Genomic DNA, 55660 nt, shown 5'->3' on the forward strand with positions numbered 1-55660 from the left:
CCGCCGAGGAGGCGCTGGCCCTGACCCTCGAGCAGGTCCCCGACGTCGCCCTGCTCGACATCCACATGCCCGGCAACGGCATCTCCGCGGCCGACGAGATCACCAAGCGGCTGCCGCAGACGGCCGTGGTCATGCTGACCCGGTCCAGCGAGGACGACGACCTCTTCGACTCCCTTCGCGCCGGCGCGTGCGGCTACCTGCTCAAGGGCTCCGAGCCCGCCGAGCTGGCGACCGCGCTGCGCGCCGTGCTGGCGAACGGCTCGGCCATGTCGCCGCAGCTGGTCAGCCGGGTGCTCCAGGAGTTCCGGGCACCGCGGCGGCGGCCCTTCGTCCGCAAGTCGGTCGCGGCCGGACGGCTGAGCACGCGGGAGTGGGAGGTGATGGACCTGCTCGGCCAGGGCCTGACCACCGACGAGGTGGCCAAGCGCCTGTTCCTGTCCCCCACGACCGTGCGGGTGCACGTGTCCACCGTGCTGCGCAAGCTGCGGGTCAAGGACCGCGAGGCGGCCTTCAGAGTTCTTCGCGAGGATCCTGCGGACGCCGGGCCCGGGCGGCCAGGGCGGTGAGCTCGATCCCCAGCCGCTCGGCCTCCGCGGGCGTGAGCTGCTCGTCCCCCACGAGGACGTAGGGGCCGTCCTCCTCCCCCGTCGTGGGGTCGATGGACATGACCAGGCGGGCCTGGACCCCGTCGGCCAGCGTCAGCGGCTCGCTCTGGTGCAGCCAGTCGTCCTCGCCCCTCGCGGGGTCGTGGGCGACCACGCACCACGGCGGGCAGCGGCGCTCGCCACCTCGCCCCTCGTCCGGGGGCGGACCAGGGTCCGTCCGGCCCTGGTCACCCACCCTGGGCCGCCGCAGCGTGGACCCGGCCGGCGACGGGCGGGCGCGGTGCTGTGGCGAGTGTTCTGCGGTGCACGGATGTCGTCATCGTTTCTCCTGCGGTCACGGGCTACCCCAGCCGGCAGGCCCCTGTTCCCACCGGCTACGACGACGCTATTGGCCGCTCACCCCTGAGCGGTAGCGCCGTGGATGTTCATTGTGCTAAACGGTTCTGGTGAGTCTATGCCGGGGCGGTGCCGCCGCGCACCCGTCACGGTGCCGTCCCTGCGGGCGTCCGGGAGGTGCACCCGGGACCTGACCGGTTCCTGGGACACTGAGCGGGTGCAGCCCCGCAACGACCTCGACCTCGTGGTGCCGCCCGGACCCGGGCTGCGCCACGGGCTCGTCGTGCCCACGGCCGAGCTGGAGGAGCGCTTCACCCGCGCCGGCGGCCCCGGCGGTCAGGGGGTGAACACGACCGACAGCCGGGTGGAGCTGTGGTGGGACCCGTCGACCTCGACGGCGCTCACGTCCGCCCAGCAGCAGCGTGCCGCTGCCGCCCTCACCCCACACCTCGTCGGTGGTCGGGTGCGGGTCGTCGCGGCCGAGCACCGCTCGCAGCGGCGCAACCGCAAGGCTGCGCGCGAGCGGCTGGCCGGGCTCCTGCGCGAGGCGCTGGCCCCGCCGGCGCCGGCGCGGCGCGCGACCAGGCCCACGCGCGGGTCGCAGCGCCGGCGGCTGGACGCCAAGCGGCGTCGCTCGCAGCTCAAGTCGGGCCGGGCGCGGCCGACGGGCGACGCCGGGTAGTCCGCAGCAGCCCTCAGACGGGCCGTGCCATCTCCACGTCGACGGTGCCGGCCCGGTGCGGGTGCGGCAGCGAGCCGCCGGTGAGCCGGTAGCCGTGGCGCTCGTAGACCCGCCGCGCCGCGACGTTGTCCTCGTGCACCTGCAGGACCATGCGGCTGGCGCCCAGCTCCTCGCGCGCCAGCTCCAGGGCCGCGTCGAGGAGCAGGTCGACCACCCCCCTGCCCCGGGCCTGCGGGATGACGTAGACCGCCAGCACCAGCGCGTCGCCGGCGCCGGGGCGCAGCCCCAGCTCGGGCGGGGTCCGCGGGGTGAGGACGGTCAGCGTGCCCAGCGGCGTGCCGGCGGCGTCGCGGGCCTGCAGCGTGCGGTCGTCGCTGCTGCGGCGCCAGTCGGCCTCGGTGCGGTCGCGGACGTCCTCGAGCCGGCTCCAGAACGCCTCCGGCGCGTGCGTGAGCATGCCGATGCGCAGCTCGGCGTAGCTGCGCCAGTCGTCGGGGGTGAGGCGCACGACGTGGACCCCGTCGGCACGCTCGCACTCCCCGGGACGCCGACGGCGCCCGCCCCTCCGACCGGGAGGGGTGGGCGCCGCGGCATCAGGTGAGGCGGACCCCATACCCGGTGAGCTCAGTCCAGGTAGTCGCGCAGGACCTGGGAGCGCGAGGGGTGGCGCAGCTTGCTCATCGTCTTGGACTCGATCTGGCGGATCCGCTCACGGGTCACGCCGTAGACCTTGCCGATCTCGTCGAGCGTCTTGGGCTGGCCGTCGGAGAGGCCGAAGCGCATCGAGACCACGCCGGCCTCGCGCTCGGAGAGGGTGTCGAGCACCGAGTGCAGCTGCTCCTGCAGCAGCGTGAACGACACGGCGTCGGCCGGCACGACCGCCTCGGAGTCCTCGATGAGGTCACCGAACTCGCTGTCGCCGTCCTCGCCCAGCGGGGTGTGCAGCGAGATGGGCTCGCGGCCGTACTTCTGGACCTCGACGACCTTCTCGGGCGTCATGTCCAGCTCCTTGGCCAGCTCCTCCGGGGTGGGCTCGCGGCCCAGGTCCTGGAGCATCTGGCGCTGGACGCGGGCCAGCTTGTTGATGACCTCGACCATGTGCACGGGGATGCGGATGGTGCGGGCCTGGTCGGCCATCGCCCGCGTGATCGCCTGGCGGATCCACCACGTGGCGTAGGTCGAGAACTTGTAGCCCTTGGTGTAGTCGAACTTCTCGACCGCGCGGATGAGACCGAGGTTGCCCTCCTGGATCAGGTCCAGGAAGAGCATGCCGCGACCGGTGTAGCGCTTGGCCAGGGAGACGACCAGGCGCAGGTTGGCCTCGAGCAGGTGGTTCTTGGCGTTCTTGCCGTCCTGGGCGATCCACCACAGCTCACGCTTGAGCTTGGCGTCGACCTTCTCCCCGGAGTTGAGCTTCTCCTCGGCGAACAGGCCGGCCTCGATGCGCTTGGCGAGCTCGACCTCCTGCTCGGCGTTGAGGAGGGCCACCTTGCCGATCTGCTTGAGGTAGTCCTTGACCGGGTCGGCGGTGGCGCCGGCGGTGACGACCTGCTGGGCGGGGGCGTCGTCGTCGTCGGCGGTGGACAGCACGAAGCTGTCGTCGTCCTTGCCCGTGACCTTCCCCGCACCCTCCTTGTCGCCGGCCTCCTCGCCCTCGACCGCGTCGTCCTTGAGATCGGCCTCCTCCGGGTCGACCTCCGCCACGGCCTCGGCGACCGGGTCGGTGGCCTTGGCGGCGGCCTTCTTCGTCGCGGTCCTGCTCGCCGCCCTCTTGCGCGGAGCAGGTGCCTCGCCGGCCGCGGCGTCGGCCGCTCCACGGGTCGTCGTCGCCTTCTTGGCCGCGGTCTTCTTCGCGGGGGCCTTGGCGGCGGTTGTCTTGGCGGCGGTGGTCTTCGCAGCCGTCTTGCGCGCGGCGGTGCCCGCCGCGGGCGCCTCGGTCGGGGCGGAGCCCTCCTCGCCGTCGGTCGCCTCGGGCTTGGCCGCCGTCCTGGGGGCCGCCTTCGCCGGCTTGGCGGCGGGAGCGGGCTTGGACGCGGTCTTCGCCGCCGGCTTGGCCGCGGTCTTGCGGGCCCGGGAGCGGGGCGCCGCCTGGGAGGTGCCGTCGTCGCGGATCTCGATGGCCTGGTCGTTGAAGACGCGCAGGACCTTCTTCTGTGCTGCGGGCGTCGTCACCTCGGCCGCCTGCAGCGCGTCCCGGACCTGCGTCATCGCCACGTGGCCGTCCTGGGTGCCCTGCGCGAGCAGTGTGGTCAGCGCCTCGTGCTGGAAGGCGGCGGGCAACGTGGTCTGTTCGGTCGGCCGGGTGGTCTTGGCTGTCACGGGAAGAACCAACTCTTTTCTGGCGGAAGTCGGGCGGAGGCCGGGCAGGGACGAGTCGTCAGGTGCGATCCGGGAGCGGGTGCGCCCTGTCTCAACGGCAGGTGACCCTTGACAGTATAAAACGTCAAGGGTCACCCGGATATGCCCCGGTCCGTCGCGGGAGGTCAGCGCCTCGCCGCGAGCCGTCCCCGGACCACCGCCGACGCGGGGGTCAGTCCTCCTCGCCCGCCTTGACGGCCAGCACCGGGCAGGTCGCCTCGAGCAGGATCCGCTGGGCGTTGGAGCCCAGGATGAGCTTGCCGATCGGGGTGCGACGGCGCAGCCCGATGACGATGAGCCGGCCGTCGCTCTCCTCGGCCACCTCGACGAGGTCCTCGGCCGGCTCGTTGCCGCGGACCAGGGCACGCACCTCGTGCTCGACGCCGGCCTCGTCCAGGTCGTGCTGGACGCGCCCGAGCTCCTCCTCGAAGCGCTGCGCCTCCTCGGCGTCGAAGTCGCGCCCGCCCCGGTGGGAGTTGACGACCACCAGCTTGTCCTGCCGCAGCAGGGCCTCGGCACGGGCCGCGCGCAGCGCTGCGCGACCTTCACGGGTGGGGATGTAGCCGACGATGATCGACATAGGGCGATTCTCCTCCTGTGGGGGGGTCCTGAGGTGGAGGCTACACCGCCGCTGCGCGCCGTCCTGGGCGACCCGGCGCGGTCCCCCGCGCCGCCGCCGGGCAGGTCAGGCGACCTCGGCGGCACGCCTCCACGGCGGCATCCCCTGGTCCAGCGCCTCCCGCAGCAGCCGCGCCATCGTGCAGCCCGGCTCGGTCTCCAGGGCGAGGTCGACCGCCTCGTTGGCCACGGTCCCCTCCCCCATCCCCCACGCCAGGGCACCGGCGACGGTCAGCAGCGGCACCGCCTCGGCCACCGGCACCCGCGCCGCCAGCCCGAGCAGCCGGTCGAGGGCCGCGACCCGGTCGTGGGCCGGCCACGCTGGCACGACCCGCCGCACGTCGCGCGCGAGGTCGTCGGGCAGGACCTCCTCCACGGTGAACAGCCGGGGCAGCCACCGTGCCATCACGGCGTCCCGCAGGGTGCGGTCCGCCAGGGCCACCGCGATCCGGGCCCGGTCCCGCGGGGCGGGGTCGTCGCGGCCGGCCGTGACCCAGGCGCCGAACCGGCCCAGGGCGTCGAGCGGGTCGTAGGTCTGCGGCGTCAGCTGGAGGAAGGAGAGCGCCAGGTGCGTCTGCCCGGCGGCGGTCTCGTCGCGGCGCCGCACGCGGGCGGCCACCTCCTCGCGGCTGCCGGCCGGGAAGCGGCCCTGCAGCACGAGATCGGCCACCGCCGGCACGTCGGCGGGGGCGGGCAGGGGGTGCCACGCGGCCTGCGGCCCATCGGGCGTCACGGCGCCGCCGCCGACGACCGACAGGTAGTGGCCCGCCCGCACCAGCGCCAGGTCGTGGAGCCGGTGCCCGTCCTCGTCGGTGAGGAGGGCCACCGCGGCACCGACCGCCGCTGCGACCCCGTCGTCGGCGTCGTAGACGATCACGTGCAGCAGCACCGGGCCGTCCTGCTCCCTCCTGGCCCTGGCCAGCGGCCGGGCAAGGGCGGCGACGACCGCGACGGCCTCGTCCTCGGGCGGCAGGTCGAGGCGGGCGGTGAACCGTACCGTGCACCGGGTGGTGCCGGGTGCACCCCGGTCGGTGGTGTCGGGGACCGACGCCATGACGACCACCGAGCTGGCCGGCTGGTAGCCGATGAGGTGCGGGACCGTGGCCAGCAGGTGCGGGGTGCCGCTGAGCAGGATCGGCCGGGCGGGGCCGGCGGAGGTGACTGACGGGGTGTTCGTGGGCTCGTCCATGGGCCCACACAGTGCCGAAGACGGGCCCGACCGTGCGGGCCCGTCCTCGTCAACCTGTGGATAACGGCCGGGCGGTCAGCCGAGCGCACCCTCCTCGACGGCCGGGGCACCGGCCGGGCGCGGGGTGAACTCGCGGCGGGCGAGGTCGGCGATGCGCTTCATCAGCAGGCCGTCCAGGCCCGCACCGACGATGCCGCCGGCCACGGGCACGAACCGGATGAAGCGGCCCAGCGCCTTGCCGCCCACGGTGGTCAGCAGGCGGAAGCCGATGGCCTTGTTGACCATCATCCCGGCCGCCTGCGGCATCCGGGACACGGCCAGCCGCGCCAGGCGGCTCGAGCCGGCCATGCCGGGCAGCATGGTCAGCCCGGCCTTGCGCATGAGGTCGTCGGCGTCGCCGCCGACCAGGGTCAGCATGACCGCGGCGCGGGCACCGGCGGTGGAGACGTCATACCCCCGCAGCTCCGCGACGGCCGCGACCATGCGCGTGGCCAGGGTGTAGAAGCCCAGCACGTTGGCCGGCAGCGACACCGGCATGGTGATCAGGCCGCCCACCCCGGTGACGAAGCCGCCGGCGCCGGCCAGCCGGACGTGGTCGGAGACCACCTCCGAGACCGCCTTCTCGACGTCGCCGCCGTGCTTGCGGCGGGCGTCGGCGGCGACCTGCGAGGAGGACGAGAGCGGGCCGATCCCGTCCAGACCGAGGTCCATGACCCGGTTGACGAACATGGTGGACAGCTTGTCGAGGGGCCCGCCGTCACCGGGGGCGGGCAGGTCGTGCTCCCGGGCGGACGGATGGTCGTCCTTGGGGCCGAAGAGACCCATGGGTCGGTCCTCCTAGGTCGGTGGATGTCGGGCCTCATCCTGACACGATGTCGGTTAGGTTGCGCTTCATGCTGACTCGCTCCGGGGGTGCGCCGACGCGCACGCTGGTCCTGGTGTCCGCCCTGCTCGCCGTGGCCGGCGGGGTGCTGCTCTGGCTGGGTCTGACCGGCCCGCTGCAGACGCCGCAGGACGCCCTCGAGCCGGTCGCCGACGGCGCGACCGTGCAGGTCTCCGACGAGGGGTTCTCGCTGTGGTCGCAGGACCCCGACGCGTGGGAGACGGCGGTGTGCAGCGCCGGGGGGACGCCGCTGCTGCGTCCCACCGCGGCGTGGTCGATCACGGTCGCCGGCACGGACCACCACGAGGTGGCGCGCAGCCCCCGCGCGCTGCTCGCCGGCTCCTACGAGGTCACGTGCACGCCGGAGCAGACGCTGTATGCCGGCCCGCACGCCGAGCGCACCGCGCCGTCGCCCCTGCGCGGCCCGCTGGGCGTGGCCGCGGGCGGCACGCTGCTCGGGCTCGCCCTCGTGACCGCGGTGGCCGCGCTGCTGCTGCACCGTCGTCAGCGCCGGCTGGAGGCGTTCCGCGTGCCGGCGCACCGGCTGGACCCGAGCCTGCGGTCGCGGGGGACGGTCGACGGCGAGTAGGCCGGCGCCTCACCCACACGCACGATCGGGACCGATCGTGGTCGTCATGACGACCACGATCGGTCCCGTTGTCCGTAGGTCGGGCCCGCCGGTCAGTGCTCGGTCGTGCCCGCCTCGTCGCTCGGCTCCTGCGGGGCGGGGCCGGCGACCTCGGGGTCCTGGAGGAACTTCTCCAGCTCGGCACCGATCTCGTCGGCCGTGGGCAGCTTGGACGCCTCGGCGGCGAGCAGGCTGCGACGGCGCTGGCCCTCGACGAAGTGGTCGTAGCGCTGCTCCAGGCCCTCGACGACCTCCTTGGCCCCCTCGCTCTGGGCCAGCTCGGCCTCGATGCGGCCGCGGGTCAGGCCGGCCATCGCGATGAGCTCGGCGGTCGGCAGGACCAGGCCGGTGAGGTCCATGAGGGCGTCAGCCGCGGCCACGGCGGCGTCGCCGAACTGGGTCTCGGCGAGGTAGTGCGGCACGTGCACGGCCACGCCCATCGTGGTCAGCCCGGCCTCGGCCAGACGCAGGTGCAGCAGGGCCTCGGCGCTGCCGGGGACCTTGACCGACCCGAAGAGGGGGGTGTGACCCTCGCCGAGCAGCTCGCGGTCGCTGGCGTAGCGGGTCATCCCCACCGGGCGGGTGTGCGGCACGGCCATCGGGATGCCGTGGGCGCCGGCGACGCGGCGCACGCCGAAGGCCAGGCTGAGCTGGCGGACGGCCTCGACGAAGCCCTCCCAGCGGAAGTCCGGCTCGACCCCGTGCAGCAGCAGGAAGGGCTCGCCGGCCGCGTCCTGCATCCGGTAGAGGACCAGGGAGGGGTCGTCGTAGTCGGCGTAGTGGTCGGAGTCGAACGTCATGAGGGGACGCCGCGAGCGGTAGTCGACGAGGGCGTCGACGTCGAAGCTGGCCACGACCTCGTGCTCGAGGGTGTCCAGCAGGTGCTCGGCCAGGGTGGACCGGACCATGCCCGCGTCGAGGAACCCGTCGAGTGACACCAGCATCAGCGGGGCCGGCTGCGGCTGGCGGGAGGCGTCGGCCTCCAGTCGGAACAGTGGCGAGTGCGTCGTCACGTCGGTGCTCTCCTTCCGTCTGCGGGGTCAACGCCCTGGTGGGGTCGAATGATTCCGGGTGATAGGCATGGACCATGAGCACACCGGCGTCCGTCTTCTCCGACCTGTCCCACTACGTCGCCGTGCCGCGGCTGTCCGGCCTGGCGATGTCGCCCGACGGGACCCGGCTGGTCACGACCGTGGCGACCCTCAACCGTAAGGCAACCGGTTACACCACCGCGCTGTGGGAGGTCGACCCGACCGGGGAGCGTCCGGCGCACCGGCTCACGCGCAGCGCCAAGGGCGAGGCCGGGGCGGCCTTCACCGCCAGCGGTGACCTCTACTTCACCTCGGCCCGCCCCGACCCCGACGACGACGAGGAGGAGCCGCGCTCGGCGCTGTGGCTCATCCCGGCCCACGGCGGCGAGGCCCGGGTCGTGCACAACCGGACCGGCGGGATCGCCGGGGTGTCGACCGCCCGGGACGCCGACGTCGTGCTCGTCACCGCGGGCCTGCTGCCGGGGGCGCGGACCGAGGAGCAGCACGCCGCCCTGGCCAAGACCCGCAAGGAGGGCGGGGTCGACGCGATCCTGCACGCCGGCTACCCGGTGCGCTTCTGGGACCGCGACCTGGGCCCCGAGCTGCCGCACGTCTTCGCCGTCGAGCCCGGCGGCGAGAAGGACGCGGACGCCGACGCGGACGCGCAGGGTGAGGACGAGGCCCCCGCGCCGCTGCCCGGCACCCTGGACCGGACCCCGCCGGTGCGGCTGCGGCTGCTGACGGGCGGGCTGCCGGCCCCGCTGCACGAGCCCCACCCGGTCCTCTCCCCCGACGGCAGCTTCCTGCTGCTCGGTGTCCCGGTGCCCCAGGCCCGGGCCGAGCAGCGCTCCGCCCTGGTGCGCATCGACGTCGCCAGCGGCGAGCGCCATACCCTCCTCGACCGCGACGCGACCGAGGTCGACCCGGGGCCGGTCAGCCCCGACGGCACCCGCGCGGTCGTGGTGGTCGACCGTGTCACCAGCCCCACCGAGCCCCCGCACCCGCGCCTGCACGTCGTGGACACCACCACCGGTGAGACGACGCCGCTGGCCCACGACTGGGACCGCTGGGCCTCGCCCGTGGCCTGGACCCCGGACGGTTCCTCCGTCCTGGTGCTGGCCGACAGCGACGGGCGGCGCCCCGTCTTCCGCATCGACGTCGCGACCGGCGAGGTCACCCAGGTCACCCACGACGACGCCGCCTGGAGCGACCTCGTCGTCGACCCCGACGGGCGGGTCGCCTACGGCGTGCGCAGCTCCTACCTCTTCCCGCCCGAGGTCGTCCGCCTGGACCTGACCTCCGGCGAGGTCACCGAGCTGCAGGGACCGGTCGCCCGGCCGCAGGTCCCGGGCCGGCTCGAGGAGGTCACCACGACGGCCGCCGACGGCACGCCGGTGCGCGGCTGGCTCGCGCTGCCCGAGGGCGAGGCCACGGGCGGGCACCCCCTGCTGCTGTGGATCCACGGTGGGCCGCTGGGCTCCTGGAACGCCTGGACGTGGCGGTGGAACCCCTGGCTCATGGTCGCCCAGGGGTATGCCGTGCTCCTGCCGGACCCGGCGCTGTCCACCGGCTACGGGCAGGACTTCATCCAGCGCGGCTGGGGAGCCTGGGGCGACGCGCCCTACACCGACCTGATGGCGGTCACCGACGCCGTGGTCGCGCGCCGCGACATCGACGGGTCCCGGACCGCCGCGATGGGCGGGTCGTTCGGCGGCTACATGGCCAACTGGGTCGCCGGGCACACCGACCGGTTCCGGGCGATCGTCACGCACGCCTCGCTGTGGGCCCTGGAGGGCTTCGGCCCCACGACCGACGCCGCCTTCTACTGGCAGCGCGAGATGACGCCGGAGATGAGCGCGGTCAACAGCCCGCACCGGTTCGTGGAGCAGATCGTCACGCCGATGCTCGTCATCCACGGCGACAAGGACTACCGCGTGCCGATCGGCGAGGGGCTGCGGCTGTGGTACGAGCTGCTGTCGCGCTCGGGGCTGCCGGCGGCCGAGGACGGGTCGACGGTCCACCGGTTCCTGTACTTTCCGCAGGAGAACCACTGGATCCTCGCCCCGCAGCACGCGAAGGTCTGGTACGAGGTCGTCAGCGCCTTCCTCGCCGAGCACGTCCTGGGCGAGGAGCCGAAGGTGCTGCCGCACGTGCTGGGTCTGACGCCTCCGCCGGAGGACGCTCCGGCCTGACGGTCGGGCAGGCACCCGACCGGGCCGGGCCACTCCCGGTGCCACTCCCGGTGCCGGTGGTCGGTGTCGGTGATCGGTGCCACAGTGGCGGGTATGGACAGCACCCGCCTCACCCCGACCGCCGTCGCCGCCGACCCCGAGCTCGCCGACTGGCGCGTGCTGCTGGGCCGCCTGTCGACGCGGTTCGCGACGGGCAGCTTCGTGACGGGCGCGCGGCTGGTGGCCGCGATCACCGAGATCGCCGAGGAGCTGGACCACCACCCCGACCTCGACCTGCGCTACCCGCACCTGACCGTGACCACGGTCAGCCACGACGTGGGCCACCTGACCGGCCGGGACCGCGAGCTGGCCCGGCGGGTCAGCGCGGCCGCGCGCTCGATGGACGTCTCAGCCGTGCCGGCCGAGGTGTCCACCCTGGAGGTGGCGCTGGACGTGACGGACGCCGACCGGGTCCGCCCGTTCTGGGCCGCGGTGCTGGGGCTGCAGGCCGGCGCGGACGGTGACCTGGCCGACCCCGCCGGCCGGATCGCTCCCCTGTGGTTCCAGCAGATGGACGAGCCCAGGACCGCGCGCAACCGCTTCCACCTCGACATCACCGTGCCGCACGACGTCGCCGAGCAGCGCGTGGCTGACGCGCTCGCCGCAGGTGGCACGCTCGTCAGCGACGAGAGAGCGCCCTCGTGGTGGGTGCTGGCCGACGCCGAGGGCAACGAGGTGTGCGTGTGCACCTGGCAGGACCGCGAGGACTTCTGAGCCACCTCACGGGCACGGCGGTCAGGGGCCGGGCGCCCACCCCGTCCGCGCGGCCCACTCCTGCGCCCGCGGGAACGCCCGCGCGAACCACGGTTCCTTGGCCTCGGCGTAGTCGCTCGTGGGCAGCCCGGAGGCGACCAGCACCGCCTTGAGCTCGGCGTAGTCGCTCCTGGCCTGCTCGTCGTCCCGCAGCCAGTCGCGCATGAGGAGCGCCAGCCGCCAGGCGTTCCCGTCCGCCGCACGGCCGTGCACGTGCACGACGCGCGCGGGGTCGGCACCGCCCCAGAGCCGCTTGGGCCAGCGCTCCTCCCCCGTGCCCGCTCCCCGGGCGTGGTCCCACCCGCTCGCCGGGGCCGTGAACCCGACCGCGCCCAGCCGCGTGCGGACGGCCTCCTCGTCGAGGACCTCCAGGGTCGGGACCACCACCTGCAGGTCGATGACGTCCTTGGCCGCCAGGCCGGGGACCGCGGTCGAGCCGATGTGGTCCACGCGCGCGGCCCGGTCGCCGAGCGCGGCCCGCAGCCGCGCGACCAGCCTGGCCCCCTGCGCGGGCCAGCTCGGGTCGGGGTCGACGACCGTCAGGTCCTCGCTGCGGCGGACCTTGCGGCCGAGGCGCAGGTTGGCCTCGAAGGGCACGAGCCGGTCCCACCACAGCCGGTCGACCCTCGACCTCAGCTCCTCGAGCGTCCCGGAGTTGGGCAGCAGCACGTCGGCGGCCGCCCGCCGGGCGCGGTCGTCGGCCTGGGCCCGGATGCGAGCCCGGGCCTGCTCCTCCTCCATGCCCCGCAGCTCGACGAGCCGGTGCAGCCGGACGTCCTCGGGGACGTCGACGATCACCGTCAGGGCGTAGTCGCCCACCCGGTCGAGCTCCACCAGCAGCGGGATGTCGTGGACGACCACGGCGTCCTGCGGCGCCCCGCCGACCAGGGCCGCGGTCCGCTCGGCGATGCGCGGGTGGGTGATGGCCTCCAGGTCACGCCGCGCGGACTCGTCGCCGAAGACGACGGCAGCGAGCGCCGGCCGGTCCAGTGCGCCCTCGTCGGTGACGAGGTGGGCGCCGAACCGGTCGGCGATCTCGGCCAGGGCGGGAGCGCCGGGCTCGACGACCTCGCGGGCGATCCGGTCGGCGTCGAGGACGACCGCCCCGAGCTCGGCCAGCCGCTGCGACACGGTCGACTTGCCGGACCCGATCCCGCCCGACAGTCCCACGCGCAGCATGGACCCCAGGGTATGCCGTGGCGCCGACCGGGCACCTACGTCGGGCGCACCTGCGCGTCCTTGCCCGTCATTTCCTCGATGTCGCGCTCGGCGGTGGCGAGCAGGTTGTCGGCGAGGTGGCGCAGGGCGCGGGCGACCGCGACCTCGTCACCGATCTCCGGCACCGGACGGTCCTTGGGCGAGCGGTGGCTCTGCCCGGTCGCGACGAGATGCTCGGGCGCGTCCGCCAGCAGGACCGCCCGCACGTCGGTGTCGTCGGCGTTCTCGAAGATGGACACCCGGACCGACCACTCGCGCACGTGCGGCATACCGGAGCCCTGGCCCGAGGCCCCGTGCGCGGCGGCCGCTGGGGCCGCGGACGAGCCCGCAGGCGCGGCGGCCACCGCCTCGGCGACCTCCTGCGGCTCGTCCTCGCTCGAGACCCGCAGCACGGCGCCCGGGCCGGGGAAGATCAGCCCGGTGTGGCCGTCGGACCACTCGACCAGGTAGGGCGGCCCTCCCTCGGCTCCCCGGGTCTCCAGCACCCGTCCGTCCCGCGTCGGCTCCCCGACGTGGGCGGCGGCCAGCACGATGCGGTCACCTGGGCTCGCCCTCATGAGCGCGTCACGGGAACGGCTCCCGCCCGGCCACGAGGTGGACGTGCGCGTCTGCCGCGCGGCACCCCCGGGTCGAACCACTCGAGCAGGTCCGTGCGCGGACCGGTCGTGCGTGCCATCTCCTTGGCCATGGTTCTCCTCCTGCTCCCGGGGCACCGTCGCCCTCGCGCCTCCAGTCTGCTCCCGGGCCCGCGGTGGAGGGAAGGTCGCGACCGCGTGGGAAAGACCACACCCCGCGGCCCCTCCGGGGCCTTCCGCACCCCCGCCGCGGCTGCGTAGGCTGGGAGGACAGCAAAGGAGCTGGCCATGACGGCATCGACCTCCACCGCCACCCTCACCTTCCTGGGCGCGGCCGGCACCGTGACGGGGTCCAAGACCCTGCTGACCGTCGACGGCCGGACGTTGCTGGTCGACGCGGGCCTGTTCCAGGGCGAGAAGACGTGGCGGCTGCGCAACTGGGAGCCGTTCCCGGTATCGCCCCGCACGGTCGACGCCGTCGTGCTGACCCACGCGCACCTGGACCACTGCGGCTACCTGCCGGCGCTGGTCCGCGAGGGCTTCGCCGGCCCCGTCTGGTGCACCGAGGACACCCGTCGGCTCGCCGAGATCGTGCTGCGCGACTCCGCCTACCTGCAGGAGAGCGACGCCGCGCACGCCGCCCGGCGCGGCTACTCCCGGCACCACCCGCCCCGGCCGCTCTACACGGTCACCGACGTCGAGCAGTCGCTGCCGCTCTTCCGCACGGTCGACTTCGACGAGGAGCACCTCGTCGACCCCGCGGTCGGGCTGCAGGTGCGGATGACCCGCGCCGGCCACATCCTCGGCTCGGCCAGCGTGTCCGTGACCTGGCCCGGCGGGTCGGTCCTGTTCTCCGGCGACCTCGGCCGTGTCGACCACCCGGTGCTGCGCTCCCGGGACATCCCGCCCGGCGCCCACCACGTCGTCGTCGAGTCGACCTACGGCGACCGCGAGCACCCCGACCCCGACGGGGCCGCCTACGAGAAGCTCGCCGACGCCGTCCGCCGCACCACCGCCCGCGGCGGGACCGTGCTCGTCCCGGCGTTCGCGGTGGACCGCACCGAGGTCGTGCTGCAGGCGCTGAGCCAGCTGCGGCGCGCCGGGCGGATCCCGGACGTGCCCGTGATCGTCAACAGCCCCATGGCGCTGGCCGCGCTGCGCGTCTACCGGCAGGCGGCCTCCCGGGGCGAGCTGCGCCCCGACCTGCGCGGCGAGCTCGCCGACCTGCCCACCCTGCGCGAGGCCCGCACCGTGGAGGAGTCGAGGGCGCTCAACCGCCCGCGTATGCCGTGCGTCATCATCAGCTCCTCGGGCATGACGACCGGGGGCCGGGTCGTGCACCACCTGCGCCACCTGCTGCCCGACCGGCGCAACACCGTCGTGCTGACCGGTTACCAGGCCGTCGGCACCCGCGGCCGGGCGCTGGCCGAGGGAGCGCACCAGGTCAAGATGCACGGGGAGTACGTGCCGGTGCGCGCCGAGGTGGTCCAGGTCGACGAGTTCTCCGTCCACGCCGACGCCTCCGACCTGCTGTCCTGGGTCGCCGCACTGGAGCCGGCGCCGCGCACGGTCCTCGTCAACCACGGCGAGGCCGACTCAGCCCGGGCGCTGGCCAGGAGGATCGACGAGGAGCTGGGGCTCGTCGCGGTCGCCGTCCGCCACGGCGAGGTGGTCAGCGTCCGGCACTGACGAGGAGGGCACATGCACGCGTGGGTGGTCGAGGAGCCCCGACCCGTTGCCGACGGGCCGCTGCGGCTGGTGGAGCTGCCGGACCCGCAGCCCGGCCCGGGCGAGGTGCGGGTCCGGGTCGAGGCGTGCGGCGTCTGCCGCACCGACCTGCACCTGGCCGAGGGTGACCTGGTGCCGAGGAGACCGCATACCGTGCCCGGCCACGAGGTCGTCGGACACGTCGACGCCCTCGGCCCGGGGTGCACGCGTCTGGCGCTGGGCGACCGGGTCGGGATCGCCTGGCTGCGCGGCACCTGCGGGCGGTGCCGGTGGTGCCGCAGCGGGCGCGAGAACCTGTGCCCGCGCGCCACCTTCACCGGGTGGGACGCCGACGGCGGCTTCGCCGAGCTGGCGGTCGTCGACGAGGCGTTCGCCTACCGGCTGCCGGAGGACCTGCCCGCGGAGAAGGCGGCACCGCTGCTGTGCTCGGGCATCGTCGGCTACCGGGCGCGGCGGCGGGCCGACCTGCCGCCGGGCGGACGGCTCGGCCTCTACGGCTTCGGCGCCTCGGCGCACCTGGTGGCGCAGGTCGCGGTGCGGCAGGGGGCGGTCGTGCACGTGATGACCCGCTCCGCGAGTGCCCGGCAGCTGGCGCTGGACCTCGGCGCGGCGTCGGCCACCGCGGCCGCGGACCCGCCTCCCGAACCTCTTGACGCCGCGATCCTCTTCGCCCCGGTCGGCGACCTGGTGCCGCCGATGATGCGGGCGCTGGACCGCGGCGGGGTCGGGGTCGTCGCCGGCATCCACCTCAGCGACGTCCCGCCGCTGGTCTACGAGCGGGAACTGTTCTACGAGAAGCAGCTGCGCAGCGTCACGGCCAGCACCCGGGCCGACGGGGAGGAGCTGCTGCGCCTGGCCGTCACGCTGGGCCTGGAGCCGACGACCACGGCGCGGCCCTTCGACGCGGCCGCGCGGACGCTGGCCGACCTGGCGGCCGACGCCTACGGGGGCGCGGCCGTGCTCGTGCGGTGACCACGCCCCTGCGGTGAGGAGGGGCCCCTCAGGAGGCGGTCGCGTCCTCGGCGGCGTCCATCGCCGCGTAGATCCGCTTGGCGGACACCGGGCCGGCGGTGCCCAGCCGCTGGGCGAAGACCGACACGCGCAGCTCCTGCACCGACCAGACGACGTCCCTGACGTCGGGGTCGAGGCGGCGGTGCGGGGGCAGCTTGGCCAGGAAGGCCTCGAGCTCCTCCTCCACCACGTGCACCTCCTCCATCCGCTTCCGGTCGCGGGGCAGGTCCTGCACGCCCTTGTCCAGACGCTCGGCCATCGCGCGCAGCCAGACGACCATCCGCGGCAGCCGCCGGTAGCCGACCTCGGCGACGAAGCCGGGGTGCACGAGCCCGTCGAGCTGGCGCCGCAGGTCCAGCGCCATGTCCGCCGCAGCAGGGGTCGTCAGCCGTTGCAGCCGCAGGGAGACGTCGCGAGCGGTGTCGAGGATGGGCACGAGGGCCTCGACGATCTCGAGCACGCGCGGGACGGTCTGCTGCTTCACGGCCGTCAGGGCCTGCTGGAACTGCGCCGGCGTGCGCACCGTCGCCCCCGGCATCTCGGCCACGACCGAGTCGACGGCCGCGGCGAGCGCGTCGTCGAGCAGGGCGGGGACCGAGCCGTGCGGGTTGTGGCCGAGGGAGAGCTTCTGCTGGTTGGTCAGCAGCGCCAGCAGCCGCTTCCACGGCGGGGTGGAGCTGAGCAGGAGCAGCCGGCGGATGCCGCGGGTGGTCTCGCGGTCGGCCTCGGACCGGGTGGCCAGCACCCGGACGTCCACGGCGGTGCCGGTGTCGACGAGGGCCGGGAAGCCCTGCACGACACGTGGACCGACCTGCCGGGAGAACGTCTCCGGCAGCGGGTCGAGGTCGGCCGGCCAGCTCGTCAGTCCCGAGCGCTCGACCCCCGATGCCGCGGCGGCCATCGTCGTGCGGACCTGACCGGCGAGCTGCTGCTGCAGGGCCGCGAGGTCCTTGCCCTCGCCGAGCACCTCGACACGCCCGCGGGAGCGACCGCGGCCGCCCCGGCCGCCCCGGCCGTCCTTGCCACCCTTGCCGTCCTTGCCACCTTCCTTGTCGTTCCCCGGGCGGACCGCACGCTCCACGCGGAACGTCATCCGCAGGTGGTCGGGCACCCGCTCCACCTCGAAGTCGGAGGCGTGCACCCGCACCAGCCCGCGCCGGGTCAGCTCCTGGGCCAGCGCCTCGCGCACCGGGAGCGCGCCCACGGTGCCGGCCTCCTGCATACCCCTCAGGGCCGCGCGCGCGTGGTCCGGCGCCGGCACGAAGTTGCGCCGCAGGTCCTTCGGCAGGGCCTTGACCAGCGCGGTGACCAGCTCCTCGTGCATGCCGGGCACCAGCCAGTCGAAGCCGTCCTCGTCGACCTGGTTGAGCACCTCGACGGGCAGGTGGACGGTGACCCCGTCGGCGTCGGCTCCCGGCTCGAACTGGTAGGTGAGGCCGAACGTGAGCTCGCCCTGCGTCCAGCTCGTCGGGAAGTCGGTCTGGCTGACGGCCGACGCGGAGTCGGAGACGAGCAGCTCCTCGGTGAAGGTGAGCAGCCCCGGGTTCGTGCGGCGCTCGGTCTTCCACCAGGTGTCGAAGTGGGTGCCGGAGACGACGTCGGCGGGGATGCGCTCGTCGTAGAACGCCACGAGGGTCTCGTCGTCGACGAGGATGTCGCGCCGCCGCGCCCGCGCCTCGAGCTGGCCGAGCTCGCGCACCAGCCTGCGGTTGGCGTGGAAGAACTCGTGCCGGGTGTCCCAGTCGCCCTCGACGAGCGCGGTGCGGATGAACAGGTCGCGCGCGGTCTCGGGGTCGACCCGCCCGAGGGGGACGGTGCGCCCCGCGACGAGGGGTATGCCGTAGAGCGTCACCCGCTCGTCCGCGACGGCGCTGCCCCGCGACCGCGACCAGCGGGGCTCGCTGTAGCTGCGCTTGACGAGGTGGTGCGCGAGCGCCTCCGCCCAGGCCGGGTCGATGACCGCGTTGGTGCGCGCCCACAGGCGGGTCGTCTCGACCAGCTCGGCGGTCATCACCCAGTCGGGGTTGCGACGGTGCAGGACCGAGCCGGGCTGGATGACGAAGTGCGCGCCGCGGGCGCCGAGGTAGTCGCGCTTCTCCTTCTCGTAGAGCCCGACGTGGGACAGCAACCCGGCCAGGAGCGAGCGGTGGACGTCGTCGGCGGTGGCCGGGTGCTCGTTGGTCTGCAGGCCCAGGCTCTTGGCCGCCTGCCGCAGCTGGGTGTGCAGGTCCTGCCACTCGCGCACACGCAGGTAGTGCAGGAACTCGGCCTTGCACAGCCGGCGGAAGGCGGACCCGGACAGGTCCTTCTGCTGGCGCTGGAGGTAGGTCCACAGGTTGAGCAGGACGAGGAAGTCACTGGTCACCGTGTCCTTGGCGCCCTCGTCCTTGCGCGGGCCCTGGCCGCCTGCGCCCTGCACGCGCACCGGCTCGGCGGCCTGCGCGGGACGGTCGCCCTGCCGGTCACCGCGTCCGCCCTGCTCGCCGCGCGGTACTCCCCCGGCCCTGCGGAAGCGGGCGTGCAGCTGGTCGGCCCGCTCCCGCTGCTCCAGGGGCCGCTCGCGCACGTCCTGGATGGACAGCGCGGCGACGATGACCAGGACCTCCTTGAGGGCGCCGTTCTTCTCCGCCTCGACGAGCATCCGGGCCAGGCGCGGGTCGACGGGCAGCGCGACGATGGCCCGGCCGTAGGGGGTGATCCGCTTGCGCGGCAGGTGGGCCGGGGCGTCGGGGTCGATCGCCTGCAGCTCGGTCAGCAGCCGCACACCGTCGGCGACCTGCCGCGAGTCCGGCGGCTCGAGGAAGGGGAAGCGCTCGATCTCGCCCAGCCCGAGGTTGGTCATCTGCAGGATGACGCTGGCCAGGTTGGTGCGCAGGATCTCGGGGTCGGTGAACTCCGGCCGGGCGGCGTGGTCGTCCTCGCTGTAGAGGCGGATCGCGATGCCGTCGGCGAGCCGGCCGGCGCGACCCGCGCGCTGGTTGGCCGAGGCCTGGCTGATCGGCTCGATCGGCAGCCGCTGCACCTTCAGGCGCTGGCTGTAGCGGCTGATGCGCGCGGTGCCGGTGTCGACGACGTAGCGGATCCCGGGGATAGTGAGCGAGGTCTCCGCGACGTTGGTCGAGACGACGATGCGTCGCCCGCCGTGCCGGGAGAAGACGCGGTGCTGCTCGGCCGCGGAGAGCCGGCCGTAGAGCGGGAGCACCTCGGTGCGGGGCAGCTGCATACCCTCCAGGGCGTCCACGACGTCGCGGATCTCGCGCTCGCCCGAGCAGAAGACGAGCACGTCCTCTCCGCGGCCGTCCCGGCCGCTCGCCTCGGTCCACAGCTCCTCCACGGCCTCGACCACGCCGGTGACCTGGTCGATCTCGACCTGGACGGGCGCGGCGTCGGCGCCGCCCTTGGTCGGGGCGACCTCCCGCACGAGCGGGCGGTAGCGGACCTCCACGGGGTAGGTGCGACCCGAGACCTCGACGATCGGCGCCGGGCGCCCGTCGGCGTCGGCGAAGTGGGCGGCGAAGCGCTCCACGTCGATGGTCGCCGAGGTGATGATGACCTTAAGGTCCGGTCGCTGGGGCAGCAGCTGGCGCAGGTAGCCGAGGATGAAGTCGATGTTGAGGCTGCGCTCGTGCGCCTCGTCGATGATGAGCGTGTCGTAGCGGCGCAGCATCCGGTCGCGCTGGAGCTCGGAGAGCAGGATGCCGTCGGTCATCACCTTGAGCAGCGTGTCCTCGCGCGAGCGGTCGGTGAACCGCACCTGGTAGCCGACGAGCGTCCCCAGCTCGACGCCCAGCTCCTCGCTGATGCGCTCGGCGACAGAGCGCGCGGCGATCCGCCGCGGCTGGGTGTGCCCGATCATCCCCTCGACGCCACGGCCGAGCTCGAGGCAGATCTTGGGCAGCTGGGTGGTCTTGCCCGACCCGGTCTCGCCGGCGACGATCACGACCTGGTGGTCACGGATCGCCTCGCGGATGTCCTCGCGGCGGTCGCTGACGGGCAGCTCTGCGGGGTAGCTGATGCGCTCCGGCGCCGGCAGGGCCGCCCGGCGCGCCGCGACCAGCTCGGCACGCCTCCGGGAGCGGTGCTCGTCCTCGTCCCTTCGGGGACGCCGGCCCCCGTCCGGGGTATGCGGTCGCCCGCCTCCTGCGCCCCCTCCACCTCGGCGGCGGCGGGGTCCCCGGGCAGGCCGGGACGGCTGCGGGGGAGGCTCGGGCACGCGCTCCACTCTACGAGCCGACCGCAACTCCCTTTCCCCGCCGACGACGTCGCTCGCACGCCTCCGGCCTCCCGACGGCACGATGCTGCCGGCGGGCACCGCGCGACGTAGGCTCGGCGCATGCGGTGGCGGACGGTCCAGGAGTTCCGGCACCAGGACCGCACGATGCTCGTCCGCCGCCCCGAGGGGGAGGGTGACGGCCCGGCGTTCGTCCTGGTGCACGGCATCGGCGTCTCCGCGCGCTACTTCACCCGGCTGGCCAGGGCCCTGGCCCCGCACGGCACGGTGCACGCGGTGGAGCTGCCGGGGTTCGGCGCGGCTCCCCGGCCGCCCGAGCCGCTGACGATCGAGGAGCACGCCGCCACGCTCGACGCCTGGGTGCGCGAGGCCGGGCTGGAGCAGCCGGTGGTCGTCGGGCACTCCATGGGGGTCCAGGTGGTGCTGGAGGCCGCCCTCCAGGACCCCAGGATCTGGTCGGCCGTCGTCGCCGTCGGCGGTGTGGTCGACCCCGCCGCCCGCACGGCGACGCAGCAGGCTCTCCGGCTGGCCCACGACATGCTGCTCGAGCCGCCGCTGGCCAACTGGGCGGTGCTCACCGACTACCTGCGCACCGGCCCCCGGTGGTACCTCCGGACGCTGCCGCACATGCTCGGCTACCGGACCGAGGAGACGCTCCCCCGGCTCGAGGTCCCGCTGCTGGTGATGCGTGGGGCGCGCGACCCCATCGCCTCCGCGGCCTGGGTCGAGCACATGCGGCGTCTGGCCCCGGACGCGCGGCTCGTCGAGGTGCAGGGTGCAGCGCACGTCGCCATGTACAGCAGGCCGGAGGTCGTCGCCGGGCAGGTCCTCGCCCACGCCCGGGCCGCGGCCGGCCGCGAGCCGGCGTGAGCCGCCTGACGGGCCTCGTCCGCAACGGCTGGTCGTGGGCCCTGGACTACCTCTACGTCGGGCTGCGGCAGGCCCAGGGGTTCGTCCGCCGCGTGGACCCGGCCACCTACCGCGACCCCGACACCGCCGCCGCCTCCACCTCCGTCGCCCCCGTGCTCCTGCTGCCCGGTGTCTACGAACGGTGGCAGTTCATGCTGCCCCTCGCCGAGCTTCTGCACGGGCGCGGCCACCCGGTGCACGTCGTCACCGGGCTGCGGTGGAACACCGCCTCGGTGCCCGCGAGCGCCGCCGTCGTCGGCACCTACCTGCGGGAGCAGGACCTGCGCGACGTGCTGGTGGTCGCCCACAGCAAGGGCGGTCTGATCGGCAAGTACGCCATGCTGCACGAGGACCCCGACGGACGCATCGACCGGATGATCGCGGTCGCCACCCCGTTCGGCGGCTCCGTCTACGCCCGGCTCTTCCTCCTGCCCGCCATCCGCGCCTTCTCCCCGGCCGACCCGACCGTGCGGTCGCTGGCCGAGCAGCTGGAGGTGAACCGCCGGATCACCTCGATCTGGGGCGCCTTCGACCCGCACATCCCCGGCGGCAGCCGGCTGGAGGGCGCCACGAACGTGCCGCTGCGCACCTCGGGGCACTTCCGGATCATCGGCCAGCGTGAGCTGCTGGACGCGGTCGCGTCGGTGGCCGCCGGCGACGGCTCCCCCTAGGACCGCTCACGCGACGTCCTGGCCGGCCCGCAGCCCCGGGCCACGGGCAGGTGCGTGACCCCCGCCCCGGTCACCACGAAGGTGCCGTGCAGGTCGACGAGGGCGCGACCGCATACCTCCAGCGCGTGCTGGTGCAGCCGGCGGTCCTGGTCGCTCACCAGGCCCCAGGACCGGGCGATGCCGATCACCACCCCGCCGATCCCGGCCAGCGTCACGCAGCTGAGGACCGTGGCGGACACGGTCTCGCGCAGGGCGGTCTCGTGCGGGATGTCGCCGACGAAGACGGGCTGGGCCAGCGAGCCGTCCCCGCGGCACAGCAGGAAGCTGAGGCCCCCGGTCGTGCGGTCGGCGTCCGAGACGCACAGGTCGAGCAGGTCGGCGGCGAAGAGGGGGTCGGCGAGGGACCGGGTGGGCCAGTCGGGCGGCAGGTCGTGAAAGGTCATGCCGCGAGCGTGCCCAACGCGCGCCCGGCGCCGCAGATCTTGTCCACAGGCCCTCACCGGGCGGGCCCCACCGCGCGTCAGAGCATGAGCGAGACGGTGTGGATCACGAGGCCGACCAGCGCACCGACGATCGTGCCGTTGAGCCGGATGAACTGCAGGTCACGGCCGACGTGCAGCTCGATCTTGTCGGAGGCCTCGCGGGCGTCCCAGCGCTGGATGGTGCCGGAGATGACCGAGGTGATCTCCGGGCCGTAGCGCTCGACGAGGCTGACGACCAGGTCGGCGCTGCCGCTGTCGAGCTTGGCCCGCAGCGCCTCGTCCTCGACGACCCGGCGGCCGAAGCCGCTGAGGGCGCCGGACATCCGCCGACGCAGGTGTCCCTGGGGGTCGGTGAGCGCCTCGAGGAGGGTCGCCCGCAGGGTCTCGCCGATCCGGACGCCGGTCGCGCTGACCTGCGGGTGGTCCAGCAGCCGCTCCTTGAGGGCCTCGAAGCGGGCCATCGACCGCGGGTCGTGCTGCAGGTCGGCGGCGATGTCCGCCAGGTAGGAGTCGAGGGCGGCGCGGACGTTGTGGTGGGGGTCGTTCTTGATGTCGCGGGCCCAGCGCAGGACCTCCTGGTAGACGCGACGCGTCACCTGGTCGTTGACCCACGTCGGGGCCCAGGCCGGCGCGCGGGAGCGGACGATCTGCTCGACCTCCTCCTGGTGCAGCGCGAGCCAGGCGTGCAGCTCGCGCGCGACCAGGTCGACCAGGCCGTGGTGGGAGCCGTCCTCGACGACGCGCTCGAGCAGGTGCCCGGCCATCGGCGAGAGCGGCTCGCGCCGCACGCGCGGCAGGACGACGTCGTCGATGACGGTGCGCAGCTCCTCCTCGTCGACGCGCTCCACGGCGCGCACGAGAAAGGGCACGGCCTCGGTGACGATGCGGTCGGCGTTCTCCTCCCGACCGACCCACTCGCCCAGCCGGAGCATCACCCCGGCGTCCATGTACTTCTCCCGCATCACCTGGGGGGTGAGGAAGTTGTCGGTGACGAACTGCTCCAGGCTCGCGCCGAGGTCGTCCTTGCGCCGACGCACCAGCGCGGTGTGCGGGATCGGCAGGCCCAGCGGGTGCCGGAACAGCGCGACGACGGCGAACCAGTCGGCGATGGCACCGACCATGCCGGCCTCGGCCGCGGCGTTGACGAACCCCCAGGCCCCGTCCCGGCCGTGGGTGAGCAGGTAGACGACCGCCATGGCCACCAGCAGCCCCGTCGCCACCGCGCGCATGCGGCGCAGGCCGGCGCGGCGGGTGGCGTCGTCGACTCGGGCGGCGGCCGGCGGGGCGAGCGTCGTGGTCACGGTGCGAGCGTAGCCGCCGCGACCGATGAGGACTGTCGGTCGCGGGGGTCAGACTCACCAGGGACGGGCGCACCGGGCGTCCGTCGAAGCAGAGGGAGACCTGCCATGGTGACGCTCAACCCCTACATCACCTTCCGCGGCGAGGCGCGCGAGGCGATGACCTTCTACCGGTCCGTGCTCGGCGGCGAGCTGACCATGAGCACCTTCGGCGAGAGCGGGATGGGTCAGGACCCGGCCACGGCCGACCAGATCATGCACGCCCAGCTCGAGGCGCCCGGTGGGCTCACGCTCATGGGGGCCGACGCTCCTCCGGGTATGGAGAGCGCGCCCGGTGACACCGTCTCGATCTCGCTGAGCGGACCGGCGCAGGACGAGGAGCGGCTGCGCGGGTGCTACACGGCGCTCAGCGAGGGCGCCCGCTCGACGCTGCCGCTGGAGAAGGCGCCGTGGGGCGACTGGTTCGGGATGCTGACCGACCGCTACGGGATCGGCTGGATGGTCAACATCGCCGGTGACGGCGGCTGATCAGCCGGTCCACTCCCCCGTGCGCCACGCCCGCTCGAGCACGGCGGTGTAGGGACGGGTGTCCCAGTCGTGCCCGCTCACCCACGCGTCGTCGCCGTAGGTGTCGGCGTAGCGGCTCGCGTCATCGCACAGCAGCGTGACGATCGACCCGGCCCTGCCCTGCTCGCGCAGCTCGCACGCCAGGCGCAGCACGCCGTACATCGCCGTGCCGGTGGACGGGCCGCAGGAGAGGCCCAGCTCCTCGCGCAGGAACCGCATGGCCGCGACCGAGGCGGCGTCGGGCACCCCGAGCATGCGGTCGACGACGCCGGGGACGAAGCTGGGCTCCACGCGGGGGCGGCCGATGCCCTCGATGCGCGAGCCGCACGGTGCCCTGCCCGGCGCCTCGCCACCCCCGAACGCCGGCAGGAACGCCGACCCCTCCGGGTCCACCACGCACAGCCGGCTGGCGTGCCCCTTGAGCCGCACGTAGCGCCCGATCGTGGCCGACGTGCCGCCGGTGCCGGCGCCGACGACGAGCCACTCGGGCACCGGGTGCCGCTCCAGCGCCATCTGCTCGAAGATCGACTCGGCGATGTTGTTGTTGCCGCGCCAGTCGGTCGCCCGCTCGGCGTAGGTGAACTGGTCCATGAAGTAGCCGTCGTAGCGCTCCGCGAGCTCGCGGCTCACGTCATACACGGCCGCCGCGTCCTCGACGAGGTGGCAGGAGCCGCCCTCCCGCTCGATGAGCGCGATCTTCTCGGTGCTGGTGTCGCGGTGCATGACGGCCACGAACGGCAGCCCGAGCATGCGGGCGAAGTGCGCCTCGCTGACGGCGGTCGAGCCCGAGCTGGCCTCGATGACGGTCGTGCCCTCGCGGATCGCGCCGTTGCACAGGGCGTGGAGGAACAGCGAGCGCGCAAGACGGTGCTTGAGGCTGCCGGTGGGGTGGGTCGACTCGTCCTTGAGGTAGAGGTCGACCTGCCATCCGGCCGGCATCCGGACGTGCACCAGGTGCGTGTCGGCGCTGCGGTTGGCGTCGGCGCGCAGGCGCCGCACCGCCTCGTCGGTCCAGGCCCGGTCGGCCGGTCGCGGCGGGCGCACGTCGCGCAGCGGCTGCACGCCGGTTGCGGGCGGGGTCTGCTGGAGGCTCACCCGCCCGACGCTACCGGCCGCTCAGACGAAAACGACCTGGGCGCCCTCGGCGATGTCGATGAAGTCTCCGGCGCTGATAACACCCTCCACGCCCGGGTGCAGGTCGGCCTCGATCATCTTCATCATGTCGTAGGTCAGCCGGCAGGCGTACATGTGCGCGCCAGAGGCCTGGAGCAGGTCGAGGAAGTCGGGGATCGAGGGGATCTCCATCTCCTCCATCTGCTTCTTCATCATCCGGGTGGCGAAGCCGGTCATCCCCGGCAGGTTGCCCATCGCCTGCGGCATCGAGACGTGCTCGAGGCCGGGCCGGAGCCGGCCCAGGTCGGGCATGTGCATGGCGGTGTTGCCCGACAGCGTGAACTTGAGGTTGTCGTAGGTCTTGGTGTTGATGATGTCCAGGCCCCAGAAGGTGAAGAAGATGTGCACCTCGACGCCCTCGCCCAGCGCGGCGTTGCCCATGATGAGCGCCGGGTAGGCCATGTCCAGGTTGCCCTTGGAGCAGATGAAGGCCATCTTGCGGGGCCCGGAGTATGCGGCCGCGCCGGTGCCCTGGGTCGCCGTCGCCGCAGCGGTGGCGCCGTTGCCCTGCGGCGCGGGGGTCCGGCCCCGGTCGCCGAAGTCCGGCATGATGAAGCCCTCGGGGGGCGTGGTGCGGGTGGTGGTCGTGCTCATGGTGGGTCCTCCTCCTCGTCGGTGGGTGGCTCAGACGCAGCCGACGGGCTTGGGCAGGCCGGAGAGCCAGGCCATCTTCTTGGCGGGCTTGCCGGGGTAGAGGGCGAACAGGGTCTTGATGTCGAAGCCGCCGACGGTCTGCATGCGCCGCAGGGTCGGGGTGACTCCGGTGGTGGCCGAGTCCTCGCGCATGAAGCGCAGGGTGGCCAGGTGGTCCTCGCTCAGCTCGAGGTCGATGAGGGCGGCCAGGTCGGTGGCGAGGTCCTCGCTCCAGTCCTCCCTGCGCGTCAGGAAACCCTCGGTGTCGACCTCGAAGGTCCGTCCGTTGAGCGTGTTGGTGGGCATCGCGGCTCTCACTCCTTCGGCCGGCGCTTGCCGGCCATCGACATGTGGCTGGAGACGGGCAGGCGGCGGCCGGGGAGCAGCATCTTCCAGTAGATCTGCTCGAACGCCAGCTTGCCCAGGTGGTTGACCCGTGAGGGCTTGAGCAGCGTCATCGGGCCGGCGACCGGGACCGGGAAGGTCCCCTTGAGCGGCTCGGTGTCGTAGTTGAAGTCGAGCAGCATCGCCTGGCCGCGGCCGGACTCGACGAAGCAGTTGGCGTGCCCGTCGAAGGAGTTGGGCAGCGGTCGGCCCTGCGTGGCGGCGACGAAGTTGTCGACGAACTCCTCGGTGGCGAAGTGGGCCACCGACCCCGCCTTGGAGGTCGGGATGTCGCTGGCGTCGCCGAGCACGAAGATCCGCTCGTCCACGACCGAGCGCAGGGTGTGCTTGTCGACGGGGACGAAGCCCGCGTCGTTGCCCAGGCCGGAGTCCGTGACGAACTGCTGGCCGACGTTGGGCGGCACGGTCACGAGCAGGTCGAACGGCAGCTCTCGCCCGTCGTAGGCGACGAGCCTGTGCTGCTCGTTGTCGATCCGCTCGACCGCGAAGTCGGCGGCCAGACGGATGCTGCGGTCCTTGAGCAGCCCGCCGAGCTCTGCCGAGGCGACCGGCTTGGTGAAGGCGCCGTCGAGCGGGGTCACGTAGGTGATGTCGACCTTGTGCCGGACGCCCTTCTTGCGGAAGTGGTCCTCCACGAGGAAGGCGAACTCCAGCGGGGCCACCGGGCACTTGATGGGCATCTCGGTGATGTGCACCAGGATGCGGCCGGCGGTGAACCCGGCGAGCGCCTCCTTGAGGGCGACCGACCCCTCGTAGGTGTAGAACTCGTGGACCTTGTCCCGCCACAGCGCGCCGTCGGCCATGCCGTCGACGAGGGTCGGGTCGGGGCGGGTGCCGGAGGCGATGACCAGCCAGTCGTAGGACAGGCGGCGCCCGTCGACCAGCTCGACCTCGCGCTGCTCGCGGTGCACGCGCGCGATCGCGGCCTCGACGAAGTCGACGCCGTCGTGGAGGAGCTCGCGGCGGTCCTTGACGACGCGCTCCGGCTTCATCCAGAACGGGATGAACAGGTAGCCCGGCTGGTAGCGGTGCTGGGTGTCCTGGTCCACGACGGTGATCGACCAGGCGTCCTGGTCGAGGGTCGCGCGCAGGTGGTTCGCGGCCATGGTGCCGGCGGTCCCGGCCCCGAGGATGAGCAGCTTTTCCATGTCTCTCACGATACCCCCTACAGTATGTAGTAGAAGACCGTTCCGGCCTCCTCGCGGCCAGGTGTGACGGACCAGACACCGGCGCCCGCCTACCATCGGTGCCGTGACCTCCCCACGCTGGCCCCGCTCGGTCTACGGCACCGGCACCGAGCCCGACCCGCGCTTCTCGCTGGCCAACGAGCGCACCTTCCTGGCGTGGATCCGCACCTCCCTGGCGCTGCTCGCCGTGGCGGCCGCGGTGGACGCGCTGCCGCTGGGCGTCGGCGAGGCCGCGCAGGCCTCGCTCGCGGCGGTGCTGGCGCTGACCGGGCTGATGGCGGCCTTCCACGCCTGGCGCGGCTGGGCGCGCACGGAGCGGGCGATGCGCCAGGACACGCCCATGCCGGGCAACGCCGCGGGCGTCGTGGTCGTCATCGGTGTCGCGGTCGCGGGGGTCGTGCTGCTGGTCGCCACCCTGATGCAGGTGGCGGACTGACCGTGCCCACGAGGGACCCGGGCCTGCAGCAGGAGCGCACCGCGCTCGCCTGGCGGCGCACCGGCCTCGCCCTCGTCATCGGCGCGCTGACGATCGGCCGGCTGACGATGGACACCCTCGGCACCAGCGTGCTCGTCCCGGCCGCCGCGGCCGCCGTCCTGGCGGCCTGGGTGGTGAGCGTGACCCTGCGCGGCCGGCGTTACGCCCTGGCCCACCCCGACGAGCCGCACTTCGACCGCATCCTGCGGGACGGTCGGGTGCCGGCCGTGGTCGCGCTCGTCACCGTGGCGCTGGCCGTGGGCGAGCTCACCGCCGCCCTGGTGCAGCTACTCACCCTCCGCTGACTAGCCTGCCCTGATCGTCAGGCCGACGGTGACGACGTCGCCCAGCTCGATGCCCTCGGCGGCGCGCACCGCGTCCTTGACCGGCACCCAGAACGACCCCTGGCGCGGCCACAGCGAGGTCGTGAACCGGGTGGCCCCGATGCGCCCGGTGACCGGGATCATCCCCCAGCCGTAGGTGACCTCGCGCATGATGTCGCCCAGCCACGCCGACTCCTCCGGCGGGGTGACGAGGAAGTGGAAGGGCGCGGGCCCGCGCCACTCGACGACCTCCGCGCTGAACTCCAGGTCGGCCATGACGCCGACGCTACCCGGGGTGCCGGACAGGAGCGGTCCGCGTCCCGCCGCTCTGTCGGACGGCAGGCCTACGCTCGGTCCATGGCCGAGACGTGCCGCTTCACCGCCGAGCTGTGGCGCTGGGCCGCCGCGCAGGACGCCTGGTTCTTCGTGACGCTGCCCGACGACGCGAGCGCGCTCGTGCGCGAGCGCCCCCGTCCCCGGCGCGGCTTCGGGTCGGTCCGCGTCGAGGTCACGGTCGGCACGACCACCTGGCGCACCTCCGTGTTCCCCGACAGCGGCAGCGGACGCTACGTGCTGCCGGTGAAGAAGGCGGTCCGCACCGCCGAGGACCTCGAGGAGGGCGAGCCGGTCGACGTGCGGCTCTCGGTCCTGGAGTGAGGGCCGGCGGGACTACCGTGGCCGCCGTGATCATCCGCCCCGTCCGCCCGTCGGAGCACGCCCGCGTCGGGGAGCTCCTCGTCGCCGCCTACGCCCCCAGCGGGATGCCGCCGGAGGTGCCCTACTGGTCAGCGCTGCGCGACACGGCCGCCCGCACCCGCGACGCGGAGGTGTGGGTGGCCGAGCTCGACGGCGCCGTCGTCGGCACGGTCACCTGGGCCGGGCACGGCTCCGGCCAGCGCGAGATCGCGCGGGAGGACGAGGCGGAGTTCCGGATGCTGGCCGTCGACCCGACGGCGCAGGGGCGCGGCGTCGGGCAGGCGCTGCTTGCCGCGGTCGCGGAGCGGGCGCGCCAGGACGGGTATGCAGCTCTCGTCCTGTGCAGCGCCACGTGGATGGCCCCCGCCCACCGTCTCTACGCGCGCGCCGGCTTCGACCGCATACCGGAGCGCGACTGGACCCCCGTGCCCGGCGTCGACCTGCTGGCCTACCGGAAGGCGCTCTGAGCGGACGCACCACGTCCTCGGTCGGGGCAGGCGCGTACACACGACGTCGTCGGTCGGCCTGGAGGCGTACACACGACGTCGTCGGTCGGGAGGGGGCCGTCGGGAGGGGGCGGGCGCGGCCCGTGTCCTTCGACTGACCGGCTGCCCCCCGTGTGAAAGGCTGGAACCAGCGGCACAATGGGGCCGTCGGACCGCCGGGTCCACCAGGGGGTCCCCGCCGCGCCACGACTCGAGGAGAGAGACGACATGAACGACCAGCCGCTCGCCGCACCGCAGCCCCTGTCGGCTCCCGCGCCCCTCACCCTCACGGCGCCGGCTCCCGCGGAGCCGGTGGCCGAGACCGCGGCCCCGAAGATGGCGCCGCCGGTCGACCCCCAGGCGGTCCCCGCCCTGGACAAGAAGGTCGAGGACTTCCTGCACGGCCTGACCCAGACCGAGACCCGTTCCCCCGAGTTCGCCAAGCGGGCCGCCGACGTCCGCACGATGGGCGACGCGGAGATCCGCAGCGCCGCCGAGACCTCCAACCGCCTGCTCAAGTCGCCGGTGCGCGCGCTCAACGAGGGCGGCATCTCCAAGGAGTCCAAGGTGGGGCGCACCCTGATGGAGCTGCGCCGCACCGTCGAGGACCTCGACCCGGCGCAGGCCGAGGGAGCCAAGAAGTTCCTCGGGATGATCCCCTTCGGGGACCGGCTGCGCGACTACTTCCGCAAGTACGAGTCGGCCGAGAAGCACCTCGACGGCATCCTCCACGCGCTGCGCAGCGGCCAGGACGAGCTGTCCAAGGACAACGCCGCGCTCAACATGGAGAAGCAGCACCTGTGGGACTCCATGGGCCGCCTCAACCAGTACGTCTACATCGCCGAGCAGCTCGACGCCAAGGTGTCCGCGCACGTGGCGATGCTCGAGGAGACCGACCCCGAGACGGCCAAGGCCATGCGCGAGGACGTGCTGTTCTACGTCCGCCAGAAGCACCAGGACCTGCTCACCCAGCTCGCGGTGTCGATCCAGAACTACCTGGCGATCGACATCATCATGAAGAACAACATCGAGCTCATCAAGGGTGTCGACCGCGCCTCGACGACCACGGTCAGCGCGCTGCGCACCGCGGTCCTCGTCGCCCAGGCCCTCAACAACCAGCGCCTCGTCCTCGACCAGATCACCGCGCTCAACAGCACCACCTCGGACATGATCCAGCGCACCTCCGAGATGCTGCGGGACAACTCCGTGGCGATCCAGGAGCAGGCGGCCTCCTCCACGATCGGCCTGGAGCAGCTGCAGGCCGCCTTCGCCAACATCTACGAGACGATGGACGCGATCGACGCCTTCCGCTCCCAGGCGCTGGACTCCATGTCCCAGACGATCGGCGTGCTCGAGGGCGAGGTGGAGAAGTCCCGCGGCTACCTCGACCGAGCCCAGCGCACCGACGCGCGCCTGGCCGGCGGGGACCTCGACCTCGGGGACGTCCCCCCGACGCGCCGATGAGCCGGAGGCGCTGAGGAGCATGGGGTTCTCCGACCTGCTGGACCGCATGCTCGGGCGGGCACCGGCGCAGGAGCAGGAGCGTCTCGTCCTGCCGCCGCCGCCCACCGCCGACGACGTGTATGCGGCCCTGACCCAGACCGAGGAGCTGCTCGCCTCCAGCGCGCTTCCCTCGGTCGTCACCGCGCGCGCCCAGCGCGTGGTCGACACGGTCCGAGACACCGTCCCGCGCCTGGGACGCGTCAGCGGCAGCGACCTCGGCTACACGGTGGTGGCGACCGCCACCGACTACCTGCCCGAGGCGGTCGGCGCCTACCAGCGCCTCCCCCGCCGGTATGCCGACACCCGCCCCGTCGACGGCGCCAAGACCTCGCTGATGGTGCTGGTCGACCAGCTCGACCTGCTCGGCCTGACGATGGACCGGGTCTTCGACGCCGTCTACCGCGACGACGCCCGTGAGCTGGTCGCGCAGGGCCGCTTCATCGCCGAGAAGTTCGGCAGCTCAGGCACCGGCGGCCGGCTGCGGATCACCGACGACGACGAGGCGCCCCTGCCGGAGCAGCCCGACGACCCCACCGGACCGGTCAGCCCCGTCTCCCCGCTCGCCCCGCCCGAAGGAAGGGACCGATGACCACCCAGCCGCTGCGCGAGGCGGTCGACGTGCTCGCCCGGGTCGGTCGCGAGGCCGGCCTCGACGAGGGTGCCGTGCGCGCCGAGGGCATGGCCCTGGCGGCAGCCGTCCTGGAGCGCGCGACCGACGCCATGGCGATGGCCCAGGCCTGGGGGCAGACCTTCGGCCGGCCGGCGGTCGACTACTTCGAGATGGTGCCGCGCGGCCGCCGCTACGGCTCGATCCCCACGACGCTGCTCGGCACGCTGCTCGCCGAGTCGAGCCCCAGGGCCCACGGGTATGCCGTCGCGCTCGCCGACGTCGCGACCGCCGCGTGCACCGTGCCCGGCGCGGATGCCGACTCCGTCGGCCGGGCCGCCGTCGCGGCCCGCACCCAGCTCGCCGCCGCCGGCGTCTCCGGCCACTCCACCGCCGACACCCCCGTCCACCCGCCCCCCACCCCCGACCGGGGACACGGTGTGCACGCCCCCACCCCCGACCGAGGACGTGGCCTGCCCCAGGACCCCGGGGCGCTGAGCCAGTGGTCGCAGGAGCTGCTGCACCGCGCCCAGGAGCAGGGCGACCGCGTCCGCCAGATGCTCGGCGAGATGGGCCGGCTCGGTCAGGCCGGCGGTCCGGGCGGTCAGGTGCCGCCCTACCCGCCGGGCACCGCATACCCCGACCCCGCGGCGGGCGCGCCCGACCCCCCCGCCACCTCTCCCGACCAGGTCGTGACCCAGCCCCCGCCGGAGGGGACGCCCGAGCCCGAGCCGCAGGAGCCGCCCGAGCCCGAGCGCTCCGTGGAGGAGCTGCTCGCCGAGCTCGACGCCCTCATCGGCCTGACCCGCGTCAAGGCCGAGATCCACCGGCAGGTCGCGGTGCTGAAGATGGACGCGCGCCGTCAGGAGGCCGGCCTCAGGGTCGCGACGCTGACCCGGCACCTGGTCTTCGTCGGCAACCCCGGCACCGGCAAGACCACGGTGGCGCGGCTCGTCGGCGGCATCTACCGGGCCCTGGGGCTGCTGAGCAAGGGCCAGCTGGTCGAGGTCGACCGCTCCGAGCTGGTCGCCGGCTACCTGGGCCAGACCGCGGCCAAGACCGCCGAGGTCGTGAAGTCCGCGCTCGGCGGCGTGCTGTTCATCGACGAGGCCTACAGCCTCAACGGCGACCAGTACGGCAAGGAGGCCATCGACACCCTGGTCAAGGAGATGGAGGACCACCGCGACGACCTCGTCGTCATCGTGGCCGGCTACCCCGAGCCGATGGCGGAGTTCGTCTCGATGAACCCGGGCCTGGAGAGCCGCTTCCGCACGATCATCGAGTTCGACGACTACAGCGACGACGAGCTGGTCGCGATCCAGCGGGTGCTCGCCGAGCGGATGGACTACGACGTCGCCGAGGAGGCCACCGAGCGGTTCCGGGAGATCCTGGCCGCCACCCCGCGCGGCCCGTCGTTCGGCAACGGCCGGTTCTCGCGCAACCTGCTCGAGGCGGCGATCGGCCGGCACGCCTGGCGCCTGCGCGACGTCGACGAGCCGACGGTCGAGGACCTGCGCACGCTGCGGCGCGAGGACTTCGAGGACCGTGACCTGGTCGACACGACCGTCGCGCCGGTCGCGCACGCCGACCCGGCGCAGGACGACGTGGCCACCCAGGACGACCAGCCCGCGGAGGACGACCGATGAGCTCGCCGGCGGGCCGCCCCGCAGCGGCCGCGCAGGGGCAGGGGGCCCAGGCGTCGGCCCCGGCACCCGGCGGGGCCACCTCCCAGGGCGCCGCGACCCAGTCGACCCAGAACGCTCCGGCGCAGGCCGGCGGCGGGCAGACGCAGCCGGCCCAGCAGGCCACGCCCGCGACCCCCGACACGCAGCGGTCCAGCACTCCCCGGCTGCTGCGGGTCGCCCGCGGGCTGGCGACCGCCGCCGCCCTGCTCACCGGCGTCGTCGCGACCGGCACCTTCGACACCGGCGGGGTCAACAGCACACCCAACGTCATCGCCGAGCAGTGGGTCGCCGCGGAGGAGGCCCGTGTGGAGATCGCGCAGGCCGACCTCGTCGCGGCCCGAGGCGTGGCCGAGGCGGTCGCCGGGCAGGACCCGGCCGTGGACCTCGAGCCGGCCCTGACCGCCGCCGCGGACGCCCACACCCGTTCCGGCGCCACGGGCGCACGGGCCGGCACCACCGCCGCCGACCTCGTGCGCACCGGCCTGCTGACCCGTGACGCGCTCGACGTCGCCGCCACCGACCCGGCCGCCGCGGCCGAGCTCTACGGCGCAGCCAGCGCCCTGGCGCAGGACGCCGGCGCCACCGCCGAGGACGTCGCCGGTCTGCACGCGACGGACCTGCAGACCGGCTCGCGCTCGCTGCTGACCGCCGTCGTCGGGATGGTCTCCACCGCGCTGCTGGGCGCGGTCCTGGTCTGGCTGGCGCTGCGCACGCGCCGCATCGTCAACGTGCCGCTGCTGCTGGCCACGGCGATCACGGGCTGGCTCACCTACGTCTCGCTCAACCCCGGCGCGCTGCCCCTCAACATCGACCAGCGGGTCGACGAGGCGACGACCGTCGCGACCGCGCTGCAGGAGGTGCGGCAGGCCCGCCAGGCGGAGTACGCCACGGTCCTGGGGCTGGAGGGCGCGGCCCTCGAGGACACCGCCGGCTCCGCGACCGAGGCGGTGGGCGCGGTCGGTGAGGACGGCCCGTCGGCCGCCTGGGAGGCCGTGGTGGCCGGCCACGACGCGGTCACCTCCGCCGAGGGGCCCGAGGCACGGCTGGAGGCGGTGCGCGCGACCGAGGACGCCTGGGCCCAGGTCGACCTGCAGCTGCAGCAGCGCCTCGACCAGCGCCTGGAGCCGGCGACCGCCTCGATCGGGACCCCGGCGGCCGTCACCTCCGGGGTGGCCCTGCTCCTGGGCCTGGTCGCCGCGGCGGCCGCGTGGAGCGGACTGACCCGACGGCTGCGGGACTACAGGTGAGCCAGGCCGCCGGCGGGGCGGACGACCACAGACCGGCACCCGTGCCGGGCGAGGAGGGACCAGTGACGAGGACGTGCCGGTGAGCGAGGACGACACGCAGCGGGGGCCCGAGCGCCCGATGCTCATCCTGGGTGACGACCTCCCGGACGTGGAGGACACCACCCCCGAGGAGCTGCGCCGCCAGCAGGAGGAGGCGCGCCGCGAGATCGAGCGGCAGCGGCGCGAGCTGCAGGAGGAGATCGAGCGCAGGCGGCGCGAGGCCGAGCGCGAGATCGCCGAGATGGAGGCTCAGAAGGAGCGCGAGCTGCGCGAGCGCGAGCGTGACCTCGAGCGCACCCAGAAGAAGCTCTACCGGCGCGAGTCCCGGCTGCTCAGCACGGTGCGGCGCAAGGGCAGGCCGGTGCCGGAGCGGCTCGTCCAGCGTCCTGCACGGCCGCCGCTGCGCGAGCGGGGGCTGCGTCGCTCCGGGCTGGGCGTCTGCCTCGGCCTGGTCGCGGCCCTGGGGATCGGCGTCGCCGGGACCGCGGCCGGCACCGGTTCCGACCCCGAGACGGCCGCCGAGCTGGAGGCGATGGACCGGGCCATGGTGCTGCACATGCGGTCCGGGCTCACCGCGGACGAGGTCGTCGCGGCCCGCATGGCAGGCCAGCCCCTCCCCTCCGCGGAAGACGGCTCGGTCCCCGGCGAGGCGTTCGTCGACGAGGCGGTGGCGCTGGCCCCGGACTCCCGGCGCTACGGCGAGCGGACCCTCGAGCGCATCGAGCAGGTGGCCGACGAGCAGACCGGGACCGTGCGGGCCTTGACCCTGTGGTCCCAGGCCCGCGACGAGGCCGGCTACGCGGTCGGCAGCTGGGACGTGGCCGACCTGCGCGAGGAGGCCGCCGACGAGGGCGCGGGTCCCCTGGTCCTGGGCATCGTCGGGCTCGTCGCGCTGCTCGTGCTGCTGGCGATGGCGGTCGCGGTCAAGGCGTGGGTGGCGGTGCCGGTGCTGCTCGTGGCGACCGTGCTGGGGGTCGGTGTGCTCCCCGCCGCGGCGACCGGTGTCACCAACGGCGTCGGGCAGGCCGCCGAGGACCACGACGTCGCGTCGGAGGCGCTGGAGGACGTCTACGAGCAGGTCGGCCGGGACCTGGAGGCGGCCTACGGCGTGAGCACCTCCTCCTACGCGGGCCTCCCGGAGTACTGGGTCGAGGACCCCTTCTACGACATCCCGGAGCCGGGCACGCTGCAGGACTACCTGCGGGCCCGCGAGGCGGTCGGCGAGGCCGACGGTGACGAGGCCACCTATGCCGCGGCGGCCGACCTGGCCGCGACGGGCCGCACCGCCTTCGAGGCGCGCGTGCCGGCGGTCGAGGAGACGCGGGCACGGATCCTCGACGGCCTGGCGGGCTCGGGCGACCGCGCCTGGCCGGTCCTGCTGGGCCTGGGCGCCGCCGCCCTGGTGGTCGCCGGGGTGGCGGTGTCCGGCGGGCGCAGGGAGGGCCGATGAGCACGCGGTATGCCGTCGCGCCGGCCGCGCCGGGGGCGCTCGGGGCCGACGTCCCCGCCCCCGAGCTGCTCGCCTACCTCGACGCGATGCTGCGCTGGCGCGACCAGCGCCGCACCGAGCTCGAGGCGCTGGACCGCGCGGCGATGGAGCTGGCCGAGCCGCAGGAGCGCGCCGCCGTCACCCCGGACGTGACGCTGTCGATGACGCTGTGGCAGGCCGTCGCCGACCGCCTCGAGCTGCTCCTCGCCACCTGGGACAGCGGCCGGGTCGGGGAGAACGAGCGCCGCCGCATCACCACGCTGGTCTGGGGCACGCTCGAGCAGCCCGGGTCACGCGCCGGCGCGCAGGCGCTGGCCGTCTCCCTGCCGGAGGCGTGCCGGCTCTCGGACTCCCTGGCCACCTCGCTGCGCTCCCGGCTGCGCCTCGACGGGTCCGACCCCCGCACGACCGAGCGGCTCACCGCCCTGCGTGCGCAGGTCGCGCGCATCGCCGACCAGGTCGCGCTCGTCCCCGAGAGCCGGCGCAGCTCGGCCGCGCAGGCGCACGCCCTGCTGGAGCGCCGCGTCGAGGACGTCACCGAGCGGCTCCGCCGTGGCGCCGACGTCGGCGGCTTCCTGGGGCCGCTGGAGGCCGAGGCCGCCACCGTCGAGCGCGACCTCATCGTCGCCGCGTCGGCCCGCGCGCACGCCAAGGCCGACCACGCCCAGGCCACCCGCGAGGTCGCCGAGCTGTCCGCCCGTGGCGAGGCCGTCCTCGCCCTGGCCAGGCGCGCCCGCGAGCTGGTCACCCCCGCGCCCACGCTGGGCGTGCCCGACGTGACCCAGCTCGGAGCGGTGCCGAGCGAGCCCGAGGAGCTCACCGCATACCTGTCCCGCCTGGAGCGCGTGGACCGTGCCCTCGGTGTGGCCCAGACCAGCTACGCCCAGGCGCTGGCGCGGCGCGAGGAGCTGGCCCTGCGCGCCAGGACGGTGCGCGAGGCGCTGCAGGGCGACGCCGACGCCACCGCCGCGATGGCCTCCCTCGCCCAGCAGGCGCAGGCCCTCCTCGAGGCCCGCCCGACCGACCTGACCAGGCTCGAGGCGCTGGTCCAGGCCCAGGAGACCTTCGCCCGGACGATGGGGGTGCGACTGTGAACCACTGCGTGCAGCCGGGGTGCACCGGCGTCTACGAGGACGGCTGGTGCAACGTCTGCGGCTCCCCCGAGCCGACTGCCGCGCCCGTCGCGGCGACACCCGTGGCGACCCCGTCGGAGCCGGCAGCGGCCCCGGCCCCCACCGGGGAGGAGGTCCCCTCGGGCATCTCCGGGCAGGTCGACTCCCAGGTGGCGACCCCCGGCCCCGGCCGCTCGCGCGAGGCGCTGCGGGCCGCCGTGGTGCGCCGGCAGCGGGCCCACGCCGCCCTGCGCCGCTCGACGCTGGGGATGGGCCTGACGCAGGTGCCCCCCGTCCCGGTGGGCGACCCGATGCAGGCGCTGATGGTCGACCCCGAGGTGCCCGAGGAGCGGCGGGTGTGCCCCAGCTGCGGGGCCAAGGTGGGGCAGGCGGCCGGCGAGGCGGGCGGGCGCCAGCAGGGGTTCTGCCCGCAGTGCCGCGCGCCCTACTCCTTCACCCCCAAGCTGGCGCCGGGCGAGCTGGTGGCGGGCCAGTACGAGGTGGCGGGGGCCCTCGCCCACGGCGGCATGGGCTGGATCTACCTGGCCCGCGACAAGAACGTCTCCGACCGCTGGGTCGTGCTCAAGGGCCTGCTCAACACCGGTGACTCCGACGCGCTCGACGCGGCCGTGGCCGAGCAGCAGTTCCTGGCGCAGGTCAAGCACCCGCTCATCGTGGAGATCTACAACGTCGTCACGCACGAGGGCGACGCCTACACGGTGATGGAGTACGTCGGCGGCACCAGCCTCAAGCAGATGCTCAAGCAGCGGATGACCACCGCCGGGCGCTACGACGCCTTCCCCGTCGATCAGGCGCTGGCGTTCGTCCTGGAGGCGCTGCCGGCGTTCAGCCACCTGCACGACCTGGGCCTGCTCTACTGCGACTTCAAGCCCGACAACCTCATCCAGGAGGGTGACGGGGTCAAGCTGATCGACCTGGGCGGCGTGCGGCGCCAGGACGACCTGGAGTCGCCGATCTACGGCACGGTCGGCTACCAGGCGCCGGAGGTCGCGGAGGTGGGGCCCTCGGTCGCCTCCGACATCTGGACGGTCGGGCGGACGCTGTGCGTGCTGACCTTCGAGTTCCGCGGCTACCAGACGGAGTACGTCGACGGCCTGCCGCCGATGTCGCAGGTGCCGCCGTTCGTCGAGCACGACGCGTTCTACCGGCTGGTCGCCCGGTGCTGCGCCCCCGACCCCAACGACCGCTTCCTGACCACCGACGAGCTGCGCACCCAGACGGTCGGCGTGCTGCGGCAGGTCGTGGCCTCCCGCTCCGACCACGCGGCGACGCTGTCGGCGCACTCGGTGGCCTTCGACCCGCCCGTCTCGACCGGCGAGACGCTCGCCTGGTGGGAGCTGCCCGAGCTCAAGCGCGACGAGTCCGACCCGATGCTCGACTGGCTGTCCTCGCTGCAGGTCAGCGACCCGGTGGCGCTGCACCAGACCCTGGCCGGGCACTCCGAGCAGACTCCGGAGGTGCTTCTCGCCCGGGCCCGCGCCGGCGTCCGGGTCGGCCAGCGGGCCTGGGTCGACGACGCGGTCCGCGAGCTGCTGCGCGAGAACCCGTGGGACTGGCGGGCGTCGTGGGTCCGCGGGCTGTGGGAGCTGTCGCAGGCGGGCACCGACGAGGAGCGCAGCCGCCGCGCGGGGCACACCGCCGCGGGGCACTTCGCCGCCGTCCGCGACGCGCTGCCCGGGGAGATCGCGCCCCGCCTGGCGCTGGCGCTGGCCAGCGAGCTGGGCGGCTACGCCAAGGCGGCCGAGCTGGACTACGAGCGGGCCTGGCGCACGGACGCCGCGTATGTCGCGCCCGCCGCCTTCGGGCTGCACCGGGTGCGGCTGGGCCGCGGTGACGTCGACGGCGCGATCCGGGCCCTGGACTCGGTGCCGGCCGGCTCCCGGGCGCACCCGCGCGCCCGGTGGCTGCGGGCCGAGCTGCTGCGGCGCCGCGGCAGCCTGGCCGACCTGCGCGAGTCGGTGCACGCCGTGTCGCGGCTGACGCTCGACCCCAAGCAGCGCGCCCTGTTCAACGCGACGATCTACGAGCAGGCGCTCGCCCAGGTGGCCAAGGACGGCGAGCGCGCCGACTGGCGCCTCGGCGAGGTCCCGGTCACCCGGGACGCGCTGCGCCGGGCCCTGGAGCAGGAGTACCGGGTCCTCGCCGACTACACCCCCGACCCCGTCGAGCGGGCCACGCTCGTCGACCGTGCCAACGCCGTACGCCCCTGGAGCTGGACATGACGACCGAGCCGACCGAGCCGACCGAGCCGAACGAGACGACCGAGACGACCGAGCCGACCGAGCCCGGCGAGCACCCCGCGCCCCCGCCCCCGGAGTCCTCCCGACCGACGACGCCGGATGCACGCCCCGACACCCCACCGACGACGTCGGATGCACGTCCCGACACGGCACCGACGACACCCGAGGAGCCGGAGCCGTTCGCCGACGGGCCTCCACCGCTGCCCCAGCCGATGCTGGTCCTCGACGGCGAGCTGCCCGAGGAGCAGCCGCCGGCGCCGCAGGAGGAGGTCGACCACGGGACGTGCCGGTGCGGCGGGAAGTTCGACGCCGACGGCTGGTGCACCGAGTGCGGCGAGCGCCGGCCCGAGCCGCGGCACCACTTCACCGCCCGGCCCTCCGACCGGGTCGGCGCCGTCTGCGACCGCGGCATCCGCCACGCCGACAACGAGGACGCGATGGCCGTCTGGGACGGCGGCGAGGGTCGGGTCGCGCTGGTGGTCTGCGACGGCGTCACCACCGCGACCCGCTCTGCCGAGGCCAGCCTCGCGGCCGCCGAGGCGGCGCTGCAGGTCCTCACCGGGGCCACGGACGCCCCCGCCGAGCGCCTGGTCCGGGCCACCGACGCCGCAGCGGAGGCGGTGGCCCAGGTGGGTCGCGACTTCCCCGACTCCGCCCCGTCGTGCACGTTCGTGTCGGTCGTGGTCGAGGACGGCCTGGCGACGTTCGGCTCGGTCGGCGACAGCCGCGGCTACTGGGTCCCGGACGAGGGCACCCCCCAACGCCTGACCACCGACGACTCCCTGGCGGAGGAGCAGGTGCGCGGAGGCATCGACCGCGCGAGCGCCGAGGCGAGCCCGCTGGCCCACACCATCACCCGCTGGCTCGGCCCCGACTCCCCCGACCACCGGCCCGTCATCACGACCCAGGAGGTGACCGCTCCGGGCTGGGTGCTCGTCTGCTCCGACGGCCTGTGGAACTACGCCTCCGAGCCCGCCGACCTCCGCGCCGTGGTGCGCGAGGCCGAGGGACGTGCGGGCCGTGACCCGCTCGACCTGGCCCAGGCCCTGGTCGCCTGGGCCAACGGCCGCGGGGGCGTGGACAACATCACCGTCGCGCTGGCCCGCACCGGCGCCGGGGCGAGCGAGGTCCCGGTCCCCGCCTCCGAGGCGGGCGACGCCCCGGCGACCGCGTCCGAGGCGACGGTGGAGACTGCATACCCGGCCGCTGCCGACGCCCCGCGCGAGGGGCAGGATGGGACCCATGGCTGAGTTCACCGCGACCGTCCACCAGAACGAGTTCCTGCCCGACGGTGGCACCGACGTCCACGCGATCGTCTCGGTCACCTGCACCGGTGCGGGCACCGTCACGCCGATGAGCTCGGCGTCGGGCGAGGCCGGCGAGATCATCATCGTCGACGTCTCGGGCTCGATGGACGTGCAGGGCGTGCAGGCCGCGGCGTATGCGGCGTCCGCGGCGCTGGACCAGATCGTCGACGGCGTCTACTTCGCGATCATCGCCGGCAACCACGAGGCGGCTCTGTGCTACCCCGACGGGATGACGGCCGCGATGGTGCGCATGTCGCCGCAGACGCGGCTCGAGGCCAAGCGCTCGCTGCAGCGCCTGGCGCCCGGGGGCGGCACCGCGATGGGCCGCTGGCTGCTCGCCGCGGGGCAGCTGTTCGGCACCGTCCCGACGCTGGCCAAGCGGCACGCGATCCTGCTCACCGACGGCGCCAACCAGCACGAGACGCCGCAGGAGCTGAGCTGGGCCATCGAGCAGGTGCGCGGCCGGTTCCAGGCCGACTGCCGGGGCCTCGGTGCCGCGTGGCAGGTGGCCGAGGTGCGGCGCATCGCCGAGGCGCTCATGGGTGGCGTCGAGCTGATCCGCACCTGGGACGGGCTGCCCGAGGACTTCGCGCGCCTGATGCAGCAGTCCATGGGCCGCGGGGTCGCCGACGCCCAGCTGCGGGTGTGGGCGCCGCAGGGCGCGGAGGTGCTCTTCGTCAAGCAGGTCTCCCCCACCCTGGAGGACCTCTCGCCGCGGCGCACCCAGCTCAACCCGCTCACCGGCGGCTACGACACGGGAGCCTGGGGCGACGAGACCCGTGACTACCACGTGGCCGTGCGGCTGGCGCCCAAGGCGGTCGGGCAGGAGCAGCTCGCCTCGCGCGTGCAGCTCGCCGTCGGCGGCACCGTCGAGGCGCAGGGCCTGGTCAAGGCGCGGTGGTCGGCCGACAGCCTGCTGACCGCCCAGATCAGCCCCGAGGTCGCGCACTACACGGGGCAGACCGAGCTGGCCTCCGCCATCCAGGACGGGCTGCGTGCCAAGGCCATCGGCGACGACGCCACGGCGACCTCCAAGCTCGGTCGAGCGGTCCAGCTGGCGCGGGAGACGGGTGACGAGGCCGCGACCTCACGCCTGTCCCGCGTGGTCGACATCGAGGACGCCGCGACCGGTCGGGTCCGGCTGCGCCGCCACGTCGACAAGCTCGACGAGATGGAGCTCGACACGGCCTCCACGAAGACGACGCGGGTGCGCCAGCAGTGAGCGCCCGCTGTCCCGAGGGTCACCAGAGCGAGTCGCTGGACTACTGCGACGTCTGCGGGTCGCCGATGGGTGCCGCACCTGTGGAGGAGGCCGGCGTCGGTGCCGCGCAGGTGTCCCCGGCCCACGGTGCGGCCGCGCCCGGGCCCGAGCTGCCGGCGGTCGACGCGTCGCCCCAGGCCGCGACGCAGACGTGCCCGCACTGCGGTGCCCTCAACGTCGCCGACGCCCTCTTCTGCGAGGCCTGCGGCTACGACTTCACGACCGGCACACCGCCGATGGGCTCCGAGCCGGCACCCCCGGTGACGCCGGAGGCGGACCCGGACGGCCCGGACGGTGACGACGGCGGTGCCAGCGAGGACGGCGAGGCGGGGTATGGCGTCGAGCCTCCCCCCGACATCGCGCCGAGTGACCCACTTTCGGTGTCCGAGACGTCCTCGGAGGCGACAGAAGTGGGACACTCGGTGGAGTCGACCGACGCCTCGCCCGCTGGACCGGAGCCCGGACCCGCACCCGAGCCGCACGAGCCGCACGAGCGGGACGAGCTCGGACCCGCGCCCCAGCCGCACGAGCCGCACGAGGCCGAGCAGCCCGCGGCCGCCCCGGCCGCCGCCCCCGCGGCCGCCCCGGCCGCCGTCCCCGCGCACCGCAAGGCACGGCATACCCCTCCCTCGCGCACCCTTGCCGAGGCCTGGGTGGTCGAGCTGTGGGTGGACCCCGACTGGTACGCCGTCCAGCAGACCGAGGAGGCCTGTCCCAGCGCCGGTGTGCCGGACACCGTCCTGCTCACCCGCAGCACCGCCCTGGTCGGCCGGCCGTCGGGCAGCCTGGGCGTGCGCCCGGAGGTCGACGTGGGCGCCGACAGCGCGGTCTCGCGGCGCCACGCGCAGCTGACGAGCGACGGGCAGCGCTGGTGGGTGGAGGACCTGGGCAGCAGCAACGGCACCTTCGTGGGCACGGTCGGCGAGCCGCTGCCCACCGAGCCGCTCCCGCCGGGGCAGCGCGTGGAGATCGACCGGGACGACCGGCTCTACGTCGGTGCCTGGACCCGCATCGTCCTGCGGCAGGCCACGGAGTCCGAGCGCCGGGGCACGGGCTGACCCCGCGTCCGGCGTGACGCGGGCTGTCCGGGCGACGCCCGGCGTGCCGCACGCTGTCAAGCCGACGGTGGGACGCCTAGAGTCGGGGGCATGTCACCCCAGCAGGACGCGCCCTCCTCTCCCGGACGCCCCCCGAGCAGCCGAGGCCGGCTGCGCCGGTCCGGGCAGGCGCTCGTCCGGGTCGGCGCCGTGCTGCTCGCCATCAGCCTGGTCGTGGCCCTCGTGGGCGGCCTGACCACCCGAGGTCTGATCAACAACCTGCGCGACAACTCCGCCGAGCTGCTCGACGGCACCGCCACGGTCTCGCTGTCGGCGGGGGCGCAGCGTGCGCTCTACGTGACGGGCGGGCTCGTCGCCCCCGGGGAGGACCTGCCCACCCCGGTGGAGGACATCGACTGCACGGTGTCCGGCCCGGGGGGCGACGTCCCGGTCCGCCACCTCTCCGACGAGGGGCAGCGCGTCGGCCTGGACAACCCGCTGGCGCGCTTCCAGGTCGTCGGCTCCTTCCGCGCCGCCGAGGCCGGTGATCACACGATCGAGTGCAACGGCCTGGGCGTCGTGGTGGCCCCCGAGGTCAGCCCCGCCGACGGCCTGCTGCGTCTGGGCGCCCTCATGCTCGGCAGCCTGGGGACCTTCGCGGGGGTCACGATGCTGCTCATCGGCGGCATCCTGCTCCTCGTCGTGCGGCACGGCACCGACGAGACCGAGGACGACGGGTATGCCGTCGGCGACGGCGCCGAGCCCCCGTCCGAGGGGGCCGAGGAGTGGTGGGAGGACGAGACCCGCAGCCCGGCCGCGGTCCGCGCCGCCGACGGCCCCGAGGACGACACCGACGACGACACCGATGACGTCACCGACGACGTGGACGCAGAGACCGACGACGCGGACCTCGAGCTCGTCGGCGACGAGCTGGACGCCTCGGACGACGACTACGTCGAGCTGACCGACGAGGAGCTCGCCGCCCTCTCCGACGAGCAGATCGCCGAGCTGGTGGCCTCCGGCGCGCTGGTCTTCGTCGACGAGGACGGCGACGTCGCGCAGCGTGACGAGCCCTTCGACCAGGACGCGCAGAGCGACACCTACCGCTGACCTGCGTCCACAGGGGTCTGACACGGTCCCGCCCGGCCAGATAGGTTGGGACGCGTGAGCACGTCACCGAGCCAGTACTCCTCCGGGCAACCCGCCGTCCCGCCCCGCCGCAGCGGCATGACGACCGCCGGCAAGGTCCTCTTCTTCGTCGGCCTGGCCCTGTCGGTCATCGCGGTCATCGTGGGGATCTGGGGCATCAACCGGGCCATCCAGGACTTCTCGGCGATGGAGGCCGACGCCTTCCCGGTGGAGGGCACCGCCACCGTGCCGATGCAGGACGGTGACGTCCGCTTCATCCTGGCCGAGCCGGGGACCGACCCGGCCTGCACCGTGACGGGGCCGGACGGCGCCGACGTCCCCGTGGTCGCCGAGACCGCCCTGGACGACGCGGCCGCGCAGGAGGGCACGAGCCTGGTGGGCACCTTCACCGCGGGCGCCGCGGGCGAGCACACGGTCACCTGCGAGTCGGCGGCCGAGCTCAGCCCGGCCCTCGGCTTCCGCGACGCGATCGGCCTCGGCACGGCGGGCCTGGCCTTCCTCGCGCTCTTCCCGCTGGGGTTCATCACGCTCCTGGGTCTGGTGCTCTGGCTGGTCGGCCGCAGCCGTGACCGCAAGGCGGCGGCCGGGCCGGGTGGCTACGGCTACAGCACCTCCTCCGGCTACGGCGACGCCTCCTACGGGCAGGGCTACGGCCAGCAGGGGTATGGCGCGCCCGGGCCGGGCCAGCAGGGAGGTCTGAACGACGGACAGCAGGGGTATGCGGCACCGGGCCAGGGCTACGGCGAGCAGGGTGGCTCCGGCCAGGGTTACGGCGAGCGCTACGGCAGCCCGCCCCCGCCCGCGTCGAGCTCCGACTCCCCCTGGGCGGCCCCGCCTCCGCCCGGCAGCGACCGTCGGGAGGGCGGGGACGACGACCGGCGCTGAGTCCTACCGGTCCGTCGGGTCGGGCTCGGCCGTCCCCTCCCGTGCCGCGGGTTCGCCTGGCCTCTGCGGGCCTTCCCGCCCGTCGTCACGTGCCGTCGGCGGTGGCCCCGCCGGGTGGTCGAAGGTGACCTCGACCCCCTGGTAGTCCTTGATCATCGTCGAGGCGGTGGCGTCCCGGTAGGTCTGCAGGTCGGCCTCGGTGAGCGGCACGCTCGTCGTGAACGGACCGAGCAGCGCCCGCGGCCACAGCCGTTTGACCCGCACCACGTTGACCTCGACGGCGAGCACCACCAGCTGGGCCGCGACGAAGATGAACACCACCAGACCCAGCACGACCGCGAACACGCCGTAGGTGTCACCGGCCCGGCTGACGATCTGGTTGGAGTAGGCGATGCCGAAGCGCTGCAGCAGCAGCCACCCCACGGCCGCCACGAACGCCCCGGGCAGCACGTCGGCGTAGCGCAGCGGGTAGGAGGTGCCCATCCACATCCCCAGGCTGAACACCAGCACCGCCACGAGGAAGCTGAACAGCAGGACCATCAGCGGCACCATCCGCCGCAGCTCGACCCCGTAGGCCCCGGCCGACGTCGCCAGGACCGTGCCGACGGTCGTGCCGAGCAGCATCAGGCCGGCGATGGCAATGAGGGGCAGGGAGTGGATCGGCGAGCGCAGCGGGTCGGGGCGCTGGTGCCGCGGCACGGCCCAGCAGATGTTCATCATGTGCAACGTCGCCTGCGAGGCGCGGATCGCCGCCCAGAGGGCCACCAGCGCGCCGATGACCAGCGCCGTCGTGCTCCCGCCGAACCCCTCGCCGCTGATCTCCCGCCCGATCACCGGGAACTGGCCGACCGCCGTGGACAGGATCTGGCTGCGCAGCTCGGGCTCGCCGTCCAGCACGAAGCCGAGCAGCGAGGTGAACAGCAGCATCAGCGGGAAGAGCGCCAGGAAGCCGTAGTAGGTGATCAGCACCGACAGGTAGACGCCGTGGTCGTCGATGAACTTGTAGAGCACCGCCACCGGGAACCCCAGCCAGGGTCGCCGGCGCTGCAGCTCGTCGAGCCGTCGCGGGAAGGACGTCACGGTCCTGATTGTGACTCACCGCAGCGCCGAGCACCGGCAGGAGCGACCGGTATGCCGTTCACGTGCCCGGACCGGGCGACGCCCGACGGGGTGGAGCCGGGTCCGTCCGTCGGGTAAGAATGGGCCGACCTCACCCGGCAGGGGGAAAGACCACCCGTGAACGACACCACCGGCGTCCCGGACGCCGACCACCTCCGCACGTCCATCCAGGAGCAGGCCCGTCTGCTCACCGGCCCCGACGTCTCCGACGTCGTCCGCGTCCGCGTCAGGCGGGCGCTGCACAGCGCCGGGGACCTGCTCGAGCTCTCCGGCGCCGAGCCCGCCCGCGACGTCGCCGCGCGCACCGTCGCCTGGCTGGCGGAGTCGGTGGGCGCCTTCCAGCGCCTCCCCCACGGCTTCGCCGGCGGGCACGCCGTCGAGGGCGAGCCGGCACCGCTGCTGCGCATCGTCGACGAGCTCGACCTGCTCGGCCTCACGCTCGACCACGCCTACGACGCCACCCGGCGCGGCGACGACGCGGCCCTGGACAGGCAGCTCGACGTCCTGCGCGAGCGCTACGCCGTCCGGACCTCCCCGGCCGCCGTCGTCCGCACCGCCGTCGTGCCACCGACCGACGTCGACCAGGAGGTGGTCGCCGACCGCGGCCTCGAGGTCGGCGCGGACGGCATACCTCGCGTGCCGGTGCCCGACCAGCCGGACGCGCACCACGAGACCCAGGAGCCCGCCCGATGAGCAGGTATGCCGTCGCCCCTCCCCCGCCCGCCGAGCCGGGCATGGCACCGCCGGACGAGGCCACCGACCGCTTCCTCTCCGACCTGGCCCGCTGGCGGCTGCGGCGCGAGCACGAGCTGCGTGCCCTCGACGAGCTGACCCGCACCCACCCCGACCGGGAGGCCCTCAACACCGACGTGACGGCCTCGATGACGCTCTACCACGCGATCGCCCAGCGCCACGACCTGCTGCTGGCCACGTGGGAGGACGTCAAGGACGGCGGTGGCGAGCGCGAGTGGCTGGCCCAGCTCATCTGGGGCGTGCTCGAGCCCCCGGACGGTGACGCCGAGGCGCTGGCGCTGCCGCTGCCCGACGCGCTGCGGCTCTCCGACGCGCTGGCCGCCTCCCTGCGGGCCCGCGTCGACGCGGAGGAGGACGTCTCGCTGGAGCACCGCGTCGGCGTCCTGGGCGACGAGGCGGCACGGGTGCGCGCCGACCTGGAGCGGCACGGCCCCGGGTCGCCGGAGGACCTGCCCGGTCGGCTCGAGCAGATCGAGGCCGAGGTGGACCGCGCCCGGCAGGAGGGCGCGGACGGCGGCCTGGACCTGGCGGACGTGGGCGAGCTCGAGTCGCGTCTGGCGGCCGTGGACCGGGCGCTCATCGTCGCGGCGGTCAGCCACGCGCACGAGAACGCCGACCGGGAGCAGGCCGAGAGCGAGCGGGCGCACCTCGTCGCCCGGGGCGAGGCGGTGCGCAGCCTGGCCGAGCGCGTGCTCAACAGCGTGCAGCCGGCACCCAAGCTGGGCATCCCCGACGTCACCGCCCTGGGCGAGGTGCCGGAGGGCGAGGACGAGCTGGCCGCCTACGTCGCCAACCTCGAGCGGGTGGGACGGGCGCTGGACCAGGCGCACGCCACCTACGCGGCGGCGCTGGCGCAGTATGCCGACCTCGCCGACCGGGCCGAGCGTCTCGCCAAGACGCTGGCCGGGTGCGGCGCCCCCACCAGCGTGGACCTGGCGGGGATGCTCACGGCCGCCAAGGAGTCGCTGCACACGCGTCCGGCCGACATCCAGCGGGCCTCGGCGCTCGTCGCGGCCCAGGAGGCCTACCTCGCCCAGCTGAGGCCCGACGCATGAGCGACGCCGCGCAGCCAGGGCAGGGACACCGCGTCGAGCCGGCCCGGCCGGTCGACGGCCCCGAGATCGAGGAGACGGCGCAGGAGTGCCCGCACTGCCACGCCACCAACGTCGGCGACGTCACCTTCTGCGGGTCCTGCGGCTACGACTTCGTCACCGGCACCCCGCCGCGGCCCGAGCGGGTGGCCGACGAGGCCAACGGCGAGGAGACGCCGCCGGTGCCGACCGCGCTGCAGGCCGCCGAGCCGCTGGAGGCCTACATCGACCCCCGGCGCGACGCCGACGACATCGAGCTGGCGACGACCGCGGCGGAGGTGGGCCTGGACCCCGACGACCTGCACCTGCGGCTGGAGGTACCGCCGGCCACGCCACCGACCCCCGGCGAGACCTTCGTCGCGCACGAGAAGCCCGAGCACCGGCCGCCCTCCCGTGCGCACGAGGGCCCGTGGGTGGCGGAGGTGTGGGTCGACCACGCCTGGTACGCCACCCGCGACACCGAGCAGCCGGTCCCCGACGCCGGTCCGCCGGAGGTCGTGCCGCTGACCGGGGACAACCTGGTCATCGGCCGCACCAACGTCGAGCGCGGCCTGCACCCGGACCTCGACGCCGGCACCGACGCGGGGGTCTCGGTGCGCCACGCCCAGCTGACCGGGGACGGGCGGAGGTGGTGGATCGAGGACCTGGACACCTCCAACGGCACCTACGTCGGCACCGTCGGGCTGCCGCTGCCGCAGGAGCCGGTCGAGCGGGGCCTGCGGGTCGAGGTCGACGAGGACGACCGCATCTTCCTCGGCGGCTGGACCCGTCTGGCCCTGCGCCGCGCCGACCTGCCGGACGACGACGCGGGAGCCTGACCGGGCGGTGCGCGGTCGCCCTTCCCCGCGGTGCGTGCGCGCCGCCGGTGGCACGGCATACCCCTGGGCCCTCCCGCCGGGGCCGCGACGGTGCCAGACTCGGGCCATGGACATTCCCCCCGAGGCCAGCAGTCCCGAGATCGTCCGCCGTGAGGAGGTCCCGACCGCGGTGGTCCGGGCCACGGTCCGGATGGACGAGATCAGCCAGGTCTTCGACCGCGCCTACCCGCTGGTGGCGTCCACGCTCGAGCAGCAGGGCGGCCGGCCGCTGGAGGCGATCGGCTACTACCCGTCGATGCCGTCGGAGACCATCGACGTCGAGGCCGGGTTCACCACCGCCGCGCCGGCGACGGACGAGGGCGACGTCGTCGTGAGCTCCCTGCCCGGCGGCGACGTCGCCCGGCTGACCCACCTGGGGCCCTACGACACGCTGGCGGAGTCGTGGGAGCGGCTCGGGCGGTGGGTGGCCGAGCAGGGACGCCGGCCGGGACGGGGTGTCTGGGAGGTCTACGTCAGCGAGCCGACGCCCGACAGCGACCCGGCGACCCTGCGCACCGACATCTACTGGCCGCTGGAGTCCTGACGCCGCGGGTGGGCGCGGGTGGGGTCGACCCGGGCGGGGTCGCTGCCGTCTCGGCGCTGACGGAAGGACCCGGCGGGGTCGGGCGTTGGCACCAGGTATGACGTCCTCCGCGCCCCTGTCCCTCTCCGTCCTCGACCTGGTCCCGGTCCGCACCGGCCAGACCACCGCGCAGGCGCTGAGCTCGGCGCGCACGCTGGCGCGGCTGGCGGACGCGTCGGGCGTGCGGCGCTACTGGGTGGCCGAGCACCACAACACGCAGTCGGTCGCCTCTACCAGCCCGCCGGTGATCATCGGCATGCTGGCCGCGGCGACCGAGCGGATGCGGGTCGGCTCCGGCGGTGTGATGCTGCCCAACCACGCGGCGCTGGCCGTGGCCGAGCAGTTCGCGCTGCTCGAGGCGGCCCACCCGGGCCGCATCGACCTCGGCATCGGCCGGGCTCCCGGCACCGACCCCGTGACCAGCTGGGCGCTGCGCGGCGGGGCGAGCGACCAGGACGTGGTGCAGCGCTTCCCGGAGTACGTCCAGCAGGTCATGGCCTTCATGGACCCGGCCGGCGCGGCCGTGCAGATCGGCCCGCGCCAGCACGCCATCACCGCCACCCCCTCGGCGGCCGGGACGCCGCCGGTGTGGCTGCTCGGGTCCTCCGACTACTCCGCGCGCCTGGCCGCCCAGCTCGGCCTGCCCTACGTCTTCGCCCACCACTTCGCCGGCCGCGGCACCGCCGAGGCGCTGGAGCTCTACCGCTCCACCTTCACCGGGCCCGGGGAGCCGACGACCTTCCTGACCGTCAACGCCGTGGTGGCCGACACGCCGGAGGAGGCCCGGCGCCTCGCCCTGCCCTTCCAGCACATGATGGCCAGCCTGCGGGTGCCGGGCCCGATGCGCCAGCGCCCGATCCTGACCGTCGAGGAGGCCGTGGACGAGCCGCTGCCGATCCCGGCCGGGGAGTTCGCCGCCGTGACCGAGCCGTGGCTGGTCGGCACCCCGGACGAGGTGGCCGGGCAGGTGCGCGACGTCGCGGCCCGGTACGGGGTCGAGGAGGTCATGGTGCAGCCGATCGGCGGCTCCTACGCCGACGAGCCGCTGGACCGCTCGCTCTCCCGCGAGCGCACCGTCACCGAGCTCGCCGCCCGCCTGGTGGGGCAGCCGGTCGCCTGAGCCCCGACGGGCCGCACCTCCCGGCGTGCACAACGACACCCGTCCTGCGGTTCTGGGCCGTTCTCGCCCGTTGTGCACGCCCGTCGTGCCGCGGGAGGCGTCCGGTCGTGGGTTACCGTGAGGCCCCGACCACCGTGCGAGAGGAGACCGCGTGCGCCCGGGACGCAGGAGGATGCTCCGCCCGCTGGCCGCCGCGGCCGCCGGCACCCTGATCGTGCTGGCGGCGTGCGACGCGCCCGGCTCCGACGGGAGCTCCGGGGCCGGGTCCGGCGCGGGTAGCGACGGGGCCGGTGACGGCCAGGGGCAGCCGGGCGGCCAGGACGAGCCCGCCGCGCTGGTCGCCACCCCGGCGACGCCCGAGGGGACGTCCCTCCTGGGCGGAGAGGACGCCGCCGCGCGTGCGCTCGCCATGTCCCAGGCCCTCTTCACCGCCGCCCCGGTCGTCGTGCTCACCTCCGCCGACGAGCAGCTGCGCGCCGCCTCGGCCGCGAGCGTCCTGGGCGTGCCCGTCCTCGTCGACGGCGAGGGGGTCGCCGAGGAGCTGGAGCGTCTCGGCACCGAGGTGGCCCTGGCCCTCGGCCCGGTGCAGGACCCCGGCGTCGACCTCGTCACCGCCGCCGACGACACGACCCTCGCCGGCCTGCTGGGCATCACCGCCGACCCGGAGCAGGTCGACCGTGACGACACCACGGCCCGGCTCGCCGCCCTCGACCCCGGGACGCCGCAGCTCCTGGTGCCCGGCCCGCCCGAGGAGTCCCCCACGACCGGCGACGACGCCTCGAGCATCTCGGGTGCCCCCGGTCCCGACCTGCCGCCGGCCGACCGGGACGAGCTGCCCGCCACGGCCCCGCCGGAGCCGCAGCCGGGCACGGTGGTGCTGACCACCGGCGAGGAGGACGACGTCGCCGCACTCGGCACCGCGCTGGCCGCCGGGGCACGGGTCGTGCACTCCCCCGACGGGGACCCCCGGGCCACCAGCGAGAGCGTCCAGGCGCTCGCGGAGAGCGCGCCCACCGCCGTGCTGGGGCTCGGCCAGGATCTCGGTGACGCCGACACCCTGGCCTGGCGCGTGCGCACCGCCGCCACGGGCGTGGAGCTGCCCGGCGGCGGGCAGCTGGCCCTGCCGGACCGCACCTATGTCGCGCTCTACGGCACCCCAGGGACCGGAGCCCTCGGCGTCCTGGGCGAGCAGCCGGTCGAGGAGACGGTGACGCGCGCCGAGGAGCTGGCGGCTGCATACGAGGCCCTCACCGACGAGCCGGTCGTGCCGACGCTCGAGATCATCGTGACCATCGCCAGCGCGGGCGCCGGCGCCGACGGCAACTACTCCGAGGAGCTGCCCGTCGAGGGCATCCGCCCGCTCGTCGACCTCGCCGCCGAGCACGGGCTCTACGTCGTGCTCGACCTGCAGCCGGGCCGCACCGACTTCCTCACCCAGGCCCAGCAGTACCAGGAGCTGCTCGAGCTGCCGCACGTCGGGCTGGCGCTCGACCCCGAGTGGCGCCTGGAGCCCCACGAGGTGCACCTGACCCAGATCGGGCAGGTCCACGCCGAGGAGGTCAACGAGGTCATCACCTGGCTGGCCGACCTGACCCGCGAGCGCGACCTGCCGCAGAAGGTGCTGGTCCTGCACCAGTTCCAGCCGCGCATGATCCCTGACATCGCCGACGTCGACCTGTCCCGGTCCGAGCTCGCGGTGCTCATACACGCCGACGGCCAGGGAGCGCAGCCCGACAAGCAGCAGACCTGGCGGGCGCTGCACGCGCACGCGCCGGACGTCGAGCACTGGGGCTGGAAGAACTTCTACGACGAGGACGTCCCCGGGCCGCTGTCCCCCGAGGAGACGATGAGCCTGGTCGACCCCGTCCCCGACTTCGTCTCCTACCAGTAGCGCGCGCTGCTTGACGCTGTGCGGGGGTAGAGCGAGGCTAGAACCCGACCGCCGACCCGAGGAGCAACGATGCACCGTCCGACCCGTCCGCAGTCCCTGGCCGCCGCCCTCGCGGCCGGTGCCCTCCTCGTCTCGCCCCTGGCGGCCACCGCCGCGCCCGGGCGTCCCGGCGAGCCCCGGTATGTCGAGGGTGCCCCTGGTGCGGGCGACCCCTACCTGCCCCTCGCCGGGAACGGCGGTATCGACGTCCAGCACTACTCGCTCGACCTCCGCTACACGCCGCCGGAGGCGGCCCCGGCTCCCCTCGAGGGCCAGCTGGACGGGGTCGCGACCCTCACGTTGGCGGCCACCCAGGACCTGCGCTCCTTCAACCTCGACCTGCGGGGGCTGACGGCCACCCGCGTCATCGTCAACGGCAAGAGCATGCGGTTCGCCCAGGAGGACGGCAACGAGCTGGTTGTGCAGCCGCGACCGATGCTCAAGGCCGGCACCACCGCGCAGGTCGTGGTCGAGTACGGCGGCACGACCACGCGGCCCACCGACCTCGAAGGCGCGCTCTACGGCTGGGTCACCACACGCGACGGGGCGATGGTGGTGAGCCAGCCGGACGGCGCGGCGACCTGGTTCCCGACCAGCGATCACCCGACCGACAAGGCCACCTACGACTTCACGGTGACCGTGCCCGAGGGTCTCGTGGCGGTCGCCAACGGACTGCTCACCGACCGGACGACGGCCGACGGGTGGACCACCTGGGAGTGGGACGCGCCGGACCCGATGGCCGCTTACCTGGCGACGGCGAGCGTGGGCGACTACGAGCTGAGATTCTCCTCGACGCCGAGCGGCGTCCCCATCATCGACGCCGTCGACCCGGCGCTGCCAGCCTCCCGGTACGTCAACCTCGCGCTCACCGGCGAGATGATGACCTTCTTCGAGAACCTGTTCGGGCCTTACCCGTTCGTCTCCTACGGCGCGATCGTCGACGACGACAGCGTCGGCTACGCGCTGGAGACGCAGACCCGCTCTTTCTTCAGCCAGCGCGCGAGCGAGGGCACGGTGGCACACGAGCTGGTGCACCAGTGGATCGGCAACGACGTCGCGGTGAACCGGTGGGCCGACATCTGGCACAACGAGGGCTGGGCGACCTACGGCGCCTGGCTGTGGACCGAGCACAACGGGGGCCGGACCGCCCAGGCCGCCTTCGACCAGGTCATGGACGCGCCCGCCGGCAGCTCCTTCTGGCAGCTGGCGATCAGCGACCCCGGACCGCTCAACCTCTTCCACCCCGCCATCTACGACCGCTCGGCCGCGATGCTCTTCGCGCTGCGGGAAGAGATCGGCGACGAGGCGTTCCTGGATCTCACCCGCAGCGTCGTGTCCGACCGCAGCGGCGGAAAGATCTCCACGCAGGAGTACGAGACGCTCGCCGAGCAGGTCTCCGGCCAGGACCTGACCTCCTTCTTCCAGGTCTGGCTGCACGAGCCGGAGAAGCCCACCGACTGGTGACCTCACGGGCTCGTCATGGTGGCGGACCGGGTCTACCGTGAGGGGCGAGGGCCACGGCCCGTGGCCCGGCTCGGGGTTGACAGCAAGGAGGCTGGGATGAAGGAGCTCAACTGTCGCGACGTCGGCTTCGACTGCGAGGGCGTGGTCACCGGCGAGACGGAGTATGACGTGGTGCGGGAGGCCGCGGAGCACGCCAAGGAGGTGCACGGCCTCACCGACGAGCAGGTCAACGACCCCGACTTCGCCGCCCAGGTGGGTGGGCAGGTCCACGACCGGGCCTGACCGTACTGCTGCCGCCGAGCCGGTCGTCCGCGGGACGAAGCCCGCAAGATAGTTGACGAGTCACGCATCATCGCGCTACCGTGGTCCGCGGTTGCTTGTACACACAACATCTTGAAGGAGCACCACCATGGGCCTGTTCGACTGGTTCCGGAAGTCCACCCCCGAGCACACCCCGGCCGCCACCGCCCCGGCAGCACCGTCGACCGACGTGCTGACCGCCGAGCGTGGCACCGTCGAGGAGACCCCCGTGTCCCCGGCCGCCGCCGACCTGTCCGGCACGTGGAGCATCGACCCGGGCCACAGCAGCCTGGGCTTCAGCGCGCGCCACGCCATGGTCACCAACGTCCGTGGCCAGTTCGACGAGCTCGAGGGCACCGGCGTGGTCGACGCCGCCAACCCGTCGGCCTCCCATGCCACCGTGGTCCTGCAGGCCGCCAGCATCAACACCGGCGTCGCCGACCGGGACGCGCACCTGCGCTCCGCCGACTTCTTCGACGTCGAGACCTACCCCGAGCTGCGCTTCGTCTCCACCGCGGTGGAGCTCGTCGACGGCGGGACGTGGCGCGTCACCGGTGACCTGACGATCAAGGACGTCACCCGCCCGGTCACGGTCGACCTCGACTTCACCGGCCTGGCGCAGGACCCCTTCGGCAACCTCCGTGCCGGTTTCGAGGGCCAGACCACCATCAACCGCAAGGACTGGGGCCTGGAGTGGAACGCCGCCCTGGAGACCGGTGGCGTGCTCGTCGGCGAGAAGGTCAAGCTCAGCTTCGACATCTCCGCGATCAGGTCGTCCTGACCCCTTGACCCCGCACGTCGTCGCCACGCACGGCGCACCCCTGGAGGACGCCGAGGCCCCGCTCGTCGTCCTGCTGCACGGGCGCGGCTCGCACGAGCGGGAGATCGTCCAGCTGGCTACCCACCTGCCCGTCGGGCCGTCCTACGCCGCGGTCCGGGCGCCCATCGCCGAGGGCGGCGGCTTCGCCTGGTTCGCCAACCGCGGCATCGGACGGCCGGTCGCCGAGTCGCTGGCCGGGACGATGGCCTGGTTCCGCAGCTGGCTGGAGGAGGTGGCACCCTCCGGCCGCCAGGTCCTGCTGGTGGGCTTCAGCGGCGGCGCCGCCTTCGCCGGCGGGCTGGTGCTCGAGGACCCTCGGCGCTTCGCCGGAGCAGCCCTCCTCTACGGCACCCTGCCGTGGGAGGCCGCCGTGCCCACCACCCCCGGGCGGCTGGACGGCATACCGGTCCTCGTCGCCCAGGGCGAGGAAGACCACGTCATCCCCGGCGAGCTGATGCGGCGCACCTGGGACTACCTGACCGGTGAGTCCGGGAGCGTCGTTCAGGCACGCCGCTACCCCGGCGGGCACGGCATCACCCCCGTCGCGCTGGCCGACCTCGGCGCCTGGGTGTCGGAGACGCTCAGGCTGGCCTGAGCCGTCCCCTCACCCGCAGGGGTGGACTGCCGGGCGGCGGTGGGCGACGATGAGGCATGGCCGCC

55 protein-coding genes (2 of these 55 running past the window's edge) are annotated in these 55660 nt (G+C 74.2%); 37 read left to right on the top strand and 18 right to left on the bottom strand.

Going from position 1 to position 55660, the window contains the following annotated elements:
- On the top strand, nucleotides 1-566 hold the 3' portion of the coding sequence (locus tag K330_RS20275; RefSeq protein WP_022921524.1) for a response regulator. Its footprint begins 136 nt before the window's first position; 566 of the gene's 702 nt are visible here — the last part of the coding sequence; its start codon lies beyond the left edge, outside the window; the stop codon is at nucleotides 564-566.
- Here the strand turns inward: K330_RS20275 and K330_RS0109095 are convergent.
- Nucleotides 511-840 (bottom strand): DUF6907 domain-containing protein, encoded by a 330-nt coding sequence (locus K330_RS0109095; RefSeq protein WP_156875753.1) that lies wholly within the window; start codon nucleotides 838-840, stop codon nucleotides 511-513. The genes K330_RS20275 and K330_RS0109095 overlap by 56 nt on opposite strands.
- A 318-nt stretch (nucleotides 841-1158) precedes the next feature.
- Here K330_RS0109095 and arfB point away from each other — a divergent pair, with 318 nt between their 5' ends.
- On the top strand, nucleotides 1159-1623 hold the full coding sequence (gene arfB, locus K330_RS0109100) for an alternative ribosome rescue aminoacyl-tRNA hydrolase ArfB (RefSeq protein WP_022921526.1): 465 nt from the start codon (nucleotides 1159-1161) through the stop codon (nucleotides 1621-1623).
- Between the two features lie 13 nt (nucleotides 1624-1636).
- Here the strand turns inward: arfB and K330_RS20280 are convergent, their stop codons facing one another.
- The 5 genes from K330_RS20280 to K330_RS20285 all read right to left on the bottom strand — a co-directional run bounded on the left by K330_RS20280 (nucleotide 1637) and on the right by K330_RS20285 (nucleotide 6613).
- Nucleotides 1637-2131, bottom strand: coding sequence for a GNAT family N-acetyltransferase (locus tag K330_RS20280; protein WP_051145531.1), 495 nt, complete (start codon nucleotides 2129-2131; stop codon nucleotides 1637-1639).
- Nucleotides 2132-2247: 116 nt separating this feature from the next.
- On the bottom strand, nucleotides 2248-3942 hold the full coding sequence (locus K330_RS0109110) for an RNA polymerase sigma factor (RefSeq protein ID WP_022921528.1): 1695 nt from the start codon (nucleotides 3940-3942) through the stop codon (nucleotides 2248-2250).
- Between the two features lie 211 nt (nucleotides 3943-4153).
- Nucleotides 4154-4561, bottom strand: coding sequence for a universal stress protein (locus K330_RS0109115; RefSeq protein ID WP_022921529.1), 408 nt, complete (start codon nucleotides 4559-4561; stop codon nucleotides 4154-4156).
- Between the two features lie 105 nt (nucleotides 4562-4666).
- Nucleotides 4667-5788 carry a DUF4192 domain-containing protein gene (locus K330_RS0109120; RefSeq protein ID WP_022921530.1) on the bottom strand — a complete coding sequence of 374 codons (1122 nt, stop codon included), beginning with the start codon at nucleotides 5786-5788 and terminating at the stop codon, nucleotides 4667-4669.
- A 75-nt stretch (nucleotides 5789-5863) separates the two neighbouring features.
- Nucleotides 5864-6613: an EcsC family protein gene (locus tag K330_RS20285; protein WP_022921531.1), complete on the bottom strand. Its 750-nt coding sequence runs from the start codon at nucleotides 6611-6613 to the stop codon at nucleotides 5864-5866.
- A gap of 68 nt (nucleotides 6614-6681) precedes the next feature.
- Here K330_RS20285 and K330_RS0109130 point away from each other — a divergent pair, with 68 nt between their 5' ends.
- Nucleotides 6682-7260 (top strand): hypothetical protein, encoded by a 579-nt coding sequence (locus K330_RS0109130; RefSeq protein ID WP_022921532.1) that lies wholly within the window; start codon nucleotides 6682-6684, stop codon nucleotides 7258-7260.
- Nucleotides 7261-7352: 92 nt separating this feature from the next.
- Here the strand turns inward: K330_RS0109130 and K330_RS20290 are convergent, their stop codons facing one another.
- Nucleotides 7353-8312 (bottom strand): PAC2 family protein, encoded by a 960-nt coding sequence (locus K330_RS20290; protein ID WP_022921533.1) that lies wholly within the window; start codon nucleotides 8310-8312, stop codon nucleotides 7353-7355.
- A gap of 74 nt (nucleotides 8313-8386) precedes the next feature.
- Here K330_RS20290 and K330_RS0109140 point away from each other — a divergent pair, with 74 nt between their 5' ends.
- Both K330_RS0109140 and K330_RS0109145 read left to right on the top strand, forming a co-directional pair.
- The gene (locus K330_RS0109140; protein ID WP_022921534.1) at nucleotides 8387-10522 is read left to right on the top strand and encodes a S9 family peptidase; all 2136 of its coding nucleotides are present in this window, start codon (nucleotides 8387-8389) and stop codon (nucleotides 10520-10522) included.
- Between the two features lie 93 nt (nucleotides 10523-10615).
- On the top strand, nucleotides 10616-11275 hold the full coding sequence (locus K330_RS0109145; RefSeq protein ID WP_022921535.1) for a VOC family protein: 660 nt from the start codon (nucleotides 10616-10618) through the stop codon (nucleotides 11273-11275).
- A 21-nt stretch (nucleotides 11276-11296) separates the two neighbouring features.
- Here K330_RS0109145 and coaE read toward each other — a convergent pair whose 3' ends face one another.
- Entirely contained in the window at nucleotides 11297-12493 is a 1197-nt protein-coding gene (coaE, locus tag K330_RS0109150) for a dephospho-CoA kinase (protein ID WP_022921536.1), read from the bottom strand.
- Nucleotides 12494-12528: 35 nt separating this feature from the next.
- The gene (locus tag K330_RS24295) at nucleotides 12529-13089 is read right to left on the bottom strand and encodes a dsRBD fold-containing protein (RefSeq protein ID WP_051145532.1); all 561 of its coding nucleotides are present in this window, start codon (nucleotides 13087-13089) and stop codon (nucleotides 12529-12531) included.
- A gap of 306 nt (nucleotides 13090-13395) precedes the next feature.
- Here K330_RS24295 and K330_RS0109165 point away from each other — a divergent pair, with 306 nt between their 5' ends.
- Nucleotides 13396-14796 carry an MBL fold metallo-hydrolase RNA specificity domain-containing protein gene (locus tag K330_RS0109165; RefSeq protein ID WP_022921537.1) on the top strand — a complete coding sequence of 467 codons (1401 nt, stop codon included), beginning with the start codon at nucleotides 13396-13398 and terminating at the stop codon, nucleotides 14794-14796.
- Nucleotides 14797-14808: 12 nt separating this feature from the next.
- Nucleotides 14809-15807: a zinc-dependent alcohol dehydrogenase family protein gene (locus K330_RS0109170; protein WP_022921538.1), complete on the top strand. Its 999-nt coding sequence runs from the start codon at nucleotides 14809-14811 to the stop codon at nucleotides 15805-15807.
- Between the two features lie 28 nt (nucleotides 15808-15835).
- Here K330_RS0109170 and hrpA read toward each other — a convergent pair whose 3' ends face one another.
- Nucleotides 15836-20059: an ATP-dependent RNA helicase HrpA gene (gene hrpA / locus K330_RS0109175; protein ID WP_084617375.1), complete on the bottom strand. Its 4224-nt coding sequence runs from the start codon at nucleotides 20057-20059 to the stop codon at nucleotides 15836-15838.
- Nucleotides 20060-20179: 120 nt separating this feature from the next.
- Between hrpA and K330_RS0109180 the strand changes: the two genes are divergently transcribed.
- Nucleotides 20180-20947, top strand: coding sequence for an alpha/beta fold hydrolase (locus tag K330_RS0109180; RefSeq protein ID WP_022921540.1), 768 nt, complete (start codon nucleotides 20180-20182; stop codon nucleotides 20945-20947).
- A complete protein-coding gene (locus tag K330_RS0109185) occupies nucleotides 20944-21657 on the top strand; it encodes an esterase/lipase family protein (RefSeq protein WP_022921541.1) in 714 nt (237 codons plus the stop codon). The genes K330_RS0109180 and K330_RS0109185 overlap by 4 nt, the downstream gene beginning before the upstream one ends.
- On the opposite strand, the gene K330_RS0109190 is transcribed toward K330_RS0109185, so the two are convergent.
- Both K330_RS0109190 and K330_RS0109195 read right to left on the bottom strand, forming a co-directional pair.
- The gene (locus tag K330_RS0109190) at nucleotides 21654-22100 is read right to left on the bottom strand and encodes a hypothetical protein (RefSeq protein ID WP_022921542.1); all 447 of its coding nucleotides are present in this window, start codon (nucleotides 22098-22100) and stop codon (nucleotides 21654-21656) included. The two genes, K330_RS0109185 and K330_RS0109190, sit on opposite strands and share 4 nt — an antisense overlap.
- Nucleotides 22101-22177: 77 nt before the next feature.
- On the bottom strand, nucleotides 22178-23440 hold the full coding sequence (locus tag K330_RS0109195) for a DUF445 domain-containing protein (protein WP_022921543.1): 1263 nt from the start codon (nucleotides 23438-23440) through the stop codon (nucleotides 22178-22180).
- Between the two features lie 105 nt (nucleotides 23441-23545).
- Here K330_RS0109195 and K330_RS0109200 point away from each other — a divergent pair, with 105 nt between their 5' ends.
- Complete coding sequence (locus tag K330_RS0109200) at nucleotides 23546-23965, top strand: VOC family protein (protein ID WP_022921544.1); 420 nt, start codon at nucleotides 23546-23548, stop codon at nucleotides 23963-23965.
- Here K330_RS0109200 and K330_RS0109205 read toward each other — a convergent pair whose 3' ends face one another.
- From K330_RS0109205 to sqr, 4 genes are read right to left on the bottom strand one after another with little or no spacing between them, the layout of a single operon-like run.
- Entirely contained in the window at nucleotides 23966-25066 is a 1101-nt protein-coding gene (locus K330_RS0109205; RefSeq protein WP_029202499.1) for a PLP-dependent cysteine synthase family protein, read from the bottom strand.
- Between the two features lie 54 nt (nucleotides 25067-25120).
- On the bottom strand, nucleotides 25121-25771 hold the full coding sequence (locus K330_RS20295; protein ID WP_022921546.1) for a DsrE/DsrF/DrsH-like family protein: 651 nt from the start codon (nucleotides 25769-25771) through the stop codon (nucleotides 25121-25123).
- 30 nt (nucleotides 25772-25801) lie between these two features.
- Nucleotides 25802-26116, bottom strand: a complete 315-nt coding sequence (locus K330_RS0109215; protein WP_022921547.1) for a TusE/DsrC/DsvC family sulfur relay protein — start codon at nucleotides 26114-26116, stop codon at nucleotides 25802-25804.
- Between the two features lie 8 nt (nucleotides 26117-26124).
- Nucleotides 26125-27363 carry a type III sulfide quinone reductase, selenoprotein subtype gene (gene sqr, locus K330_RS0109220; RefSeq protein WP_022921548.1) on the bottom strand — a complete coding sequence of 413 codons (1239 nt, stop codon included), beginning with the start codon at nucleotides 27361-27363 and terminating at the stop codon, nucleotides 26125-26127.
- Between the two features lie 103 nt (nucleotides 27364-27466).
- Here sqr and K330_RS0109225 point away from each other — a divergent pair, with 103 nt between their 5' ends.
- On the top strand, nucleotides 27467-27838 hold the full coding sequence (locus tag K330_RS0109225) for a YidH family protein (protein ID WP_022921549.1): 372 nt from the start codon (nucleotides 27467-27469) through the stop codon (nucleotides 27836-27838).
- 2 nt (nucleotides 27839-27840) lie between these two features.
- Nucleotides 27841-28182, top strand: coding sequence for a DUF202 domain-containing protein (locus K330_RS22670; protein ID WP_051145533.1), 342 nt, complete (start codon nucleotides 27841-27843; stop codon nucleotides 28180-28182).
- Here the strand turns inward: K330_RS22670 and K330_RS0109235 are convergent, their stop codons facing one another.
- Nucleotides 28183-28476: a DUF1905 domain-containing protein gene (locus tag K330_RS0109235; protein WP_022921550.1), complete on the bottom strand. Its 294-nt coding sequence runs from the start codon at nucleotides 28474-28476 to the stop codon at nucleotides 28183-28185.
- Nucleotides 28477-28557: 81 nt separating this feature from the next.
- Here K330_RS0109235 and K330_RS0109240 point away from each other — a divergent pair, with 81 nt between their 5' ends.
- From K330_RS0109240 to K330_RS0109305, 14 genes are all read left to right on the top strand, one after another.
- Nucleotides 28558-28857: a DUF1905 domain-containing protein gene (locus tag K330_RS0109240; RefSeq protein ID WP_022921551.1), complete on the top strand. Its 300-nt coding sequence runs from the start codon at nucleotides 28558-28560 to the stop codon at nucleotides 28855-28857.
- A 26-nt stretch (nucleotides 28858-28883) separates the two neighbouring features.
- Nucleotides 28884-29363, top strand: coding sequence for a GNAT family N-acetyltransferase (locus K330_RS0109245; protein ID WP_202804513.1), 480 nt, complete (start codon nucleotides 28884-28886; stop codon nucleotides 29361-29363).
- Between the two features lie 246 nt (nucleotides 29364-29609).
- The gene (locus K330_RS0109250) at nucleotides 29610-30845 is read left to right on the top strand and encodes a toxic anion resistance protein (protein ID WP_022921553.1); all 1236 of its coding nucleotides are present in this window, start codon (nucleotides 29610-29612) and stop codon (nucleotides 30843-30845) included.
- Nucleotides 30846-30864: 19 nt separating this feature from the next.
- Complete coding sequence (locus tag K330_RS20305) at nucleotides 30865-31473, top strand: hypothetical protein (protein ID WP_022921554.1); 609 nt, start codon at nucleotides 30865-30867, stop codon at nucleotides 31471-31473.
- Nucleotides 31470-33137: an AAA family ATPase gene (locus K330_RS0109260; protein WP_022921555.1), complete on the top strand. Its 1668-nt coding sequence runs from the start codon at nucleotides 31470-31472 to the stop codon at nucleotides 33135-33137. The genes K330_RS20305 and K330_RS0109260 overlap by 4 nt, the downstream gene beginning before the upstream one ends.
- A complete protein-coding gene (locus K330_RS0109265; protein ID WP_022921556.1) occupies nucleotides 33134-34423 on the top strand; it encodes a hypothetical protein in 1290 nt (429 codons plus the stop codon). Before K330_RS0109260 ends, K330_RS0109265 begins: the two co-directional genes overlap by 4 nt.
- A gap of 79 nt (nucleotides 34424-34502) precedes the next feature.
- Nucleotides 34503-35912, top strand: coding sequence for a hypothetical protein (locus K330_RS0109270; protein ID WP_022921557.1), 1410 nt, complete (start codon nucleotides 34503-34505; stop codon nucleotides 35910-35912).
- On the top strand, nucleotides 35909-37045 hold the full coding sequence (locus K330_RS20310) for a hypothetical protein (protein ID WP_022921558.1): 1137 nt from the start codon (nucleotides 35909-35911) through the stop codon (nucleotides 37043-37045). The genes K330_RS0109270 and K330_RS20310 overlap by 4 nt, the downstream gene beginning before the upstream one ends.
- The gene (locus K330_RS0109280; RefSeq protein ID WP_022921559.1) at nucleotides 37042-39306 is read left to right on the top strand and encodes a serine/threonine-protein kinase; all 2265 of its coding nucleotides are present in this window, start codon (nucleotides 37042-37044) and stop codon (nucleotides 39304-39306) included. Before K330_RS20310 ends, K330_RS0109280 begins: the two co-directional genes overlap by 4 nt.
- Complete coding sequence (locus K330_RS22675) at nucleotides 39303-40574, top strand: PP2C family protein-serine/threonine phosphatase (protein ID WP_022921560.1); 1272 nt, start codon at nucleotides 39303-39305, stop codon at nucleotides 40572-40574. The genes K330_RS0109280 and K330_RS22675 overlap by 4 nt, the downstream gene beginning before the upstream one ends.
- Nucleotides 40567-41853: a VWA domain-containing protein gene (locus K330_RS0109290; RefSeq protein WP_022921561.1), complete on the top strand. Its 1287-nt coding sequence runs from the start codon at nucleotides 40567-40569 to the stop codon at nucleotides 41851-41853. The genes K330_RS22675 and K330_RS0109290 overlap by 8 nt, the downstream gene beginning before the upstream one ends.
- Nucleotides 41850-42950: an FHA domain-containing protein gene (locus K330_RS24045; RefSeq protein ID WP_022921562.1), complete on the top strand. Its 1101-nt coding sequence runs from the start codon at nucleotides 41850-41852 to the stop codon at nucleotides 42948-42950. The genes K330_RS0109290 and K330_RS24045 overlap by 4 nt, the downstream gene beginning before the upstream one ends.
- A gap of 90 nt (nucleotides 42951-43040) precedes the next feature.
- Nucleotides 43041-44039 carry a hypothetical protein gene (locus tag K330_RS22685; RefSeq protein WP_022921563.1) on the top strand — a complete coding sequence of 333 codons (999 nt, stop codon included), beginning with the start codon at nucleotides 43041-43043 and terminating at the stop codon, nucleotides 44037-44039.
- A 54-nt stretch (nucleotides 44040-44093) separates the two neighbouring features.
- On the top strand, nucleotides 44094-44963 hold the full coding sequence (locus K330_RS0109305; protein WP_022921564.1) for a hypothetical protein: 870 nt from the start codon (nucleotides 44094-44096) through the stop codon (nucleotides 44961-44963).
- Nucleotides 44964-44966: 3 nt separating this feature from the next.
- Here the strand turns inward: K330_RS0109305 and K330_RS20325 are convergent, their stop codons facing one another.
- Complete coding sequence (locus K330_RS20325; RefSeq protein WP_022921565.1) at nucleotides 44967-46043, bottom strand: YihY/virulence factor BrkB family protein; 1077 nt, start codon at nucleotides 46041-46043, stop codon at nucleotides 44967-44969.
- Nucleotides 46044-46199: 156 nt separating this feature from the next.
- On the opposite strand from K330_RS20325, the gene K330_RS22690 reads away from it, so the two are divergent.
- The 11 genes from K330_RS22690 to K330_RS0109365 all read left to right on the top strand — a co-directional run.
- A complete protein-coding gene (locus K330_RS22690; RefSeq protein WP_022921566.1) occupies nucleotides 46200-46775 on the top strand; it encodes a hypothetical protein in 576 nt (191 codons plus the stop codon).
- Nucleotides 46772-47890: a hypothetical protein gene (locus tag K330_RS20335; protein WP_022921567.1), complete on the top strand. Its 1119-nt coding sequence runs from the start codon at nucleotides 46772-46774 to the stop codon at nucleotides 47888-47890. Before K330_RS22690 ends, K330_RS20335 begins: the two co-directional genes overlap by 4 nt.
- Nucleotides 47887-48744, top strand: a complete 858-nt coding sequence (locus K330_RS23670) for an FHA domain-containing protein (protein ID WP_022921568.1) — start codon at nucleotides 47887-47889, stop codon at nucleotides 48742-48744. Before K330_RS20335 ends, K330_RS23670 begins: the two co-directional genes overlap by 4 nt.
- A gap of 106 nt (nucleotides 48745-48850) precedes the next feature.
- Nucleotides 48851-49327: a GyrI-like domain-containing protein gene (locus K330_RS0109330; RefSeq protein WP_022921569.1), complete on the top strand. Its 477-nt coding sequence runs from the start codon at nucleotides 48851-48853 to the stop codon at nucleotides 49325-49327.
- 97 nt (nucleotides 49328-49424) lie between these two features.
- Nucleotides 49425-50486 carry an LLM class flavin-dependent oxidoreductase gene (locus tag K330_RS20345; RefSeq protein ID WP_022921570.1) on the top strand — a complete coding sequence of 354 codons (1062 nt, stop codon included), beginning with the start codon at nucleotides 49425-49427 and terminating at the stop codon, nucleotides 50484-50486.
- A gap of 172 nt (nucleotides 50487-50658) precedes the next feature.
- Complete coding sequence (locus tag K330_RS0109340) at nucleotides 50659-52377, top strand: hypothetical protein (protein WP_022921571.1); 1719 nt, start codon at nucleotides 50659-50661, stop codon at nucleotides 52375-52377.
- Nucleotides 52378-52446: 69 nt separating this feature from the next.
- Nucleotides 52447-53880, top strand: a complete 1434-nt coding sequence (locus tag K330_RS0109345) for a M1 family metallopeptidase (protein WP_022921572.1) — start codon at nucleotides 52447-52449, stop codon at nucleotides 53878-53880.
- 96 nt (nucleotides 53881-53976) lie between these two features.
- Entirely contained in the window at nucleotides 53977-54162 is a 186-nt protein-coding gene (locus tag K330_RS0109350) for a DUF1059 domain-containing protein (RefSeq protein ID WP_022921573.1), read from the top strand.
- A 127-nt stretch (nucleotides 54163-54289) separates the two neighbouring features.
- The gene (locus tag K330_RS0109355; protein WP_022921574.1) at nucleotides 54290-54961 is read left to right on the top strand and encodes a YceI family protein; all 672 of its coding nucleotides are present in this window, start codon (nucleotides 54290-54292) and stop codon (nucleotides 54959-54961) included.
- 4 nt (nucleotides 54962-54965) lie between these two features.
- Nucleotides 54966-55595 carry an alpha/beta hydrolase gene (locus tag K330_RS0109360; RefSeq protein ID WP_029202502.1) on the top strand — a complete coding sequence of 210 codons (630 nt, stop codon included), beginning with the start codon at nucleotides 54966-54968 and terminating at the stop codon, nucleotides 55593-55595.
- A 56-nt stretch (nucleotides 55596-55651) separates the two neighbouring features.
- Nucleotides 55652-55660: the beginning of a hemerythrin domain-containing protein gene (locus tag K330_RS0109365; RefSeq protein WP_029202503.1), read on the top strand. The gene runs 450 nt beyond the window's last position; only the first 9 of its 459 coding nucleotides appear in the window; its start codon is at nucleotides 55652-55654; the stop codon falls past the right edge of the window.

It is taken from the genome of Ornithinimicrobium pekingense DSM 21552, assembly GCF_000421185.1.
GTDB lineage: Bacteria > Actinomycetota > Actinomycetes > Actinomycetales > Dermatophilaceae > Ornithinicoccus > Ornithinicoccus pekingensis.

Excerpts from the sequence above, each read along its gene's own strand:
- K330_RS0109165 (WP_022921537.1), top strand. The coding sequence starts at position 13,396 with ATGACGGCATCGACCTCCACCGCCACCCTCACCTTCCTGGGCGCGGCC.
- K330_RS0109115 (WP_022921529.1), bottom strand. The coding sequence starts at position 4,561 with ATGTCGATCATCGTCGGCTACATCCCCACCCGTGAAGGTCGCGCAGCG.
- K330_RS0109330 (WP_022921569.1), top strand. The coding sequence starts at position 48,851 with ATGGACATTCCCCCCGAGGCCAGCAGTCCCGAGATCGTCCGCCGTGAG.
- K330_RS0109350 (WP_022921573.1), top strand. The coding sequence starts at position 53,977 with ATGAAGGAGCTCAACTGTCGCGACGTCGGCTTCGACTGCGAGGGCGTG.
- K330_RS0109265 (WP_022921556.1), top strand. The coding sequence starts at position 33,134 with ATGAGCTCGCCGGCGGGCCGCCCCGCAGCGGCCGCGCAGGGGCAGGGG.
- K330_RS0109355 (WP_022921574.1), top strand. The coding sequence starts at position 54,290 with ATGGGCCTGTTCGACTGGTTCCGGAAGTCCACCCCCGAGCACACCCCG.
- K330_RS0109340 (WP_022921571.1), top strand. The coding sequence starts at position 50,659 with ATGCTCCGCCCGCTGGCCGCCGCGGCCGCCGGCACCCTGATCGTGCTG.
- K330_RS0109290 (WP_022921561.1), top strand. The coding sequence starts at position 40,567 with ATGGCTGAGTTCACCGCGACCGTCCACCAGAACGAGTTCCTGCCCGAC.
- K330_RS0109170 (WP_022921538.1), top strand. The coding sequence starts at position 14,809 with ATGCACGCGTGGGTGGTCGAGGAGCCCCGACCCGTTGCCGACGGGCCG.
- K330_RS0109140 (WP_022921534.1), top strand. The coding sequence starts at position 8,387 with ATGAGCACACCGGCGTCCGTCTTCTCCGACCTGTCCCACTACGTCGCC.
- K330_RS24295 (WP_051145532.1), bottom strand. The coding sequence starts at position 13,089 with ATGAGGGCGAGCCCAGGTGACCGCATCGTGCTGGCCGCCGCCCACGTC.
- K330_RS0109215 (WP_022921547.1), bottom strand. The coding sequence starts at position 26,116 with ATGCCCACCAACACGCTCAACGGACGGACCTTCGAGGTCGACACCGAG.
- K330_RS0109190 (WP_022921542.1), bottom strand. The coding sequence starts at position 22,100 with ATGACCTTTCACGACCTGCCGCCCGACTGGCCCACCCGGTCCCTCGCC.
- K330_RS20295 (WP_022921546.1), bottom strand. The coding sequence starts at position 25,771 with ATGAGCACGACCACCACCCGCACCACGCCCCCCGAGGGCTTCATCATG.
- K330_RS20310 (WP_022921558.1), top strand. The coding sequence starts at position 35,909 with ATGAGCACGCGGTATGCCGTCGCGCCGGCCGCGCCGGGGGCGCTCGGG.
- K330_RS0109200 (WP_022921544.1), top strand. The coding sequence starts at position 23,546 with ATGGTGACGCTCAACCCCTACATCACCTTCCGCGGCGAGGCGCGCGAG.
- K330_RS20335 (WP_022921567.1), top strand. The coding sequence starts at position 46,772 with ATGAGCAGGTATGCCGTCGCCCCTCCCCCGCCCGCCGAGCCGGGCATG.
- K330_RS0109235 (WP_022921550.1), bottom strand. The coding sequence starts at position 28,476 with ATGGCCGACCTGGAGTTCAGCGCGGAGGTCGTCGAGTGGCGCGGGCCC.
- sqr (WP_022921548.1), bottom strand. The coding sequence starts at position 27,363 with ATGGAAAAGCTGCTCATCCTCGGGGCCGGGACCGCCGGCACCATGGCC.
- K330_RS0109180 (WP_022921540.1), top strand. The coding sequence starts at position 20,180 with ATGCGGTGGCGGACGGTCCAGGAGTTCCGGCACCAGGACCGCACGATG.
- K330_RS23670 (WP_022921568.1), top strand. The coding sequence starts at position 47,887 with ATGAGCGACGCCGCGCAGCCAGGGCAGGGACACCGCGTCGAGCCGGCC.
- K330_RS20305 (WP_022921554.1), top strand. The coding sequence starts at position 30,865 with ATGGGGTTCTCCGACCTGCTGGACCGCATGCTCGGGCGGGCACCGGCG.
- K330_RS0109240 (WP_022921551.1), top strand. The coding sequence starts at position 28,558 with ATGGCCGAGACGTGCCGCTTCACCGCCGAGCTGTGGCGCTGGGCCGCC.
- K330_RS22685 (WP_022921563.1), top strand. The coding sequence starts at position 43,041 with ATGTCACCCCAGCAGGACGCGCCCTCCTCTCCCGGACGCCCCCCGAGC.
- K330_RS20285 (WP_022921531.1), bottom strand. The coding sequence starts at position 6,613 with ATGGGTCTCTTCGGCCCCAAGGACGACCATCCGTCCGCCCGGGAGCAC.
- K330_RS0109260 (WP_022921555.1), top strand. The coding sequence starts at position 31,470 with ATGACCACCCAGCCGCTGCGCGAGGCGGTCGACGTGCTCGCCCGGGTC.
- K330_RS0109250 (WP_022921553.1), top strand. The coding sequence starts at position 29,610 with ATGAACGACCAGCCGCTCGCCGCACCGCAGCCCCTGTCGGCTCCCGCG.
- K330_RS0109130 (WP_022921532.1), top strand. The coding sequence starts at position 6,682 with ATGCTGACTCGCTCCGGGGGTGCGCCGACGCGCACGCTGGTCCTGGTG.
- K330_RS0109145 (WP_022921535.1), top strand. The coding sequence starts at position 10,616 with ATGGACAGCACCCGCCTCACCCCGACCGCCGTCGCCGCCGACCCCGAG.
- K330_RS0109345 (WP_022921572.1), top strand. The coding sequence starts at position 52,447 with ATGCACCGTCCGACCCGTCCGCAGTCCCTGGCCGCCGCCCTCGCGGCC.
- K330_RS20345 (WP_022921570.1), top strand. The coding sequence starts at position 49,425 with ATGACGTCCTCCGCGCCCCTGTCCCTCTCCGTCCTCGACCTGGTCCCG.
- K330_RS0109120 (WP_022921530.1), bottom strand. The coding sequence starts at position 5,788 with ATGGACGAGCCCACGAACACCCCGTCAGTCACCTCCGCCGGCCCCGCC.
- coaE (WP_022921536.1), bottom strand. The coding sequence starts at position 12,493 with ATGCTGCGCGTGGGACTGTCGGGCGGGATCGGGTCCGGCAAGTCGACC.
- K330_RS22675 (WP_022921560.1), top strand. The coding sequence starts at position 39,303 with ATGACGACCGAGCCGACCGAGCCGACCGAGCCGAACGAGACGACCGAG.